General features: G+C 62.8%; 49 protein-coding genes (1 of these 49 cut by a window edge). 19 read left to right on the forward strand and 30 right to left on the reverse strand.

Going from position 1 to position 57097, the window contains the following annotated elements:
• The first annotated feature begins 450 nt into the window (after positions 1 to 450).
• Positions 451 to 1245 carry an enoyl-CoA hydratase-related protein gene (locus tag HFRIS_RS15775; RefSeq protein WP_006464400.1) on the forward strand — a complete coding sequence of 265 codons (795 nt, stop codon included), beginning with the start codon at positions 451 to 453 and terminating at the stop codon, positions 1243 to 1245.
• 23 nt (positions 1246 to 1268) lie between these two features.
• Here HFRIS_RS15775 and HFRIS_RS15780 read toward each other — a convergent pair whose 3' ends face one another.
• The 5 genes from HFRIS_RS15780 to HFRIS_RS15800 all read right to left on the reverse strand — a co-directional run bounded on the left by HFRIS_RS15780 (position 1269) and on the right by HFRIS_RS15800 (position 6108).
• The gene (locus HFRIS_RS15780) at positions 1269 to 1646 is read right to left on the reverse strand and encodes a hypothetical protein (RefSeq protein ID WP_006464401.1); all 378 of its coding nucleotides are present in this window, start codon (positions 1644 to 1646) and stop codon (positions 1269 to 1271) included.
• Positions 1646 to 2233, reverse strand: a complete 588-nt coding sequence (locus HFRIS_RS15785) for an RNA polymerase sigma factor (RefSeq protein WP_006464402.1) — start codon at positions 2231 to 2233, stop codon at positions 1646 to 1648. The genes HFRIS_RS15780 and HFRIS_RS15785 overlap by 1 nt, the downstream gene beginning before the upstream one ends.
• A gap of 121 nt (positions 2234 to 2354) precedes the next feature.
• Entirely contained in the window at positions 2355 to 4037 is a 1683-nt protein-coding gene (locus HFRIS_RS15790) for a methyl-accepting chemotaxis protein (RefSeq protein ID WP_006464403.1), read from the reverse strand.
• A gap of 487 nt (positions 4038 to 4524) precedes the next feature.
• A complete protein-coding gene (locus tag HFRIS_RS15795) occupies positions 4525 to 5106 on the reverse strand; it encodes a DJ-1/PfpI family protein (RefSeq protein ID WP_006464404.1) in 582 nt (193 codons plus the stop codon).
• 78 nt (positions 5107 to 5184) lie between these two features.
• Positions 5185 to 6108: a LysR family transcriptional regulator gene (locus HFRIS_RS15800; protein WP_006464405.1), complete on the reverse strand. Its 924-nt coding sequence runs from the start codon at positions 6106 to 6108 to the stop codon at positions 5185 to 5187.
• A gap of 235 nt (positions 6109 to 6343) precedes the next feature.
• Between HFRIS_RS15800 and HFRIS_RS15805 the strand changes: the two genes are divergently transcribed.
• From HFRIS_RS15805 to mmsB, 3 genes are all read left to right on the forward strand, one after another.
• Positions 6344 to 7585 carry an ABC transporter substrate-binding protein gene (locus HFRIS_RS15805; protein ID WP_006464406.1) on the forward strand — a complete coding sequence of 414 codons (1242 nt, stop codon included), beginning with the start codon at positions 6344 to 6346 and terminating at the stop codon, positions 7583 to 7585.
• Positions 7586 to 7659: 74 nt separating this feature from the next.
• Entirely contained in the window at positions 7660 to 9168 is a 1509-nt protein-coding gene (locus tag HFRIS_RS15810) for a CoA-acylating methylmalonate-semialdehyde dehydrogenase (protein WP_006464407.1), read from the forward strand.
• Between the two features lie 10 nt (positions 9169 to 9178).
• On the forward strand, positions 9179 to 10072 hold the full coding sequence (mmsB, locus tag HFRIS_RS15815) for a 3-hydroxyisobutyrate dehydrogenase (protein WP_006464408.1): 894 nt from the start codon (positions 9179 to 9181) through the stop codon (positions 10070 to 10072).
• Positions 10073 to 10187: 115 nt separating this feature from the next.
• On the opposite strand, the gene denD is transcribed toward mmsB, so the two are convergent.
• On the reverse strand, positions 10188 to 11162 hold the full coding sequence (denD, locus tag HFRIS_RS15820) for a D-erythronate dehydrogenase (RefSeq protein WP_006464409.1): 975 nt from the start codon (positions 11160 to 11162) through the stop codon (positions 10188 to 10190).
• 173 nt (positions 11163 to 11335) lie between these two features.
• Here denD and HFRIS_RS15825 point away from each other — a divergent pair, with 173 nt between their 5' ends.
• Positions 11336 to 12172 (forward strand): FadR/GntR family transcriptional regulator, encoded by an 837-nt coding sequence (locus tag HFRIS_RS15825; RefSeq protein WP_039876045.1) that lies wholly within the window; start codon positions 11336 to 11338, stop codon positions 12170 to 12172.
• A gap of 84 nt (positions 12173 to 12256) precedes the next feature.
• Here HFRIS_RS15825 and HFRIS_RS15830 read toward each other — a convergent pair whose 3' ends face one another.
• Positions 12257 to 12832 (reverse strand): elongation factor P, encoded by a 576-nt coding sequence (locus HFRIS_RS15830; RefSeq protein ID WP_006464413.1) that lies wholly within the window; start codon positions 12830 to 12832, stop codon positions 12257 to 12259.
• Between the two features lie 112 nt (positions 12833 to 12944).
• Positions 12945 to 14138, reverse strand: a complete 1194-nt coding sequence (gene earP, locus HFRIS_RS15835; RefSeq protein ID WP_006464415.1) for an elongation factor P maturation arginine rhamnosyltransferase EarP — start codon at positions 14136 to 14138, stop codon at positions 12945 to 12947.
• A 176-nt stretch (positions 14139 to 14314) separates the two neighbouring features.
• Here earP and HFRIS_RS15840 point away from each other — a divergent pair, with 176 nt between their 5' ends.
• Together HFRIS_RS15840 and HFRIS_RS15845 are read left to right on the forward strand one after the other, a co-directional pair.
• Positions 14315 to 14791: a MarR family winged helix-turn-helix transcriptional regulator gene (locus HFRIS_RS15840; protein ID WP_167331828.1), complete on the forward strand. Its 477-nt coding sequence runs from the start codon at positions 14315 to 14317 to the stop codon at positions 14789 to 14791.
• A gap of 242 nt (positions 14792 to 15033) precedes the next feature.
• The gene (locus tag HFRIS_RS15845) at positions 15034 to 15468 is read left to right on the forward strand and encodes an organic hydroperoxide resistance protein (protein WP_006464419.1); all 435 of its coding nucleotides are present in this window, start codon (positions 15034 to 15036) and stop codon (positions 15466 to 15468) included.
• Between the two features lie 98 nt (positions 15469 to 15566).
• Here the strand turns inward: HFRIS_RS15845 and HFRIS_RS15850 are convergent, their stop codons facing one another.
• From HFRIS_RS15850 to HFRIS_RS15875, 6 genes are all read right to left on the reverse strand, one after another.
• The gene (locus HFRIS_RS15850; RefSeq protein ID WP_006464421.1) at positions 15567 to 16127 is read right to left on the reverse strand and encodes a DUF2867 domain-containing protein; all 561 of its coding nucleotides are present in this window, start codon (positions 16125 to 16127) and stop codon (positions 15567 to 15569) included.
• A gap of 62 nt (positions 16128 to 16189) precedes the next feature.
• Entirely contained in the window at positions 16190 to 16360 is a 171-nt protein-coding gene (cydX, locus tag HFRIS_RS24935; protein ID WP_006464422.1) for a cytochrome bd-I oxidase subunit CydX, read from the reverse strand.
• A gap of 36 nt (positions 16361 to 16396) precedes the next feature.
• Entirely contained in the window at positions 16397 to 17536 is a 1140-nt protein-coding gene (gene cydB, locus HFRIS_RS15860) for a cytochrome d ubiquinol oxidase subunit II (protein ID WP_006464423.1), read from the reverse strand.
• 27 nt (positions 17537 to 17563) lie between these two features.
• Positions 17564 to 19186, reverse strand: coding sequence for a cytochrome ubiquinol oxidase subunit I (locus HFRIS_RS15865; protein ID WP_006464424.1), 1623 nt, complete (start codon positions 19184 to 19186; stop codon positions 17564 to 17566).
• Between the two features lie 6 nt (positions 19187 to 19192).
• A complete protein-coding gene (locus tag HFRIS_RS15870; protein ID WP_006464425.1) occupies positions 19193 to 19483 on the reverse strand; it encodes a hypothetical protein in 291 nt (96 codons plus the stop codon).
• 5 nt (positions 19484 to 19488) lie between these two features.
• Positions 19489 to 20058 (reverse strand): GbsR/MarR family transcriptional regulator, encoded by a 570-nt coding sequence (locus tag HFRIS_RS15875; RefSeq protein WP_006464426.1) that lies wholly within the window; start codon positions 20056 to 20058, stop codon positions 19489 to 19491.
• Positions 20059 to 20527: 469 nt separating this feature from the next.
• Between HFRIS_RS15875 and HFRIS_RS15880 the strand changes: the two genes are divergently transcribed.
• Positions 20528 to 21682 carry an AI-2E family transporter gene (locus HFRIS_RS15880; RefSeq protein WP_006464427.1) on the forward strand — a complete coding sequence of 385 codons (1155 nt, stop codon included), beginning with the start codon at positions 20528 to 20530 and terminating at the stop codon, positions 21680 to 21682.
• Here HFRIS_RS15880 and HFRIS_RS15885 read toward each other — a convergent pair.
• Both HFRIS_RS15885 and HFRIS_RS15890 read right to left on the reverse strand, forming a co-directional pair.
• The gene (locus HFRIS_RS15885; RefSeq protein ID WP_006464428.1) at positions 21621 to 23102 is read right to left on the reverse strand and encodes a heavy metal sensor histidine kinase; all 1482 of its coding nucleotides are present in this window, start codon (positions 23100 to 23102) and stop codon (positions 21621 to 21623) included. The genes HFRIS_RS15880 and HFRIS_RS15885 overlap by 62 nt on opposite strands.
• The gene (locus tag HFRIS_RS15890) at positions 23099 to 23770 is read right to left on the reverse strand and encodes a heavy metal response regulator transcription factor (protein ID WP_006464429.1); all 672 of its coding nucleotides are present in this window, start codon (positions 23768 to 23770) and stop codon (positions 23099 to 23101) included. The genes HFRIS_RS15885 and HFRIS_RS15890 overlap by 4 nt, the downstream gene beginning before the upstream one ends.
• Before the next feature lie 192 nt (positions 23771 to 23962).
• On the opposite strand from HFRIS_RS15890, the gene msrP reads away from it, so the two are divergent.
• From msrP to HFRIS_RS15940, 9 genes are all read left to right on the forward strand, one after another.
• A complete protein-coding gene (gene msrP / locus HFRIS_RS15895; RefSeq protein WP_006464430.1) occupies positions 23963 to 24931 on the forward strand; it encodes a protein-methionine-sulfoxide reductase catalytic subunit MsrP in 969 nt (322 codons plus the stop codon).
• Between the two features lie 13 nt (positions 24932 to 24944).
• The gene (locus tag HFRIS_RS15900) at positions 24945 to 25604 is read left to right on the forward strand and encodes a protein-methionine-sulfoxide reductase heme-binding subunit MsrQ (protein WP_006464431.1); all 660 of its coding nucleotides are present in this window, start codon (positions 24945 to 24947) and stop codon (positions 25602 to 25604) included.
• 71 nt (positions 25605 to 25675) lie between these two features.
• Entirely contained in the window at positions 25676 to 26383 is a 708-nt protein-coding gene (gene msrA / locus HFRIS_RS15905; RefSeq protein WP_006464432.1) for a peptide-methionine (S)-S-oxide reductase MsrA, read from the forward strand.
• Between the two features lie 79 nt (positions 26384 to 26462).
• Complete coding sequence (locus HFRIS_RS15910; protein WP_006464433.1) at positions 26463 to 28184, forward strand: tetratricopeptide repeat protein; 1722 nt, start codon at positions 26463 to 26465, stop codon at positions 28182 to 28184.
• Positions 28185 to 28516: 332 nt separating this feature from the next.
• On the forward strand, positions 28517 to 35563 hold the full coding sequence (locus HFRIS_RS15920; RefSeq protein WP_006464434.1) for a TolC family protein: 7047 nt from the start codon (positions 28517 to 28519) through the stop codon (positions 35561 to 35563).
• 139 nt (positions 35564 to 35702) lie between these two features.
• Entirely contained in the window at positions 35703 to 36554 is an 852-nt protein-coding gene (locus HFRIS_RS15925; protein WP_006464435.1) for a hypothetical protein, read from the forward strand.
• Positions 36555 to 36563: 9 nt separating this feature from the next.
• Positions 36564 to 36953 carry a hypothetical protein gene (locus HFRIS_RS15930; protein ID WP_006464436.1) on the forward strand — a complete coding sequence of 130 codons (390 nt, stop codon included), beginning with the start codon at positions 36564 to 36566 and terminating at the stop codon, positions 36951 to 36953.
• A gap of 4 nt (positions 36954 to 36957) precedes the next feature.
• Positions 36958 to 37332, forward strand: coding sequence for a helix-turn-helix domain-containing protein (locus HFRIS_RS15935; protein WP_006464437.1), 375 nt, complete (start codon positions 36958 to 36960; stop codon positions 37330 to 37332).
• A gap of 94 nt (positions 37333 to 37426) precedes the next feature.
• Positions 37427 to 37762 (forward strand): helix-turn-helix domain-containing protein, encoded by a 336-nt coding sequence (locus tag HFRIS_RS15940; RefSeq protein ID WP_006464438.1) that lies wholly within the window; start codon positions 37427 to 37429, stop codon positions 37760 to 37762.
• Between the two features lie 34 nt (positions 37763 to 37796).
• Here HFRIS_RS15940 and HFRIS_RS15945 read toward each other — a convergent pair whose 3' ends face one another.
• The 3 genes from HFRIS_RS15945 to HFRIS_RS15955 all read right to left on the reverse strand — a co-directional run bounded on the left by HFRIS_RS15945 (position 37797) and on the right by HFRIS_RS15955 (position 42106).
• A complete protein-coding gene (locus HFRIS_RS15945; RefSeq protein WP_006464439.1) occupies positions 37797 to 39029 on the reverse strand; it encodes an MFS transporter in 1233 nt (410 codons plus the stop codon).
• Between the two features lie 478 nt (positions 39030 to 39507).
• Positions 39508 to 40728, reverse strand: a complete 1221-nt coding sequence (locus tag HFRIS_RS15950) for an ABC transporter substrate-binding protein (protein WP_006464440.1) — start codon at positions 40726 to 40728, stop codon at positions 39508 to 39510.
• Between the two features lie 67 nt (positions 40729 to 40795).
• Positions 40796 to 42106, reverse strand: coding sequence for a hydroxymethylglutaryl-CoA reductase, degradative (locus HFRIS_RS15955; RefSeq protein ID WP_006464441.1), 1311 nt, complete (start codon positions 42104 to 42106; stop codon positions 40796 to 40798).
• 220 nt (positions 42107 to 42326) lie between these two features.
• Between HFRIS_RS15955 and HFRIS_RS15960 the strand changes: the two genes are divergently transcribed.
• Complete coding sequence (locus HFRIS_RS15960; protein WP_006464442.1) at positions 42327 to 43733, forward strand: aminotransferase-like domain-containing protein; 1407 nt, start codon at positions 42327 to 42329, stop codon at positions 43731 to 43733.
• A 205-nt stretch (positions 43734 to 43938) separates the two neighbouring features.
• Positions 43939 to 45549: a methyl-accepting chemotaxis protein gene (locus tag HFRIS_RS15965; protein ID WP_039876048.1), complete on the forward strand. Its 1611-nt coding sequence runs from the start codon at positions 43939 to 43941 to the stop codon at positions 45547 to 45549.
• 49 nt (positions 45550 to 45598) lie between these two features.
• Here the strand turns inward: HFRIS_RS15965 and HFRIS_RS15970 are convergent, their stop codons facing one another.
• From HFRIS_RS15970 to HFRIS_RS24565, 11 genes are all read right to left on the reverse strand, one after another.
• The gene (locus HFRIS_RS15970; RefSeq protein ID WP_006464444.1) at positions 45599 to 46006 is read right to left on the reverse strand and encodes a hypothetical protein; all 408 of its coding nucleotides are present in this window, start codon (positions 46004 to 46006) and stop codon (positions 45599 to 45601) included.
• A gap of 82 nt (positions 46007 to 46088) precedes the next feature.
• Positions 46089 to 46964, reverse strand: a complete 876-nt coding sequence (locus tag HFRIS_RS15975; protein WP_006464445.1) for a prepilin peptidase — start codon at positions 46962 to 46964, stop codon at positions 46089 to 46091.
• A gap of 47 nt (positions 46965 to 47011) precedes the next feature.
• Positions 47012 to 47464 carry a lytic transglycosylase domain-containing protein gene (locus HFRIS_RS15980; RefSeq protein WP_006464446.1) on the reverse strand — a complete coding sequence of 151 codons (453 nt, stop codon included), beginning with the start codon at positions 47462 to 47464 and terminating at the stop codon, positions 47012 to 47014.
• Entirely contained in the window at positions 47465 to 47788 is a 324-nt protein-coding gene (locus HFRIS_RS15985; protein WP_006464447.1) for a hypothetical protein, read from the reverse strand.
• Between the two features lie 3 nt (positions 47789 to 47791).
• Positions 47792 to 49960 carry a hypothetical protein gene (locus HFRIS_RS15990; protein ID WP_006464448.1) on the reverse strand — a complete coding sequence of 723 codons (2169 nt, stop codon included), beginning with the start codon at positions 49958 to 49960 and terminating at the stop codon, positions 47792 to 47794.
• A gap of 146 nt (positions 49961 to 50106) precedes the next feature.
• Positions 50107 to 51195: a type II secretion system F family protein gene (locus HFRIS_RS15995; RefSeq protein ID WP_006464449.1), complete on the reverse strand. Its 1089-nt coding sequence runs from the start codon at positions 51193 to 51195 to the stop codon at positions 50107 to 50109.
• Positions 51192 to 52841, reverse strand: a complete 1650-nt coding sequence (locus HFRIS_RS16000) for a GspE/PulE family protein (protein WP_006464450.1) — start codon at positions 52839 to 52841, stop codon at positions 51192 to 51194. Before HFRIS_RS16000 ends, HFRIS_RS15995 begins: the two co-directional genes overlap by 4 nt.
• Before the next feature lie 50 nt (positions 52842 to 52891).
• Positions 52892 to 53572, reverse strand: a complete 681-nt coding sequence (locus tag HFRIS_RS16005; protein WP_152486712.1) for a hypothetical protein — start codon at positions 53570 to 53572, stop codon at positions 52892 to 52894.
• Positions 53550 to 54908, reverse strand: a complete 1359-nt coding sequence (pilO2, locus tag HFRIS_RS16010; protein ID WP_081626874.1) for a type 4b pilus protein PilO2 — start codon at positions 54906 to 54908, stop codon at positions 53550 to 53552. Before pilO2 ends, HFRIS_RS16005 begins: the two co-directional genes overlap by 23 nt.
• On the reverse strand, positions 54901 to 56613 hold the full coding sequence (locus tag HFRIS_RS25320; protein WP_006464453.1) for a secretin N-terminal domain-containing protein: 1713 nt from the start codon (positions 56611 to 56613) through the stop codon (positions 54901 to 54903). Before HFRIS_RS25320 ends, pilO2 begins: the two co-directional genes overlap by 8 nt.
• 18 nt (positions 56614 to 56631) lie before the next feature.
• Positions 56632 to 57097, reverse strand: the 3' portion of a protein-coding gene (locus tag HFRIS_RS24565) for a toxin co-regulated pilus biosynthesis Q family protein (RefSeq protein ID WP_006464454.1). It continues 59 nt past the right edge of the window; 466 of the gene's 525 nt are visible here — the last part of the coding sequence; its start codon lies beyond the right edge, outside the window; it ends in the stop codon at positions 56632 to 56634.

A 57097-nucleotide genomic window follows, 5' to 3' on the forward strand; every position in this document is an offset into this window, starting at 1 on the left:
TCCCCTTCGTCTAGAGGCCTAGGACATCACCCTTTCACGGTGAGTACGGGGGTTCGAATCCCCCAGGGGACGCCAGATAAAAAAGCCCGCGCAAGCGGGCTTTTTTGTTTGGCGTCACCTAGCGATGTGCTTGAGCACATCGCGGGGGGATTCGAAGGGTTTCGCTTGCAAGCGAAACCGGGCCCGCGGCACGTGGGCGAATCCCTCGCTCGCGCAGCGAGCGTTAGCCGACGACTGAACGCGCACCGAAAGCAATCCAGGCCGACCCAGTCAACTGAAGCCCGCGCAAGCGGGCTTTTTTGTTTGGCGGCCGAATCCCTCCTCACCCCCCAGCCCCGCCCGCGCGCATTTGTCTCCGCCATAACATTCACTCCCCCCTTTTTTGCGCTATCCTCCCCGCACCCTGACCTTCGTCACCAATGCAAGGTCAGACAGATCACAGGAGCCCCCATGAGCAGCGCAGCCCATCTCGACATCGATTCCCGTGGCCTGGCCACGCTCACGCTGAACCGGCCGGACGTGCACAACGCCTTCGACGACCAGTTGATCGCGCTGCTGATCGACCTGATCACCCAGGCCCGCGATGATCCACGCACCCGACTGCTGTTGCTGAGCTCGACCGGCAAATCCTTCTCGGCCGGTGCCGACCTGGCCTGGATGCGGCGCATGGCCGATGCTTCGCGCGAGGACAACCTGCGCGACGCCCGCAAGCTGGCGTTGCTGATGGAAACCCTCAACGGCTTCCCGGCACCGACCCTGGCCAAGGTGCAGGGCGCGGTCATGGGCGGGGGCGTGGGGCTGGTGTCGTGCTGCGATATCGTGGTGGCGTCGGAAGCGGCCTTCTTCGCGCTCTCGGAGGTCAAGCTGGGCCTGGCGCCAGCGGCCATCAGCCCCTATGTGATCGCCAAGATGGGGGTGTCGCAGGCCAGGCGCTTCTTCGTCTCGGGCGAGCGTTTTTCCGCCGTGCGCGCCGCTGCCATCGGCCTGGTCCATGAAGTGGTGCTGGCCTCCGAGCTCGACGGCAAGGTGCTGCAATTGATCGATACCTTGCTGGCCAACGGGCCGCAGGCCATGCGCGCGGCCAAGCAACTGGTGCAGGTGGCCAATCCCCTGCAGGTCACGCCGGCGCTGTCGGAATACACCGCCGGGGTCATCGCCGACCTGCGCGCATCGGACGAGGGACGGGAGGGTTTGCGGGCCTTCCTGGAGAAGGGGACGCCTTCGTGGGTCGTTGGTAATCGCTAGTCGTTCGTCCTTTACGGCCGGGCTCAGCGTTCGTCGCGACCACGGCAGAACATGCGGCCGCGACGTCCGCAGCGTTCACGTTCTTCGGGTGTCATGGCTTCCCAGCGTGCGCGCATGAAGCGGCGCTTCTCCTGCCAGCCGCCGTGGCGGCCCCGGAAACCACCGAACAGTATCCGGCACAAGGCCAGCAGGCCCAGCGCGCGCCAGAAGCCGATCGGGTTGACCCCGGGGAAAATCGGCGGCATCACCCAGTTCCAGAGCAGCATCACCACCACGCCCAGCAGCGGCAGGATCAGCACGCAGAGCGCCAGCTTGCCCAGCCACCAGCCACGACCGCCACGGTGACGCCGGGGGCGGTGATCCGGTCCTTGATCGGTCTGCTTGTCTTCCATGTGTTCCATTACATCTCCAATTCGTCATAGACCGCCTGCAGGCGTTCGCGCAGGTGCAGGACGGCGTAGCGCTTGCGCGCCAGCAGGGTATTGAGGCTGGTGCCACTGTCGGCAGCCATTTCCTTGAAACTCTTGCCATCGAGTTCGTGCGCGATGAAGACCTCGCGCTGCGCCTCGGGCAATTCCTCCAGCGCTTCCTGCAAGGCAGTGATCAGGGCGGCGCGGGCATAGGCCGCCTCCGGTCCGTCTTCGCTGGCCGGAAGCAGCAGGTCCAGTCGCCAGGCCTGGTCGGCGCCGTCGAGGTCTTCGGCATCGCGGGACTCGGGCAGCGGTTCTTCCTTCTTCTTGCGGAAGCGGTCGATGATGCGGTTGCGCGCCACCCTGAACAGCCAGGCGCTGACCTGTTCGATAGGCTCCGGCAGGCGGTAGGCCTGGACGAATTCATAGAACACTTCCTGCAGGATGTCTTCGGCTTCGCCCGCGTCGGCCACCCGGCGGCGGATGAAGCCGCCCAGCCGGCTGCGCTCGCGCATGACGGTGGCGGTGATCTCGCGGTCCTGGTCGCTCATCGGGGAGAGTAGGGAAGTGGGCTGCATGCCCTGAAGACGGGCCAGCGCCGCCGATATTGTGTTCTCGGCGAAAAACGCAGCGGAACCGCGATTCTAGCGGTTCCGCCGCCAGCCCGGGGGAGGGCTGCAGAGGTGGCGGGGAGGGGCGTCAGTCGTGCTCGAACACCTTGATCGCCTGGCGCAAGGTGGCCATGCGTTCCTGCATGGCGGCCACGGCGGCGGCGGAGTGCTCGACCATGTCGGCGTTCTGCTGGGTCATGCGGTCCAGCATCAGGGCCGATTCGCTGACCTGGGCCACACCCTGGCTTTGTTCGATCGCGCTGCTGGAGATGTCGCCGATCAGGCTGCGCATGCCATCCACCTCGCTGACGATGCCATCGATGGCCGTGCCTGCCTGCTCGGCGCGGGTGGCACCGGCCTGGCTCTTGGCCACGCTCTGGCTGATCAGGGCCTTGATCTCGCGCGCGGCGTTGGCGCTGCGCTGGGCAAGGGTGCGCACTTCGGCCGCCACCACGGCAAAGCCTCGTCCGGCCTCACCGGCGCGGGCGGCTTCGACGGCCGCGTTCAGGGCCAGGATGTTGGTCTGGAAGGCGATGCTGTCGATGAGGCCATTGATCTCGCCGATCTGGGTCGAGGACTGGGCGATTTCGTGCATGGTCTGCACCACCTGCATCACGATCTCGCGCCCCTGCGCGGCCGCCTCGCTGGTCTGTTGCGCCTGGGCATGGGCGGCCTGAGCCGTGTCGGCGCTATGCCGTACCGCCACCGACATCTGCTCGGCCGCCGCGGCGGTCTGCTGCAGATGGGCATGGGTGGCGGCGGTGCGCTGGCGCAGGTCGGCGTTGTCGTCGGCGATCTGGTGATTGGCTTGATCGAGTCCAGCGAGCTGGGCGGAAACATCGTCGATCAGGGCGCGCAGGTTCAGCCCGGCCTGGTTGACCGCACGCAGCAGCTGTCCGATCTCGTCGATGCGGTCCAGGCCCTGGGTCTGGGCCGGCTGGCCGCAGGCGACCGCCTTGGCCTGTTGCAGTACCAGCGCCAGCGGCGCAGCCAGGCGTCGTTCCAGCCACCAGCCGGCCACGCCCAGTGCCGGCAGCAGGCTCACGGTCAGCGGCAGCAGCGGTGCATTCAGCAGCGCCTGGGCCCCGATGGTCGTCACGGCAACGGCACCCAGAGCCAGTCGGAGGCGCCAGCGTACCGGCATGAGCTGGCCCAGCCGCGTCCACGACCATAATCCCCGGCGGACCACCAGGCCCTGACAGAAGTGCAGCCCCTGGGCGCGGCCCTCGCGGAAGCGGCGATAGAGTGCCGCCGCCGCGCTGATTTCGGCAGTCGAGGGGCGGGTGCGCACTGACAGGAAGCCGCGGATCTGGCCGCCCCGGCGGATCGGCGCGACGTTGGCGCGGACCCAGTAATGATGGCCGTCGGCGCGGCGGTTCTTGACCACGGCGGTCCAGGCCTGTCCCTGCCGCAGGGTGGCCCACATGTCGGCGAAAGCTTCACGCGGCATGTCAGGATGGCGAACGATATTGTGTGGCTGGCCGATCAGCTGGTCGCGGGAAAAGCCGCTGATGTCGACGAAGCTGGAGTTGGCATAGGTCAGCACGCTGCTGGTGTCGGTACTGGACATGAGCGTGGCCTGGGCCGGGAAGGGGTACCCGGCTTCGTCATCGGCCGCCGTGCCGATGAGGCCGGCCTTTGGATGGAGCAGGACGGGCGGCTTGGCCTGGCTGGTGCGGTGGTGGGGCAGATCGTGGGACGGATCGAGGGATGGGGAGGCACCTTGGTCGACACGAGGGACCAGGTCCTGGGGCAAGTCGTTGATCTTCATAGGCGTAAGACGATGGCAATGGCAAAACGATGCCCGGTCCGCGGGCCGGATGGGCCTGTGGACGGCGTGGGTGTGAATGGGAATGAGTGGTCCGGTGCTTCGGCAATCCGTCGGGTCGGATCAGGCAGGGACACGCCTGGCGGGTGGCCGGGTCAGCCGTCCAGGATGTGCACGACGATCATCTGATTTGTTCTCCAGCTGCGTGGGTGTCGCCTGCCGAACTTGCAGACGCGTTTCCGGTTGCACGCCGTGCAACGAGAAAGGCTAGCTTTATAACGCGAACGCGACACCCACCGCCTGGGACTGATTGCGATATGTCAAAACGTGAGTAAAATTCATTCTGGCAATCTTTCCCTGTGGAATGAAGCCTTGTTCATCAACGATCTTCTTCCTCACAATTGCTCATATGGAAATGCGAATGATCTTTCGTTGGGCATGAAAAAAGCGCAGCCCGCGGGATGCGCTTTCGTCACGGCTACAGCTGTCTTCAGAGTTCGATGCGCGTCCCCAGCACCTGCAGGAATTGTGCGAGCCAGGCGGGGTGGGCGGGCCATGCCGGGGCGGTGACCAGCTTGCCATCCGTGATGGCGGCATCTACGGCGATGTCGGCGAAGTGTCCACCGGCCAGTTTCACCTCGGGTGCGCAGGCCGGGTAGGCCGAGACCTTCTTGCCTTCCAGCACGCCGGCGGCAGCCAGCACCTGCGGACCGTGGCAGACGGCGGCGATGGGCTTGTCGGCCTTGGCGAAGGCCTGCACCAGTTCGATCACCTTGGGATTCAGGCGCAGGTATTCTGGGGCGCGGCCACCGGCCACCACCAGGGCGTCGTAGCCGGCCGCGCTGACCTCGTCGAAGCTGGCGTTGAGGGCGAACTGGTGGCCGGGTTTCTCGGTATAGGTCTGGTCGCCTTCGAAGTCGTGGATGGCGGTCTTGACCTTGTCGCCGGCCTTCTTGCCGGGGCACACCGCGTGTACGGTGTGGCCCACCATCTGCAGCGCCTGGAAGGGCACCATGGTTTCGTAGTCTTCGGCGAAATCACCGGTCAACAGCAGGATTTTCTTTGCAGCCATCATCATCTCCTTGGGGGAAGGACCACCGGGCGCGGGGAGGGCGCGCAGCGGCCGGGTTGGAACGGATGTCTTGTCGATCTACGGCGAGTCCAGCCAGCGCATCTGCCGCGACTGGCCCATCAGGAAGTCGCGGTTGAGCTCCACGCATTCGCGCAGATAACTCCACAGCGCCGAGACCCGCGCCACATGCCGCTGCTCGCTGGAGGCCACCAGCCAGAAGGTGCGCGTGATGGCGATCTCGTCGGGCAGCACCGGCACCAGTTGCTCGGACTGCTGGGCCAGGAAGCAGGGCAGGATCGCCAGCGCGCGCCCGGCGCAGGCCGCCGTGTACTGCGCCACCACGCTGGTGCTGCGGAAGGCGCGGAAGGCGTCCGGCGCCACCGTATCCTTGTAGCGCAATTCTTCACTGAAGACCAGATCGTCGATGTAGCCGATGAAGTTATGTTGCGCCAGATCAGACACGGTGTGAATGGTCGGGTGCTGGGCCAGGTACTCACGTGAAGCATAAAGCTTCAGGACATAGTCGGACAGTTTTGTGACCACGTAATTACCCGACAAGGGACGCTCGATGGAGACGCTGATGTCGGCCTCGTGCTTGGACAGGTTCACGAAGCGCGGCATGGGCAGCATGTCCACCGTGATATGCGGATTGCGGGCGCAGAAGTGGGCAATGTGCGGCGCCAGGACGTAGGTGCCGAAACCTTCGGTGGCACCCAGGCGTACCTGGCCGGAGAGCTTGCTGTTGTGGCCGCCCAGTTCCTCGGTGGCAGCGTAGAGGGTGCTTTCCACCTGTTCGGCGTATTGCACCAGCCGATAGCCGTCGGCGGTCAGCTTGTAGCCGTGGTTGTTGCGGTCGAACAGCTGGCTGCCGACCTGTTCCTCGAAGCGCTTCATCCGGCGCGAGACGGTGGAGTGGTCGATGCCCAATTTCTTGGCCGCATCCACCAGCCCCTGGCTGCGCGTGAGTTCGAGGAAGACCCTCAGGTTGTCCCAGTCCAGCATCTCGTCTCCATGGCTTTTCCTGATCTTGGATTTGCATTGATGCAAAAGTGTTTTGTCTTTGTGGTTATTGTATCGATAAATACGCACATGCAGAATAGCGATGCCGCAATGGCACCCAAGTGGTGCAGAGGTCGCCAGGCGGCAGGAGGATCACGGCAAGGCCCGGCATCGGGATATCGAGCACATCGATACCCACCGGGCGGGCCGACAACAATCACAAGATCAAGGAGACAAGATGCGCAAGAACGCTTTCGGCCGTTCCCTCTCGGCCGCTGCGGTGGCCTGTACCGTTTCGCTGGTGGCCAGCGTGGCGCCCGTCACCAATGCCATGGCGCAGGATGCCAACACGGTCAAGATCGGTGTGCTGACCGACATGTCCGGCCCGTATTCGGCCATGGGCGGCCAGGGCTCGGTGGTGGCGGCCAAGATGGCCGTGGAGGATTGCCTCAAGAACGAATGCAAGGGCATGAAGATCGAGGTGCTCTCGGCTGACAACCAGAACAAGCCCGACGTGGGCGTGACCCGTGCCCGCGAATGGCTGGATCGCGACAAGGTCGAGGCCATCGCCGACCTGACCAATTCCTCGGTGGCGCTGGCAGTGCAGAAACTGATCAAGGACAAGGGCGGCATCGCCATGTACAGCGGCCCGGCCACCGGCGCGCTGACCACCGCCGAATGCGCGCCCAACGGCTTCCACTGGATGTTCGATACCTACTCCCAGGCCGCCGGTGCAGCGGCGGCGCTGACCAAGCTGGGCAACAAGTCCTGGTACTTCGTGACGGTGGACTATGCCTTCGGTCATTCGCTGGAGAAGGATGCCTCCGATGTGGTCAAGGCCAATGGCGGCACGGTGGTAGGTTCGGTGCGCCACCCGCTGAACGCCTCGGACTTCTCGTCCTTCCTGCTGCAGGCGCAGGCGTCCAAGGCACAGGTGATCGGCCTGGCCGATGGTGGCACCGACGTGGTCAACGCCATCAAGCAGGCGCGCTCGTTCGCCATCGGCGGCAAGGACCAGCGTCTGGTGGCGCTGCTGGTGTTCCTGTCGGATGTGCATGCGCTGGGCCTGGAGGCGGCACAGGGGCTGGTCTATACCGATGGGTTCTACTGGGATTACGACGAGCAGACGCGCGCCTTCTCCAAGCGCTTCGAATCGCAGTTCAAGAACATCAAGCCGACCATGGTGCAGGCCGGTGTCTATTCCAGCGTCTATCAGTTCCTGAAGGCGCGCTCTGCCGCCAAGACCTCCGACTGGAAGGTGGTTTCGCAGAAGATGCGCGAGATTCCGATCTCCGACGCCGTCATGCGCAATGCCTCCATCCGTCCCGATGGCCGCGTGATCCACGACATGTACCTGTACCAGGTCAAGACCCCGGCCGAATCCAAGGGCGCCTGGGATTACCTGAAACTGCTGTCGGTGATCCCGGCGCAGCAGGCCTTCCGTCCGATGGATGCGGCCTGCCCGCTGGTCAAGCAGTAATCGGTCAAGCCGGGAGCGCTGCTCCCGGCCGTGCTCTCCCTACCTCTCATCACCTCTTCACACTGGAAACTGCAATGAGCCAAGCCAATATCCCCAACGTTCCCCTCTACCTCAACGGTGAAAAGGTGCAGTCCACTTCCAAGGAGTGGCGCGACGTGCTGAACCCGGCCACCCAGGAAGTGGTGGCCCGCGTTCCCTTCGCCACCAAGGAAGAAGTCGATCGCGCCGTCGCCAACGCCAAGGAAACCTTCAAGACCTGGCGCAATACCTCGCTGGCGCAGCGCATGCGCATCATGCTCAAGTTCCAGCAACTGCTGCGCGAGAACATCGCCCCGCTGGCCGAACTGATCACCCGTGAACACGGCAAGACCCTGCCGGACGCCGAAGGCGAAGTCATGCGCGGCCTGGAAGTGGTGGAGCACGCCTGCTCGATCACCTCCCTGCAGCTGGGCGAGCTGGCCGAGAACGTGGCCGGCGGCGTGGACGTCTACACCCTGTACCAGCCGCTGGGCGTGGGGGCGGGCATCACCGCCTTCAACTTCCCGGTGATGCTGCCTTGCTTCATGTTCCCCATCGCCGTGGCCTGCGGCAATACCTTCGTGTTGAAGCCGTCCGAACAGGACCCCACTTCGTCGCTGTTCCTGGTCGAACTGGCCAACCAGGCCGGCCTGCCGCCGGGCGTGCTCAACGTGGTGCATGGCGGCCCCGACGTGGCCAACATGATCTGCGACCATCCGGATATCAAGGCGGTCTCCTTCATCGGTTCCACCCATGTCGGCACCCATATCTACCGTCGCGCCAGCGAAGCCGGCAAGCGCGCCCAGTGCATGATGGGCGCCAAGAACCACTGCATCGTGCTGCCCGATGCGCCCAAGGACCAGGCCATCAACAACCTGCTGGGTGCGGCCTTCGGTGCGGCCGGCCAGCGCTGCATGGCCAACTCGGTGGTGGTGCTGGTGGGTCAGACCCGCGAGTGGATTCCCGAGATCGTCGAACGCTCCAAGGCCATGAAGGTCGGTCCCGGTACCGACCGCAAGGCTGATGTCGGCCCGCTGGTCTCCAAGGCCGCCAAGGAGCGTGTGGAACGCCTGATCGCCCGTGGTGTGGAGCAGGGTGCCAATCTGCTGCTGGATGGCCGCAATTGCACCGTGGCCGGTAACGAGAAGGGCAACTTCGTCGGCCCCACCGTCTTCACCGGCGTCAAGCCCGAGATGGATATCTACACCCAGGAAATCTTTGGCCCGGCCATGTGCATCGTGGAACTGGAGACGCTGGACGAGGCGATTGCCTTCATCAACGCCAATCCGAACGGCAACGGCACCTCCATCTTCACCAGCTCCGGTTATGCGGCGCGCAAGTTCCAGAACGAGATCGACGTCGGCCAGGTCGGCATCAACGTGCCCATCCCGGTGCCGGTGGCCTACTTCAGCTTCACCGGTTCGCGTGCTTCCAAGCTGGGCGACCTCGGTCCCAACGGCAAGCAGGCGGTCACCTTCTGGACCCAGACCAAGACCGTCACCGCGCGCTGGTATGCGCCCGATGAAGAGGCTGGCCAGGTCAACACCACCATCACCCTGAAGTGAGGAGAGCAGCATGAGCGCCAACATCGTCTTCATCGGCCTGGGCAACATGGGGTTGCCGATGGCGCAGAACCTGGTCAAGGCCGGCTTCTCGGTCAGCGGTCATGACCTGGTCAAGGCCAGCGTGGACAAGCTGGTCCAGACCGGCGGCAAGACCGAAGCCGATTCCATGGCGGCGGTGGCCAAGGCCGACGTGGTCATCACCATGCTGCCGGCCAGCCGGCACGTGGAATCGCTCTACCTGGGCGAGGCCGGTGTGCTGGCCGCGGCCCGGCCGGGCACGCTCTTGATCGACTGTTCCACCATCGCGCCGGAAGCGGCACGCAAGGTGGCCGCAGCGGCCCGGGAGCGCGGGTTCGAGATGCTGGATGCGCCGGTCTCCGGTGGCACCAATGGCGCCACCGCCGGCACCTTGACCTTCATGGTGGGCGGCAGCCTGCAAGCCTTCGAGGCGGCCCAGCCCTATCTGCAGAAGATGGGAAAGGCCATCTACCATGCCGGCGAGAGCGGCAGCGGCCAGACCGTCAAGGTCTGCAACAACATGCTCCTGGGCATCCTGATGATCGGGACCTCGGAAGCCATCCGCCTGGGCATTGCCAATGGCATGGACCCCAAGGTGTTGTCGGAGATCATGTCCAAGAGCTCCGGGCGCAACTGGACGCTGGAAGTCTATAACCCTTGCCCCGGCGTGATGGATACCGCGCCGGCTTCCAAGGGCTATGCCGGCGGCTTCGGTGTGGACCTGATGCTGAAGGACCTGGGCCTGGCCGTGGAAAACGCGCTGGCGACCAACTGCGCCATCCCGCTGGGGGCGGCGGCCCGCAATCTGTATGACATCCACAGCATGAATGGCGCCGGCAAGCTGGACTTCTCCAGCATCTTCAACATGCTGGGCAAGGCGCAGTAAGCCACCCGGAGAGGCTGCAAACGAAAAGGGACGACCTGCGGGTCGTCCCTTGCTCTATCTTTCATGTTGCTGCATGGAGAGCTGCAGCTAGTCACTTCACTTGCTGCTCACTTCCTCACTTCTTTACTTCATCCTCGATATGGGCGCGGATGATGTCGGCGAAGCTGGCATCTGCGGTGAAGCCCAGCGCTTTGGCGCGCTTGGCTTCGAACTGGCCGGGCCAGGAGTTGACGATGCGCTTGATGGCTTCGTCTTCCTTCCATTCGATCAGTTTGACCACGTCCGCACCGGCCACCTGTTCCAGGGCATCGACCATGTCCTTGACGGTGACGCACAGGCCGTCGATGGACAGGAAGCGTGCCAGGCCCAGATCCGCGCCATTGATTTCATGACCGTGGATCAGGTTGGCGATGGCCTGGCGCGGCGACATCAGCCACATGCGGGTGTCCGGCGTGACCGGGCAGACCGAGGGCTGGCCATTGAGCGGTTCGCGGATGATGCCGGAGGCAAAGCTGGAGGCCGCCTTGTTGGGCGCGCCCGGGCGCACCGAGATGGTGGGCATGCGCAGGGCGCGACCGTCGATGAAACCCTTGCGTGAATAATCCTGCACCAGCAGTTCGCCCATCACCTTTTGCGCACCGTAGGAACTTTGCGGCATCAGCAGGGTGTTGTCCGGCACCACGGCCGGCAGTTCGCCACCGAACACCGCCACCGAGCTGGTGAACACCACGCGCGGCTTGCTGCCGACGGCGCGGGCACGTTCCAGGATGACGCGGGTGGCGTCGAAGTTGATCTTCATGCCCAGGTCGAAGTCAGCCTCGGCGTGGCCGCTGACGATGGCGGCCAGGTGGAAGATGGATTGCGTCTCGGCGGTGATGACGCGCTCGATCACGGCGGCGTCGGCGATGTCACCGGTGACCGCTTCAATGCGCGGATCATTGAAGCCCTGGGCCGGCACCACGTCCAGCAGGGTGATGCGCTTGATCTCCTGCTGCTGGCCGTCGCGGCCGGTGAGGGTGCCGCGCTGCAGCAGCTGGCGTGCCAGTCGGCTGCCCAGGAAGCCGGCGCCGCCGGTGATGACGATATGCATGTGTTCTCCTCGTGGTCTGTGGTCGCTGGTCTGGGTCGGGGGACCTGGCACCAGGCGCATGGTTGCAGTATCTGGGCTATCTGCCCGTTGTTCGACTGCGATTATAGCAAAGTTGTAATACAACTTTGCGCGCGTTTGAAAGAAGTCGCAAAAGCCAAAGATGGCGCGGTATCATGCGCGCCATGAAGACATCCTCCTCCTCCAGGCCGCAGGGATCGGCCCTCGCATCGATGGCGGCGAACGTGCGCGGCAAGACCACGCTGGCTGACCATGTCACCAGCGTTCTGGCGCAGCAGATCCGGGGCGGCGAGTTTGCACCTGATGCGCGCCTGCCTTCGGAGATGGAGCTGACCGAACGCTTTGCGGTGAGCCGCACGGTGATCCGCGAGGCGATTTCGCGGCTGAAGTCAGAAGGCCTGGTCGGTTCGCGGCGGGGCAGCGGGACGGTCGTGTTGCCGGTGACCCAGACCACGCCGTTCCGGCTCGATCTGGGCGGGGATGATGGCCGCGATTCCATCCAGGCCGTGCTGCGGGTGATCGAGTTGCGGCGTGGGGTCGAGGGTGAGATGGCGGCGCTGGCCGCGCAGCGCCGCAGCAAGGCGCAGAACCAGGCCATCCAGCTGGCCTTGCAGGCCATCGATGCCGCTGCCGCCGCCGGCCGCGATGGCGTGCAGGAAGACTTCGCCTTCCATGCTGCCATTTCCAATGCTTCGCATAATCCGCTCTATACCTCGCTGGTGCAGTTCCTGAGCCAGTTCCTGCATGCCGCCATCCGCGTGGCACGGATGAACGAGGCGCGCAGCAGCGAGTTCGTGCAACAGGTGCGCGCCGAGCATGCGGCGCTGGCTGCGGCCATCAGCGCGGGCGATGCCGACGCGGCACGTACGGCGGCCTTGCTGCATATGGAAAATTCGGCCAAGCGTATCCAGGCGGCGGACAAGGCGTTCTGGGCCAGTGCCGAAGGACAGGCGGCGGCACGCGACCTGGCGCGGGTAAAGAGCGGGAATTGACTGCGGAAGACCGCCGGGATGGTGGCTGAAGAGGCATAAAAAAACGCTGCACGAGGCAGCGTTTTTTATTGGCATCGGCAAGGATCAGCCGCGCACGACCTTCTTGTATTCGTTGGTGCGGGTGTCGATTTCGATGTCGTCATCCTGGCTCACGAACAGCGGCACCATCACGACGATCTGGTTGGCTTCGATGGCGTTTTCGATCTTGGCTTCCTTCAGGACGTTGCCCGAGGTGTTGCCCTTGACGGCCGGTTCCGAGTAGGCAACCTTGCGCACGATGGTGGTGGGCATTTCGACCGAGATGGCCTTGCCGTCATAAAACACGGCTTCGCACTGCATGCCGTCCTTCAGGTAGCCGATGGCGTCGCCCATGTTCTCGCCTTCGATTTCGTACTGGTTGTACTCTTCGTCCATGAAGACGTACAGCGGGTCAGCGAAGTACGAGTAGGTCACCGGCTTCTTGTCCAGCACCACGACGTCGAACTTGTCGTCGCCACGGAAGACGCTTTCCTGGGGGCTGTTGGTCAGCAGGTTCTTCATCTTCCACTTGTAGGTGAAGCCGGTACGGGAAGAACCGTTGACGTCCGAGCGCAGGACGATCATGGGCTTGCTGTCGACCATAATGATGTTGCCGACGCGGATTTCTTTTGCAAATTTCATAGCGATGTGTCGTGAAAAGTAGGTTTTTTCAAACTGTCAGTAGCCCACTGGTAAAACTTCACCGCAAGCCCACGTACGATTGAATGCCAAACTGCGTTAAAACTGTAGCCCGCTATTTTAACCCATTTTCAGCGCTGTTCCACTCTTGCTCGACCAGCTGACGGGCGAAGCGGAGCAAATTGTCCATCCAGTCGCCATTTGCCAACATCTCCTGCAGCCACTGCCCTGCAGCCTCGGTCACGACCGGCAGTTCGGTCTGCAGCGCGCGCCAGTTGGCATGCCAGTCGAGTTTGCCGGGATAGGCGCCGTTCCAGGCCCGGTTCAGGTCGGCAACGGCAGCCGTGGCAGGGTGGTAGATCTTCAGGAAGGCGTTGAGCTTGATATGGTGAAGGTTCTTGTCCTGGTGATAGATATTCCAGATGAAGGGCTTGCCGGCCCACTGGGCGCGTACGAAGGAATCTTCACCCCGGACAAAATTGAGGTCACAGCTCCAGAGCAGGCGGTCGTAGTCGGTCTGGGCCACGAAGGGCAGCACCCGCACGCTCAGGGCGCCGCGCGTGGCGCCTGCGCCGGGAACCATGGGGGCAGCCAGGAAATCCTCGACCACGGCGCGACCCACGCCTTCGGGGACGAGGCAGGTGACCGGCACCGGTGAATCTTGCCAGCTTGCAAACAGTTCGCGGATGGGCGCGTAGTCATAGCAGAACAGCGAGACCTTGCAGGCTTGCGCCTCCTGGGCTGTCACGCCCAGGCGCGCCAGCAGGGCGGGACCTGCGTTGCTGGCCAGGAAAGCCTGCCGTTGCGCTTCCAGTCCGGCCTCGACCGTGAGGCCGCCGGTACGCTGGTTGAAGCCGGGGAAGAAGAAATATTTGGTCAGCTTCAGCGAACGATGCGGGGAGGGCAGGGTGTGGCACCCCTCGACCCAGGTTTCGGCCGACAAGCCTTCCAGGTTGAACCAGACCGGCTTGACCGGACGCTGTGCCATGGCCTCTACGTAGCCAGGCGGGATCTCGCAGCCGAAGAACTCGATGACGATATCAGCCACGTCGGCTGGCCCATAATGGCCATCCTGCCCGCGCCAGTGCTGCACGGTCACGCCGGCCAGCTCCTGGGTGGCGGCATCGGTCTGCACTTCCGGCCAGATGCGGCGAAAGCTGACCAGATCATCGACCCACAGGCGCACCGCCAGGCCATGTTCATGCGCCAGTTGCCGCGCCAGCCGCCAGCAGATGCCGATGTCCCCATAGTTGTCGACGACCTTGCAGAACAGGTCCAGGGAGTGCAGGGGATTGCGGGCGGCAGGCATAGGGCGGGTCAGGGAACGGAGATAGATGGTAAGCAGATAAACAGCAGCAGGGCTGCATGATACCCATTTGTGGAGACGGAAGTTGCACGGCAGTTGTATGGCCTTGAACAACACACTCAAGATTTTTCAAATTAAATCGCTTGCAATTTAATTTTGAGCGGTTTAATATTCGATCCATGGACAAGACGCACACAACGACGCTACCGGATGCCTTGATCGACGAAGCCCTGCTTCTCGACAACCAGCTCTGTTTCGCGATGTACTCTGCGTCGTTGGCAATGACCAAGGCCTACAAGAAGATCCTGGCGCCGCTGGACATCACCTACCCGCAATACCTGGTGATGATGGTCTTGTGGGAAAGGGATCAGGTAACCGTATCGGAGCTGGGCAGCCGCCTGTTCCTGGATTCTGGTACGCTTACCCCGCTGCTCAAGCGCATGGAAACGATGGGTTTGTTGCATCGTAACCGCGACGCCGGTGACGAGCGCCGGGTGGTGGTGAGCCTGAGCGATGCCGGCCGCGCCCTGCGCGAAAAAGCCAAGGCCGTGCCGCTGCAGATGAGCTGCATGTTGCCCTCGCTGGATCAGGTCAGGCAGCTTGTGGTGGAACTGAAGGAAGTCCGCAAGGGTTTGTATGGCGCCGAAGAGCAGTGATCGCACCTGTTACGCTGGCTTTTATATTGTGCGCAATAATATAGTGAATTATTTATAGCATTATCGCAGCAGGCAGCAAAACGAAAGCATCACACGTCATTCACGCATCACGCAGTAGCAGAAGTCGCTGAAGTAGCAGGATGATTTAGCAAGTCGATGGTGATCGAAAGCGAATCTTTCGACGCCATGCCCCTCAAACGGAACCCGCTAGGGTTTTAACCTGAACATTGAAAGGAAAGACCATGCCCTCCAACAAGATCGAAAAAGCCCTGTACACCGCCACCGCTACCGCTACCGGCGGCCGTGAAGGTTCTGCCAAGTCCTCCGACGGCGTCCTGGACGTCAAGCTGTCGACCCCCAAGGAACTGGGCGGCGCCGGCGGTAACGGCACCAACCCGGAACAACTGTTTGCCGCCGGTTATTCGGCTTGCTTCCTGGGCGCGCTGAAGTTCGTCGCCGGCCAGGCCAAGGTTGCCCTGCCGGCTGACGCCAGCATCACCGGCAAGGTCGGCATCGGCCAGATCCCGGGCGGCTTCGGCATCGAAGCCGAGCTCAACATCTCGCTGCCGGGCGTGGACAAGGCCGTGGCGCAAGACCTGGTGAACAAGGCTCACCAAGTCTGCCCGTACTCCAACGCCACCCGCGACAACATCAACGTGACCCTGAACCTGGTCTGATCCGTTGATGCAAGCGCTTCCCTTTACGGGAAGCGCGGATGAAAAAATCGCCGCTGCGACTTCGGTCCCAGCGGCGATTGTCGTTTGCGGCTTGCCGGTCAGTCTGCCCGACCAGGTGCCCGCAGCAACCCTTGCAGCAGGGTGCGGGCCACGCAACGGTGGAAGGGCATGATTGCGGCCAGATAAAACTCGCCCAGCCAGCGCTTGGTTCGTACGACGGTGGTGACGGTCAGCCACTGGTCGCCGACATCGTCGATATCGCCGACATTGCCGACCTCATTGGCATCACTGGTCGCCTCCACAGCATGGCCGGATGACTTTTCCACACAGAGACGGAAGTCGAGGTGGCTGTCATCGAGCCCCATCACCACCCGGCGCGGCTCGGCCATCAGCAGCGGGAAACCCGCCGGTGCGCCGTTGTCCGATGCGCGCTTCAAGCCCAGCGGTGCCACCAGTCGGTCGCGCAGCGCCAGCAGGGCGCTGATCCAGGCCGGTTGCGCGGCCATCATCCTGGCGGTGATCTCGGTAGTGTTCAACTGTGCCAGTTGCGGCGTAAGCCGGATGCGGAAGCTGTCGGCGAAACCGGCGCCGGGCAGCAGGGCCCAGTGGCGGGGGGCAGGAGCGATCTCTTCGGTGTGCTGGAAGCGCGATGCAGGCATGATGACCTCGAAGCGGGTTGAAAAAAAGCCGGTAGCAGGGCTACCGGCTTGCTCCTCCGAGCCTACTTGCCGTTGCGCCGCTGCTTTTCCGCCGCGCGGGCGCTGGCGAAGCGCTCGTGGGTTTCCTCAGCCTTGCGGCGCCCGAAGGCGTAGTTGGCCTCCAGCCACATGACATTGATGATGCCGAAGGCCAGCGCCAGGCCAATGCCGAGTATCCAGGCGAAATACCACATGATGTTCTCCTTGTTCCAGTTTGCGATTGCGCGCAATCAATACGCCGTATGTTCGTTGTCGTGAATGTCCTTGGCCGTGACCTTGCCCTTGACCACGCGATACACCCAGCCGGTGTAGAGAATGATCAGCGGCAGGAAGATCAGCACCATCCAGAACATCAGGCCCAGGGTCTTGTGGCTGGATACCGAATCCCACAGGGTCAGGCTGCTCTTCGCATCCAGCGAGGAAGGCATGATGAAGGGGAACAGCGACATGCCGGCGGTCAGGATGATGCCGGTCACCGACAGGCCGCTGGCAACGAAGGCCAGGCGGGCACTGCGCACCATGGCCAACAGCGCTGCCAGCACCGCACCGGCCACGCCCAGCGCCGGGAACAGCTTGGTCACGGGCCACTTGGCGTAGTTGTCGAACCAGGCGCCCGCGACCACTTCCACGGTCTTGGCCAGGGGAGTGAAGGCACTGTTGGCATCCGGCATGGAGGTGATGCGGTAGCCCGGCATCTGGGCCACCCAGAAGCCGCCGGCCACGAACAGCAGGACGGTCGCCAGGGCGGCGCCCATGATGGTCTTGCGCGAACGTTCGGCCACCACGGCATCGGTCTTGACGAAGGCAAAGGCGGCGCCATGCATCAGCAGCATGGCCACCGACAACAGGCCGGCCAGCAGGCCGAAGGGGTTCAACAGGGCGAAGAAGCTGCCGGTGTATTCGACCCGCATGGTGTCGTCATAGTGGAAGGGAACACCCAGCAGCAGGTTGCCGAAGGCTACGCCACAGATCAGCGGCGGCACGAAGCCACCGATGAACAGGCCCCAGTCCCAGGCATTGCGCCAGCGCGGATCGGCCACCTTGCTGCGGTAGTCGAAACCGACCGGGCGGAAGAACAGCGAGAACAGCAACACCATCAGGGCGATGTAGAAGCCCGAGAAGGCGGTGGCATACACCAGCGGCCAGGCCGCGAAGGTGGCGCCGCCGGCGGTGATGAACCAGGTCTGGTTGCCTTCCCAGGTGGGGCCGATGGAGTTGATCAGGATGCGCCGTTCGGTATCGGTGCGGCCGGCAAAGGGCAACATCATGCCCACGCCGAAGTCGAAGCCGTCGGTGAGCGCAAAGCCGATGATGAGTACGCCGACGAAGGCCCACCAGATCAGCTTGAGTGTTTCGTAATCGAAGATCATTCTGCTTTCCTCATTTCTTCTGGTGGCTTAGTGGCTGCCGGCATTGGCCGACGGATTCAGGGGCGGCGGCAGGACATCGTCGGGGCCGTTTTCGCGGCCCTTGGTTTCCCAGTGGTATTGGCCGGTATGCAGGCTGCTGGGGCCAAGGCGGGCATACTTCACCATCAGGATCATTTCCACCACCAGCAGGAAGGTATAGAACAGGATGAAGCCGGCCAGGCTGAAGTAGAGGCTGCCCGGCTGCAGCGAGGAGGCCGACAGGTGGGTCGGCAGGATGCCGGCAATGGTCCAGGGCTGGCGGCCGTATTCGGCTACGATCCAGCCCAGTTCGGCGGCGATCCAGGGCAGCGGGATAGCGATCACGGCCAGGCGCAGCAGCCAGCGTTGCGGAGCCAGTTGCTTCTTGGCCAGGAACCAGAACGAGGCGGCGAAGATGAACAGGAACAGGAAGCCCAGCGCCACCATGCCGCGGAAGGCCCAGAACAGCGGCGCGACCTTGGGGATGGTGTCGTTCACAGCCATGCTGATCTGCTCCGGCGTGGCATCGACCACGTTGTTGGTGTACTTCTTCAACAGCAGGCCGTAGCCCAGGTCCTTCTTGAGCTTGTCGAACTCGGCGCGGGCTTCGGGCGACTTGTCGCCGGACTTCAGCCGGGTCAGCGCGGCATAGGCCAGCATGCCGTTGCGGATGCGGACTTCATGCTCCTTCTTCAGATCCTTGATGCCCAGCACCTGGGTATCGGCCGAGCGGGTTGCGATCAGGCCCAGCACGTAGGGAATCTTGACGGCGTAGTCGGTGCGTTCTTCCTTGTCATTGGGCAGGCCGAAGAGAGTCAGACCGGCCGGGGCAGGGTGGGTGTCCCACTCGGCTTCGATGGCGGCCAGCTTGACCTTGTTGACTTCACCGGCGGTGTAGCCGGATTCATCCCCCAGCACGATCACCGAGAGCGTGGCGGCCAGGCCGAAGCCTGCAGCCACCGCAAAGGAGCGCAGCGCGAAGGCGGTGTCGCGGGCCTTGAGCAAGTACCAGGCGGAGACGCCCAGCACGAACATCGATGCCGTCACGTAACCGGCGGCCACGGTGTGTACGAACTTGACCTGCGCCACCGGGTTGAAGATCACCTCGGTCATGCTGACCAGTTCCATACGCATGGTCTCGAAGTTGAATTCCGCGCCCACCGGATTGTTCATCCAGCCGTTGGCGATCAGGATCCACAGCGCCGACAGGTTCGAGCCCAGCGCCACCAGCACGGTGACGATCAGGTGCTGCTTGCGGGAGAGCTTGTCCCAGCCGAAGAAGAACAGGCCGACGAAGGTCGATTCGAGGAAGAAGGCCATCAACCCTTCGATGGCCAGTGGCGTGCCGAAGATGTCACCGACGTAGTGCGAATAGTAGGACCAGTTGGTGCCGAACTGGAATTCCAGGGTGATGCCGGTGGCCACGCCCATGGCGAAGTTGATGCCGAACAGCTTGCCCCAGAAGCGGGTCATGTCCTTGTAGATCTGGTTGCCGGTCATGACGTAGACCGACTCCATGATGACCAGGATCCAGGACAGGCCTAGCGTGAGGGGAACGAACAGGAAGTGATAGAGCGCCGTGACGGCAAACTGCAGCCGTGACAGCGAGACGACTTCATCGATGGGGACCATGTTGGGTTACTCCGGTTGTTTTGTGGCTTCAGGTAATGCGGAATTGGCTGGGCTTGAGGAACTGGCGGGAAGGGGGAGAGCGCCCGGCGTGGCGGCCGGCGACGGCGCCAGCATGCGCTGCTCCACGCTTTGCAGCGGCATGCGCATGTGCTTGGCTTCGGGATGGGCGAAGAAGGTCTTGGCCAGGACCGTGATCAGGCCGATCTTGATGATCAGCAGCAGGGTGATCTCGACGCCCAGCGGTAGCTGGGTCAGGCGTGGCCATTGCCATTTGCGGGGTGTTTGCGTGACTTGCATGACGCTTATTCCTTCTCGTTGGCGCCGCCGACGCGGAACTTGTCGCGTACATCGAGCAGCTTCTTGACCTTGGAGCCCATCTTCATCAGCGATACCAGTGTTTCGGGCGACAGGCGCTGGACGTCGTCGAACCAGGAACTGGACAGTTCGATCAGTTCATACATCTCGCGCATGCGCTTCTGGACTTCCTTGTCGTCGCGTCCGCCAGGCGACTCCAGCAGGGCGTCGCGCAGCATGGACAGGGTGGGTTCGATCTCGCGGCGGCGGCGTTCTTCCAGCAGCACCTTGAAGATGTCCCAGATATCGCCGGGCGGTTCGAAGTATTCACGCCGGTCGCCCGGCTTGTGCAGCAACTTCACCAGGCGCCAGGACTGCAGCTCCTTGAGGCCCATGCTGACGTTGGAGCGCGAAAAACTGAGGTACTCGGCAATCTCGTCGGCATTGAGTGCCCGCCCGCAGATGTAGAGCAGGGCGTAGATCTGGCCGACCGTGCGATTGATGCCCCAGCGGCTGCCCATTTCGCCGAAATGGCTGATGAAGCGCTGCATGAGCGGGCTGAGTACGTTGTTTTCCATGTTCGTATATTTTGAAATTTCAGTAATTACTGAAATTTAAAACAATTGCTTGTCCCATCGCAATGTCAGGCAGTTGCGTAATTCCTGATAACAGTCATCACGGATGAGAATGACCCGCTCCCGGCGCGGTTGTGCGGGGAGGTGGTGGTCTGCGGTGCTCGACGGGGGTGTGAACGAAACGTCACGAAAGCTTCGCGTCCTGTGGACTTCCCGGTTCCTCAAGACGCGGCCCAGTGTTGCGCTGCATGAAGTTATTTTCACTCTTTCCTACAGCTACTGAAGAATTTGGCTGATACGAAACCTGACGCGGATCAAATAAGGTCCATTTGCAGCTCATCCGTAGGATCGATGAGTCGTGCCGTGGCTGGCGCAGTCATTATGGCCAGAGGCGCAGCATGTCGGCCGGGAGGGGTTCCATGCTGCACGGCTGTACGGCTGCATGGCCTTTCCATTTCCGAGGATGAATTTTATGCTGGGTTTCGATTTCCGCGTGGCCAGGATCGTCTGGACCGTCTTCCTGGTGGCGTTGCTGCTCTACGTCACCTATACCATTTCGGCCACCGTGCTGGTGCTGGTGTTCGCCGTCTTCTTCAGTTATCTGGTCTATCCGTTGGTGGAGCAGATCGAACGGGTGCGTCCGCCCAGGGTGCCGCGCACGGTGTCCATTGCCGTGGTGTTCGTGCTGGCCATCGGCATCGTGGCGGCGGTGGCGACCATTTTCGGCGCGCGTATCCAGGAGGAGGCGTTGCGCCTGTCCGAGCAGTTGCCGGCACTGCTGCGCTCCAATGACGCAGTGGCCAAGCTGCCCTTGCCGGGCTTCGCCGAGCCCTTGCGCGCCCGCATCCTGGGCTTCGTGCGCGACCAGTTGGCCAATGGGACCGACCAGGCCATGCCGCTGGCCAAGCAGTTCGGTGTGGGCGTGATGCACGCGGCCAGCAACCTGATCTACCTGGTGCTGGTGCCGGTGATCAGCTTCCTGTTGATCAAGGAGGCGCCGGCCATGCGCGACGAGATGCTGTCCTGGATGAACCGTTCCAACCGCAAGCTGTGGGACGGCATCATCAAGGACCTCGACGTGCTGCTCTCGCGCTACGTGCGGGCCTTGCTGTTCCTCTCCATTGCCACCTTCGTGGCCTATAGCATCGCCTTTTCGTTGATGGGTGTACCGTACGCGATGTTGCTGGCAGGCCTGGCGGCGGTGCTGGAATTCATCCCCTTCGCCGGGCCGCTGGCGGCCAGTGCGGCGGCGCTGGTGGTGGCCGGTTTCAGCGGTTATGACCACCTGCTGTGGCTGGTCGGCTTCATCGTGGCGTATCGGGTGTTCCAGGACTACGTGCTCAATCCCTATCTGATGAGCGAGGGGGTGGAAGTGAGTCCGCTGATGGTGATCCTGGGCCTGCTGGCCGGTGACCAGCTGGGTGGGGTGGCCGGTATCTTCCTGTCGGTGCCGGTGATGGCAGCGCTCAAGATCATCTTCACCCGCGCCTCGGCGGCGCAAAAGCTGCGTCGCGAGGCCGAAGCCCGCGAGGCCGAACTGGCGGCGCAGGCTGCGCAGGAGTCACTCAGCTCGCCGCAGGCTGAAGAGGTGGTGGCAGTGGTGCCTGCGTCGCCGGCGCGAAGCTGAGGTTGAGGCGTATCCAGCCCGGTTGCGGGCTGGATACGGTGGCCGTGCCTCTGTGCAGGGCCATGATGGCCTTGACGATGGCCAGGCCCAGGCCGTTGGATTCGGTAAAGGCGCTGCGTGAGCGGTCGCCACGGTAGAAACGGTCGAACATGCGCGCCATCACCTGCGCAGTGACCGCGTCGCTGCGGTTGTCCACCAGGATGTGGCTGCCGTTGGCATCGCTCTCGGCGGCGATGCGGATGACGCTGTCGGCCTCGCCATAGCGCACCGCATTGATGACCAGATTGCTCACGGCGCGGCGCCACATGACCAGGTTGGCATGGCATGTGCCCTGTGCCTGCAGTTCGAAGCGCATGCCGCGTTCATCGGCAATCCCTTCGAAGTAGTCCGTGATCTTGCCCAGTTCTTCCTGCAGGTCGAAGCTGGTGCAGTCCACCGCCAGGGTGGCGTGGTCGGCCTGGGCCAGGAACAGGATGTTTTCGACGATGCGCGCCAGGCGCTGCAATTCTTCCACGTTCGATTCCAGCAACTGCTCGTACTCTTCCGGCGTACGGCGCTGGCCCAGGGCAACCTGGCTCTGGCCCATCAACACATTGATGGGGGTGCGGATTTCATGGGCCAGGTCGCCGGAGAACTGGGCCAGGTGGTCGTAGCCGGCTTCCAGCCGGTCCAGCATGGCATTGAAGGACAGGGCCACGCGACGTAGTTCGGCCGGCATGCCGTGCTGCTCCAGCCGCGCCGACAGGTGGTCCGGGGTGATCTGGGCGGCGCGCTGGCTCATGGCTTCCAGTGGTTGCAGGCCGCGCCGCAGCAGCAGGAAGCCCAGCAGTGCGGTCAGCACGATCGCCCCGGTGGCGGCGCCGGCGATGCGCCAGCGGTAGCTGCGCATCATCTGGTCTTCCTGCACCATCACATAGGCGGCGACGATCTCGACCACTTCTCCATCCTTGCCATCCTTCCCGCCCTTGCCGACATCGGCCAGGGCCGAGACCCAGCGCACGCGCACGCCATCGGCGCGTTCACTGGTCAGCAGGCTGGCCGAGGTGACGGGCGTGCGCACCGGTAGCGGCGTCATGGTGGGCGGCGTGAGATGGTCGGGGTTGCTCTGGATGAAGGGGGCTTCACCCAGGCGCCGGAAGATGCGTACGTCCTGCTCATTGCCCATCATGCTCTCGAAGAGGGCGGGCCGTTGTTCCATCTGCTCGACGTTGTAGAGGTCGTGCATCAGGTTGCGGAAGTGTTCGACGCGACCGATCAGCGCCTGGTCGGCCCGCAGTGACAGGGCGTCGCTGGCGGCGCGGTCGAGGTAGAAACCCAGGCCGGTGACGACCAGGCTGGTCATCAGCGCGAACAGGGCGGTGACGCGGGCGGTCAGGGTCCAGCCACGGACCGGCGGCGACACCGGAGCGGCGGCGTTCATGGCTCCTCGGAGAACATGTAGCCGACGCTGCGCACGGTGTGGATCAGCTTCTTTTCGAAGGGCGCATCGATCTTGGCGCGCAGGCGCTTGATGGCGACGTCCACCACATTGGTATCGCTGTCGAAGTTCATGTCCCAGATCTGGGATGCGATCACGCTGCGCGACAAGGCTTCGCCCTGGCGCTTGATGAGCAGGTGCAGCAGCATGAATTCCTTGTTGGTGAGCGCGATGTGGATGCCCTGGCGCGTGACCTTGTGGCGGATGTGATCGAGTTGCAGGTCGGCGATCTCGTAGACTTCGGCTTCGCGGGTGACGCCACGTCGAAGCAGGGTGCGGATGCGCAGCACCAGTTCGGTGAAGGAGAAGGGTTTGACCAGGTAGTCGTCGGCGCCCAGTTGCAGGCCGCGGATACGGTCGTCGACATGGTCCTTGGCGGTCAGGAAGAGGACCGGCAGGTCGCGCTTGCTGCGCAGTGCGCTCATCACCTGCCAGCCGTCCAGGCCGGGCAGCATCACGTCCAGCACCACCAGGTCGTAATCCTGTTCCAGCGCCAGGTGCAGGCCGTCGGTGCCGGTGCGGGCCAGGTCGACGACATAGCCGGATTCGCGCAGGCCCTTGCGCAGGTAGTCTCCGGTCTTGGGGTCGTCTTCGATTACCAGGATGGCCATAGGGGAGTGGTGTGCCGCTGCAAAGGCGGGCAAGATGCAGGAAAATGCTGTTGATTCTAGCAATGGCGGACTTTTTCTTCATGACAAAATTGTCATGAAATTGCCACCTGACTGTCACCGCCTGACTTTTACCATGGCTTCACATCGGCAAGGCCCAGACCTTGCCTCCACCCTTTTTTGCCGGAGCGCACCATGCTGATCAAGATTCGTCCCGACCAGATCGAGATTCCGACCGCATCCGAGATCACGCCGCAGGATGTCTATCTGTCGCGCCGCAGCTTCATGGCCCGCGTGGCGGCCGGTGCGGCGCTGGCCGGCGGCATGGGCGCGCTGCCGCAGGCTTTTGCCCAGCAGGGGCGCAAGCTGCCGGCCAAGCTCAATAACGCCTACGCGGTGATGGACAAGCAGACTGCCTACAAGGACGCCACCAGCTACAACAACTTCTACGAGTTCGGGACCGACAAGGCCGACCCGGCCAAGAACGCCGGGACTCTGAAGACGGCGCCCTGGACCATCGACATCGAAGGCGAGGTGAAGAAACCCTTCACTTTAGACCTTGATGCACTGACCAAACTGGCCCCGCTGGAAGAACGTATCTATCGCCTGCGCTGCGTCGAAGGCTGGTCGATGGTGATCCCCTGGATCGGCTATTCGCTCTCGGCCCTGATCAAGAAGGCCGAGCCGACCGGCAATGCCAAGTACGTCGAATTCGTCACCCTGGCCGACAAGAAGCAGATGCCCGGCATCAGCGATCCCATCCTGAACTGGCCCTACCGCGAAGGCCTGCGCATGGATGAAGCCAATCACCCGCTGACCCTGCTGACGCTGGGCATGTACGGGGAAGTGCTGCCCAACCAGAACGGTGCGCCGGTGCGCATCATCGTGCCGTGGAAGTATGGCTTCAAGTCGGCCAAGTCCATCGTCAAGATCCGTTTCGTCAAGGACGAGCCCAAGACTGCCTGGAACATGTATGCCCCCCAGGAATACGGCTTCTATTCGAACGTCAATCCGAACGTTGACCATCCACGATGGTCGCAGGCTTCCGAGCGCCGCATCGGCGAGGATGGCTTCTTCGCGCCCAAGCGCAAGACCCTGATGTTCAACGGCTATAACGACGTGGCCAGCCTCTACAGTGGCATGGACTTGCGCAAGTTCTTCTGATCCTGGACCGCCCATGCCGCTCGCTCCCGCCGTTCTCCGCAATCTGAAACCACGCAGCGTCACGCTGCTGTGGTGGGTATTCCTGGCGCTGACCCTGGTACCGCTGGCGCGGCTGGTGGTGTTCGGCTTTACCGGCGGGCTGGGGGCCAATCCGCTGGAATTCATCACCCATAGCACCGGCGACTGGACGCTATATCTGTTCTGCATCACCCTGGCCGTGACACCCCTGCGCAAGATCACCGGCCTGAACTGGCTGGTCCGCATGCGGCGCATGCTGGGGCTGATGGCCTTTTTCTACCTGTGCCTGCACTTCACGACCTTCGTCTGGTTCGATCACTTCTTCGACCTGGGCGAGATCTGGAAGGACATCGTCAAGCGGCCTTTCATTACCGTCGGCGTGCTGGCGCTGGTGCTGACGATTCCGCTGGCCATCACCAGCACCAATGGCATGGTGCGCCGCCTGGGCGGCAAGCGCTGGCAGGCGCTGCACCGGCTGGTGTACGTGATCGTGCCGCTGGGCGTGCTGCATTACTGGTGGGACAAGGCCGGCAAGAACCTGATCGCCCAGCCGCTGCTGTTTGCCGTGCTGGTCGCGCTGATGCTGGCCCTGCGTCTGTTCTGGCGCAAGGGCAGGGCGCCGGCCGGGCAGGCTTCTGCAAGTTCGCGTCCCTGAGCCGGCCTGGCTTGGGCGGCGCGGCTGCCTACAATTCTTTCTTGTCTGATCGACCGTACCGGAGATTCACCATGACCATCCTGAAACCTGCCGCCCTGGCTTCGGCCGCCTTGTGCCTGGCGCTGGCCTCGTTTGCTTGCCTTTCGACAGCCCATGCCGCGGAGGCTGCCGTGGCGGTGCCAGCCCCGGCTGGCAAGGCAGTGCTGGGCTCGACCGCCAGCAGTGAGACCGTGGTGCTGGCCGGTGGATGCTTCTGGGGCGTGCAGGGGGTGTTCCAGCATACCCAGGGCGTATTGAAGGCAGTTTCCGGCTATGCCGGCGGCAAGTCCGATACCGCCAGCTATTCCATGGTCAGCTCTGGTACCACCGGCCATGCGGAGGCGGTGCAGGTGACCTATGATCCGCGCAAGATTTCCTTCGGTCAGCTGCTGCAGATCTATTTCTCGGTGGCGCACGATCCTACCCAGCTCAATCGCCAGGGCCCGGATCAGGGCACGCAATATCGCTCGGCCATCTTCACCGCAAGTGACGAGCAGAAGCAGGCGGCCCAGGCCTACATTGCACAGCTCAACGCGGCCAAGGTGTTTTCCGCACCGATCGTGACCCAGGTGGCGCCCCTGCAGGGCTTCTACCGCGCCGAGGATTACCATCAGGACTACGCCACCCTGCATCCCAACCAGCCCTACATCGCCTACAACGACCTGCCCAAGATCGGCAACCTGCAGAAGATGTATCCGGCCATCTACCGCGCCGATCCGGTGCTGGTGTTCAAACGCTGACATCGCCCCGCCAGCTGGCGTTCGCCCCCGTGGCGGGCAGGGATGAGACAATACGCCCGTTTGTCTCCCTTGCCCCGTCATGAATTCACACGCCACTCTCCAGCTCGCCCTCGACCATTTCGACCTGCAGGACTACGCAGCTGCCGAGCAATCGCTGTTTGCCTTGCTTGAACAGCATCCGCAGCACAAGGATGCGCTGCACCTGCTGGGTAGCGTGGCGGCCGCGCAAGGACGTTTCGAGGAGGCTGCGCTAGCCTGGCAGCAGGCGCTGCGGCTGGTCGAGCCGGACAGCGAGGAAGCGCTGGCCCTGCGTTATCGCCTGGGCCGCGCCTTCTATGAACAGGGGCGCTTTGAAGATGCCTTCCTGCTCTATCGTGATCTGATCGAGGCGGGCCATCAGCAGGCCGAATTCTTCGTCGCCGCAGCGGCCGCCCTGCAGGCATTGTCACCTTCCGGCAAGAATGACCGACAGGCGCTGGCCTTGCTGGAGGAGGCCCTCCAGCGCAATCCCGAACAAGCCGACACCTGGCATCGCAAGGCATTGCTGCATGAGCGCGCCGCTCAATGGGCGGCGGCGCGCGACTGCATCCACCAGGCGCTGCGCCTGAACGATCAGTCTGCGCAGCTCTGGCTGGCCGCCGGACTGATTGAGCACGCCCTGGGCGCCTATGAGGAAGCGCTGCGCTACTACGATCAGGCCCTGATTCTCTCGCCCGAGCTGGTGGACGCCCACGTCAGCCGCGGTACCACGCTGGCCCGCCTGCGTGACCATGAGGAGGCCATCGACAGCTATCGCCGTGCCCTGCGCATCGATGCGGGAGATGCCGACGCCCACGTCAACCTGGCGCTCTCCCTGCTTGCCCTGGGCCGGCTGGAAGAGGCGCTGCCATTGTACGAATGGCGCTGGGAAGGACGCGGTGCCGACCCTTACCGGCATGCGACGATTCCGGCCTGGAACGGTGGCAGCAGCTTGCAAGGCAAGCGTCTCCTGCTGTGGGCCGAGCAGGGGCAGGGCGATACCATCCAGTTCAGCCGGTACGTGCTGCAGATGGTCGGGGCTGGTGCCGAGGTCGTGCTGGAGGTGCCGGCCAGTCTGCTGAGGCTGATGCACGGCTTGCCCTGCGCCGCAAGCATCCGCCTGGTGGCGATGGGACAGGCCTTGCCGGAGGTCGACTTCCAGTTGCCCTTGATGAGCCTGCCGCTGGTGTGCAATACCTCCCTGGCTTCTATCCCGGAAAGCTTTCCAGGTTCGTCCTACCTGGCGCCGGAGGCTGGCATGTGCAGCAAATGGGAGACCCGCATTGCAGCGCTCGCTCCCCGTGCAGCCGGACGCGTGCGCGTCGGCGTGGTGTGTTCCGGCAATGCTGGCAACGTCAACGATGCGCGCCGCTCTATCGCCCTCGAACGCTTTGCCACGCTGGAGCAGGCGCGTGGCGGACTGGATTTCTTCGTGCTCCAGCCTGACCTGCGCGACGCCGATGCCCAATGGCTGCGGCAGGCTGGTCCCGGCTGGCATGACCTTGGTGCCGACATCGGTGATTTCGCCGATACCGCCGCCGCTTTATCCTGCATGGATCTGCTGATCAGCGTCGATACTGCCGCCGCCCACCTGGCCGGTGCGCTCGGCCGGCCGGTGTGGGTCGCCTTGCCGCATGCGCCCGACTGGCGCTGGTTCCTGCAGCGACATGATTCCCCCTGGTATCCAACAGTCCGCCTGTTCCGTCAGCAGCAGGCCGGCGCCTGGGATGACGTGATCGGTATGCTGCGGGCCGCATTGGCGATCGAAAATTTCAAGGCTTGAGGATCGGCCAGTGCCGGGAACGGCTGGTGTCCTTGATCCGGGCTTTCGCCGTGCGACCTGAACTTTCTTGGCATTTCTCGAAAAATTACGAGAGTGCGAGAACATTTCTGCCCCAATAGACAATTCGTCACTTCGCGCATTTCCGCGATCATCCAAGACCCATTCTTGTCCTTGTCGTCGCCTGCTACCGACCGGCTACAGTGAACCTCCGAGCGCGTTGTCGGAACCCGCTGACCGGTCGCAATTTCCGCTTTGCCCAGCGCCCGAGGCGCGCCGAGGAAGCGAACTGCGCGACATCCTGTGTGGACAAGACCAACAGGAAATGATCGCACATGAACGACCACACCAAGCAACGCGCCCCCCGCTCCCTGCAGACCGGCCTGACCACCCCGCGCAGCCGCATCACCCGACTGGCGGCCACAATCGCGCTGGCCTTTGCCGGCTGGACCAGCCAGGCCGACGCCACCACCCTGGGCGACCTGGTCAGGCAGGCCGCCTTCAACAATCCGTCCGCACTGGCGCGCCAGCGGGCCGCCGAAGCGGCGGCGGACGCCGTCTCGTCCGCACGCTGGCAATTCTTCCCTACGCCTTCGCTCTCTGTGGAACGTGCCGGGATGACCAGTTCCCGTGATATCTCCTACAACGGCGACGACACCGTCGTTACGATGCGCCTGCAGCAGACCTTGTGGTCCGGTGGTCGCCTGTCCGGTCAGCTGGAGCAGGCCGGCCACAATCAGCAGTCGGCCGAAGAAGCCTTGCGCGAGCAACGTTTCCGCCTGGCCGAGCAGGTCATTTCGCAATACAGCCTATGGGTGCGCTCCGACCTGGCTGCGGCCGCCAACCAGAAGAACCTGAAAGCGCTGGAAGATTTTCTCGCACAAAGCCTGCGCCGGGAGAAGGAAGGCGCTGCCGCCCAGGTCGACGTCACGCTGGTCCGTGGTCGCCGCGACCAGGCCATCACCGATCTGCTGGGAGCCAAGTCCAGCCGCGTGTCGGCACGCCTGCAACTGGAGCAATTGGTCGGGCTACCCCTGAGCGACGAAGAACTGCGGGCCGACGTCGACAAGCAGATGATCGGTGAGGACCTGCCCCTGCTGACCGAAGCCATGCTTGACAGCAGCCCCGTGCTCAAGCGGCTGTTCGCCGACGACGCGGTGTCGGCCACGGATCCCTTGACCACGCCCACGGTCGATGACTACCACAATATCGGCCTGGTCAACCCGGTAGCCGATGCGACAGGTCATCGCGCATCGTTGGTCACCGCAGACAATCTTGAATCAGTCAATGCGGCCTTGCGGACCCCCACCATCAACGCGGCCCAGGCCGACACGCCCGCCCGCCTGAAGGATGTGGTGCAGGCGTATCAGGCCATCCTGTCCCGCGCCAACGGCGCTCTGCCGGATGGCGACATCGCCCTGACCGCGTCCCAGTTCAAGGCTATCGGGGCGGCGATTGATGGCGTCACCACGGCAGTAGGCAAGAACACCGATGGTGCGGTACTGAGCCTGTTGGACGGTGTCATCGCCGGCAAGCAGGCCGCCGATGTGAAGACCCCCGCCGGGATCAATGCCCTGGGTGTGCTGGTCAACAAGATCATGGCCCAGGCCCAGTCCAATGATGAAGCGCCCCGTCTGACGGCGGCAGAATTGCAGCAATTGGGCCTGACTACCGCCAGCGGCACTGCGCTCACGGCAGAAGAGCCGGCAGCCATTGCCGCAGTACTGTATGCCATCCGTGCCGGTGCCGATGATGGCAGTGACGTCAACACGCTGGCCAAGCTGCAGGCGGTGGTCGCCAAGGCGGCGACGGCCTACCACAAGATTCAGGTCTATGCCGATCTGACCAGCGTGCCGGGCGGCTTCCCGGAAGATAGCGGCCGGCCTACTGCCGACGACTTCAAGGCCATGGGCCTGAAGCTACCGGCCAGCGTGGAGGCCGACAAGGCCATCGGCGCCGCTGGCACTCTGCTGACTGCGGCTTTCGGCGCGGCGCAGATTGATACGCCGGCCAAGCTCCAGAGCATTCTGGACAACTGGGACAAGCTGTTCGCCCTGGTCAACGGCAAGGCGGACACTCCCGCGCTGACTGACGCCACGCGAGTTTCATTCAGCGCCTTGCTGAGCGGTGTGGGTGTCGTTGTCGATGCCAAGATTTCGCCCACCGCGCTGGATGTCCTGCAGACCGCATTGGACAGCCAGTCCAATCAAAGCGTGATGAACACCCCGGTCAAGCTCGAGGGCATGCTCAGTACCGCCCAGTCCTTGTTGGCATTGCCTGGCAAGCGCCAGGTATTTGCCGCAGAGCGGTTGCCTGCGCATCTTGTCGCCGCCGATCTGGTGGCGCTGGGTGTGGTGCAACCTGGTGTCTCTGACGGGGCTGCTGCTGCTGTCCTCAGTGCGGTGTCGGGCCAGCCCGGCAGCGCAGTCGACAGTCTGCTCAAGCTGCAGGGTGTGGCGAGCCTCGCCACCAAGGCTCAGGCCAAGATTGCCGCGTATGCCGAAGATAGCGCCAAGCCGGTGCCGACCGCGGGCGATTATCTTGCTGTCGGCCTGGTCAAGGCCGATGGCTCTGCATTGGTGAGCGCCGACAATCTCGGCGCCCTGAACAGTACCCTGGCCAGTACCGCCATTACCGGCGCATTGGCCGCCGACCCGGCCAGGCTCAAGACCATGATCGATGCCTACGCCGGCATCATCAGCGGTGTCATGGTGGGCGGGGCGGCGCCGGCGCTGAATGACTACGCCAGCGTCGGCCTGTCCGGTCTGACGGCGCAGAACAAGAGCTTGCTGGATGGGGCCATCCAACTGCTGGGCGTGGAAAAAGTGAAAGATCAGGCACAGTTGCAGAAGGCCGCGCAGGCGGTGGTCAAGATTGCCGCACTGGCCGATGGCAATGCCAATTCCGCCAGCGCACTGCCGGTGGCCGATGACTACGCGGCGCTGGGCCTGAACATGGGGCGTTCCAGCACCGCCAGCGACGCCGATGGGTCCGGCGCAGCGCTGCTGGGCCATGCCATTGATGCCATGCCACTGGCCAACGTGAACACCACGGCCAAACTGCAGGCGATACTGGACGCGGTCAACAAGCTCATGGACAGTGCCGCGCGCCTGCCGGGTGCCGCCATGCCCGTCAGCGATGACCTCAAGTTGCTGGGCATCGACATTTCCGCCAGGACGCCTGCCCAGCAAGGCGCCATCCTGGCCGCCATCGGCACCAGCGGCACGGACGGCAGCCAGATCAAGAGCATCGCCGCCATCAACGCGCTGGTGCAGAAGGCGGTGGATGCATTGGCCAAGATCAGTGCCTATGCGCAGGACAATACCGGCGCATCCTTGGGCGTACCGACGGTGGAGGACTACACCGCCATGGGCGTCTTTGGTGTTAGCAGCGCCAGTCTGTCGCCCATCAACGCCGCACTGGCGACCTCGGCGGTGAACGCCGCGCGCGCCGCCACACAACCGCTGGTGCAGGGGATTGCCAATGCCTATCTGAAGATTCTGGCCGCCGCCGACGGCACCCGCGCCGACCCTGATCCGGTCGGCAGCGCCAGCGTTCCGTCCGTGGCCGAACTGGAACTGCTGGGTGTCAACGTATCGTCGACCACGGATGCCAACCGCATCAGCCTGCTGTCGACTGCGCTGGACGCCATTACGGCCGACAAGGTCGATACACCCGCAGACATCGATCTGATCAGTCTGTCTGCCGGCAAATTGATAGCTGCTGCGGCGCGGCCCGATGCTGCCGCCCTGTTGACGATAGAGGATTTCACCAACCTCGGCGTGCAGGGCCTGGACGCCGCCTTCCTGTCCAATGTGCAGGCGTTGGTGGGGTCCCACGACGTCTCGCAGATGAATACCAGTTCCCTGCTGCAGGGTCTGGTCGATGGCCTGCTGAAAGATCTGAAGGTCATTCGCAACTATGCCGATGGGGTGGCCAACACCGACGCCTCGCTGGGTCCGGTCGCCAGCGTACTCGTACCGACCGTTGAGAACTATGCCCGCGCCGGCGTCAAGGACGTGGACGCGACCATGCTTCCCTTCATCAATGCCTCCGTGAAGGCGCTGGCCAGTTCCAGCCTGGTAGATAGCAAGGCCAAGCTGCAAGCCATTGTGCAGGCCTACCAGCATGTGCTGCAAGGTGCCGACGGCGTGCCGGGCAACCTGGTCAGTGGCATCACCCGCGCCGAACTGTTGCGGATCGGCGTACCGGCCGACAAGCTGCGCGATCCGTCGGCCCCGGGCCTGTCGAAGGACGAGGCGGCACTGGCCAAGGCGACATTCTCCTTGCTCACCTCGGCGCTGGATGCGCAACCCGCCGACAAGAGCACAGTGGCCACGCCGGCCAAGATTGCCGACCTGGCCGCCATCGCCGGCCGCGTGGCCGCATATGCGGCGGGGGACGCCACCGTCGCCGCGCCTACCAGCAGCGATCTCAGTGCCCTGGGAGTGAAGAACATCCTGCCGCAGACCGACGGCTCCATGCCCTCTACGGTGGCGCTGATCAACAGTGGCCTGAAGTCCGTCAACGCCGCCGATCTGTCCACGTTGAACCTGCAGAAGATCCAGACCATGGCGACCGCCGCCGCCAAGGTACGCTCGTTGGCCGGTTCCGATGGCATTATCCCGGACGCGAACCGCCCAGCCGCCGATGCCATGAATGCCGATGGCACGCCGCAGGCTGGTGCGCCGCTCACCTACGGCGAGTTCCGCGCCCTGGGCATGGACATCAACAATGCGCCTGCCAACCTGAAGCTGCTCAACGATGTCCTCGACAACGCACGCAACTTTGCGTCCGTATCCGACCTGGGCAAGATCACTTCGATGAAACTGGTCGACATCGTCAATCGCGTGATGCGCCAGGCCGATCTGGATGCGACCCCGAACGCCACCTCCGCCAGCATCTCCTTGTCTGAATGGACGGGTCTGGGCCTGGTCGGTACCGGCACCGCGCCGGAAGTCAGTGCCACTACCCTGAACGCGCTCATGGCAGCGATCAAGGCGCTCACGCCGGCCGACGTCGATACGATGGCCGAGCTCAAGTCGGTGGCTGCAGCGGCCCGCGCCGCGCAGGACAAGATCAGGCAGTACGCCGATGCACAGACATCGGGCGCCGTGGCGCCGGCCGGTTCTGACCCGATGACGCCGGTCGCCAAGGACTTCGCCGACATGGGTGTGAGCGGCATCAGCAACTTCAAGACGCCGACGCCAGATCGTTCTGATGGTATGCCAGCCGGACTCTTCACGGTGCTTTCGGCCCTGGCGACCAGTTCGGTCGATGGCAAGCGCACTGCCACCGCCGACCTGGTGCAGGGCATCGTCGACAGCGCCAACAAGCTGCTGGCATTGGCCGATGGCCGTGCCAATACGCCGGCCAACCAGCCGTCGCTGGAAGACTTCCGCCTGTTGGGCGCCGATCTGTCCAGTCTGGGCAAGGCTGCGATCAAGACCGACTACCTGTCACTGCTCGACTCCGTGATCGACCGCATGACGGCCGACAAGGTCGATACCCCGGCCGAGATCCTTGCCTTGGCCACGCTGGTTGCGGGCGTGCTGGATTGCGCCGGCGGGCAGGGCGGGGCGCTTCCAACGCGCGCTGATCTGGAAAGACTGGGTGTGACCGGGTTGAAGGACAACAACATGCCCGCCGTGCTGGCTGAATTGCTCCAGCTGCCATTGGACAAGCTCTCCACCATCAATACCTTGCCCGGCTTGCAAAGCCTGGTGGACAAGGCCAACGCGGCGCAGGACAAGATCCGCGACTATGCCGCCGATAGCACCAAGCCCTTGCCGACCGCGCAGGATTACGCCGACATGGCGGTGGTTCTGCCGATCAGCCCCAAGGCAGTGGCCGACAGCATCCTGGCGGCCACCAACCAGGCCCTCGCATCCGCTCCGATCGGCGCTGACCAGGCCAATACGCCCGACAAGGTACAGACCATCGTCAACAGCTATGCCAAGCTGTTGCAACTGGCCGATGGCAGTGTCAATGCTGCTGCCGAGGCGATGCCTACCGTACAGGATTTCGTCAACGTCGGTGTCGACAAGGCGCTCACTGACAAACTGGCAGGTACTTCCAATCTGCTGCTGCTGAACCAGCTGATCGACGGCGCCGCCAATACGGCTATCCGCTTTTTTCATCAATCCGGTACCTCTGTCCGGGGCGGTGAAATCCAAGTCTTGATGCCGAACGCTACCAGGCTGATGTTAGAGGGATTGGGCTCGTACTTGAACCCTAATATGGATCTCTACGTCCTGCAAGCTAACGAAAACCTGAGGACCCGAGGGCCAGACCTTGATGTCGGCAATATCCGCCTGTTCTATCAGGTGACGACCAACATCGAAAGTTCGGCGCCGACGATCAACGTGACCTACGACGGCACGAAGGCCAGCGAGGGTGACGCCATCGCGCTCTACGAGGGCGACAAGGAGCTGGTTCGCAGAACGTTGGGCAAAGGCGACGTCGGCAGAGCCGGGATCACGTTAGGGCTGACTGTCGAGAACAACCTGTCGTCCGGCAAGCACGTGATTGCGGCCAAGTTCATCGATATGGCCGGCAATACGGTCAGCTCGAACGATGTGCCGGTCACGATTGCGGAGGGGCTGGCCGCGCCGGTGGTGACCAATCTGCGGATCACTGGTGAATCCGGAGTTCCCCAGGCCATCAATGACTCCCTGACCAAGTACGCAATGATCACTGAGCTACCGAGCACTTCCACCGGGAAAATCGCGCCGGAGCAGAATGTGATCTTCTCCGGCACGGTGGGCACGCCCGGAAGCAGCGGCGAAGAGTATGAGATTCAGGCCGTCATGGGGAACAGGATCATGGCGTTCGGAAAGGTCAAGGCGGGTGATTTTTCGCTGAAGGCTCCTGCCAATACCCTCGAGCCGGGCCTTTACAAGGACGTGAGGTTCGTCGTCACCAATATTTCGGACGGCGTCAACAATGGGCAGACGCTTTGGATCAAGAACCATACCGCGGCCTGGTACTGGATCCCGCAAAGCCTAAGGGATTTGAGCGGTGGGGCCGGCGATGACGTCATTCCGCTGGGTACCACCGAGAAGGGCCAGGGTACCAACATCCAGACAGGCGCCGGCAAGGACACCTTGATAGTCGGGGATTACCGTAATGCCACCGACAAGAGCAAGCTGGCCGCCACCATCACGGACTTCTACCTGGGCCAGGACAAGGTATCCATCTTCGGGCAGACGGTGACCAAGGCCAACCTCGACAGCTACGTCAAGGCATCGTCGTTTGGAGGTCTTTCCACCAAGCTGGCGATCGATCTGGATGGTGCCGGTCCCGGCACGACCATCTACAACCTGTACCTGCAGAACGTGCAGTACAACCCCAACAGCATCGCGACCATCTTTGGAGTGTGAATGTAGCAAGTATCGATAAGAGGCAACCTCGCCAGCGCATCGGATCGACCGGCGCGCTGGCCACACCACGGGACGGCCGCGACAGGGCAGCCGTCCACGGATTTCAATCAAGAACGTCAATCAAGACTTAGGAGAAAAAATGGCAGGCCATTCCACCGACGCAGATGATCAAAATTTCTGGCCCGGGTTCGTCGACTCGATGGTCAACATGGTCATGTACCTGCTCTTGCTGATCGCCATCCTCGCCATGGCGGTGATGTACTTCTCGATGAAGGCGCGCGACGAGGCCTACGAGAGCAAGACCGCCAAGATCGAGGCACAGGGCCAGGCTTCGGAGAAGCCGCATGCGGGTGACAAGGAAGAAAAACCGGTGGTGCCCAGCCCCGATGACCTGCATGCCCAGATCGAACGCTTGCGGCAGACACTCAACGAGAACGAAATCCGCTACAAGGCCGATGTCGCCGAACTGAAGGAAAAGCTGCGCGAGAGTGACATGCGCTTCAAGGCCAATGGCCTGTCCAAGGTCGAAAAGCCCAACCAGAAGGAACGTGGCAACAATCTCAAGTCCACCACCGAGGCCGACCTGGCCAAGGAAGGCGCCTCCGAGCGCATACTCGACGCCAGCGGTGCGGCGGGCAGCCTGGACAAGGGCGTGGAAGCGCTGGCCTTGCGTCCGAGCGTGCTGATCGTTCGTTTCCGCCCCGGTACCGTGGACCTGAACCCGCCGGAAGCCAAGCGCATGACCGATACCTTCCTCAGCCACTTCGACTGGAATGCACGTCCCGACCAGACCTTCGTCATCTCCTCCACCGCCGTGGAAGGCCTGTCGGAGTCCAACCGGATGGCCTTCTACCGGGTGGTCGCCGTGCGTAACCACCTGCTCTCCGTGGGTGTCCCGGCGGCCCGTATCCGCCAGCGCATCGAGCCGGTCCCGGCGGCGCGCCAGAGCGGCACAGAGGCGCTGGAAATCCGTATTCAGAAGGTTGAATGAGGATAGCCGATGTCAGATGCAGCAAGTTCCATCGAGGAAGCCCTGGTGGGCAAGACCACCTATACGATCGATGTGAGACAGGCCGGCACTGCGTTGCGCAAGATTCCGATCGAATCGATCAAGGATGTGCGCAGCCTCGGTATCGACCTGCTGCTGGTGCTGCGTGGCGGTGGCCAGATCCTGTTGCGGGAGGGGGCGCTGGATGCACTGGTGAACCCCAATCGCCGCATCGAATTCAGTGATGGGGTGTTGACCTTGCAGCAGATTTTCATGCAGAGCGAACACTTCGACTTTTTCAATTCGGGGTCCAGCATCGACGGCCACCTGCACTTCGTCGATGCCCACAACATGCATGCGCCCGATGCGGTGCATGCAATGTTCTACCCTTTCGGAGGATAAGAAGATGAAGCGAGAGATCGATATCGCACCCACCAAGTCCGTGACCGAAACCAAGGAAGCCATCGGTGAACGGCTCAAGGCGATCCGGTTGACCAGCGGCTTGAACCAGCGTGACTTCGCCAGTCGCCTGGGGACGTCCGGTGCGTATATCAGTTGTGTGGAGCTGGGACACAGCATGCCGGGTGGGCGCTTCCTGCGCACTTTGCATCGTGAGTTCGACGTCAACATCAACTGGCTGCTCAGTGGAATGGAAGCAGAATTGCCGCCGCGCCACGGCTTTCACGTCAAGGGTCTCATCAAGGACTATGTCCGCGCTACAGAACGCGGCAAGTCGCTGGTGATGATGGTGGCGAGTTTTCTGGTCGTCAAGCGCGGCTGAAATTAATGCCTGTGGTCTTGCCGGCGGCGTTGTCAGGCAGGCCCGGCGAGGGATACGGGCAGCGCGCATGGCCTGCCCGTATTGAGGAGAGGACATGTTCAGTGAAGAAATCGGCGGCCGCATCAAGGAGATCCGGCTCGCCAACGGCCTGAGCCAGCGTGAGCTGGGTCAGCGCCTCAATACATCCACCGGACACATCAGCTGGCTGGAAGCCGGCAAGGCCATGCCCGGTGGCGAGTTGTTATTGCAGTTGCATCGCGAACTGGCGGTGGACCTCAACTGGCTGCTGACCGGCAGCGAGCCCGAGGTACTACCGCAGGAGGGAGACAAGGACGTACGGCTGCTGGTCGATCACTACTGCCGTTCGGACCTCCAGGGGCGGGAAATCATCCGCATCCTGGCCGGTTATGCGGGGCGGGACTGCGGCTGAAGCGTGCGGCCAGCCCCGCCGGGCGCGGTGGCGCTCAGCCACCTGCGCCCGGGGCCGCGGTCGTTGCCGTAGTCGCTGCGCTTGTAGCGGCTGCGCGCAACTGCACATCGCGGTTCAATCGCCACACCAGCAAGGAGGCCAGCAAGGTCGTGCCGACGATCACGAAACCGACCACATCGAAGTGGCGCAACTGTCCCTCAGGACCGAGCGTGACGATATGCCCGGCCACCACCGAGGCCAGACCGCCGGAGAGTTGCTGGATCGAAGCACTCACCGCATTGAACGAACCCCGCTGGGTGGGCGAAGGGATGGACGAGACCAGCGCCTGGAACGGAATCATGCGCGAGAAGATCCCCAGGAACAGCACCGCGTTGATCAGCACGATCATCGGTACCGTCACCGGCCCCAGGTGCGTATAGATCAACACCATGATGATGGACAGCACCGCCCCGAAACAGAACACCCGGAACTTGCCGACCTTGTCGGCGGCGCGCCCGATCAGCGGACCGAAAGCGATGGTGCACAGCCCGGTGACCAGATAGACCGTCGGCAGGTGGTGCAGATCGATGCCCAGATTGCCGACCAGATAGGCACTGCTGAAGGGCATGAGCATGAAGCCACCTGTCATCAGCAAGGCCGTCGTGGCGAAGGCAATCAGGTAGCGCGGCTCGGTAATGGTGTGATACAGGTGCATCCATGCGCTGTGCTCCTGCTTGAGCTTCAGGTGACCGTCCACCGGCTGCATCTTCATGCTCACCACCAAGCCCCCGATGGCGCCCAGCGCCGCCATGGCCAGGAAGGGGACATGCCAGTTCCAGGTATTGGACAGGTACAGCCCGATCGGGATGCCCAGCACCTGGCTGGCCGCAAACGAGGTCTGGATGATCCCCATGACACGCCCGCGCAGATGCGGGGCGAACAGATCGGTGGCAATCGCCAGCGTGATGGAACCGATCACACCGCCGAAGAGGCCCGTCACGATGCGGGCCAGCAGCAGACTCTCGAAGCTTTGTGCCAGCCCGCACCAGACGGTGCCGAGCACGAAGCCACCATAGAAGAACAGCAGCAGCCGCTTGCGGTCGAAGCGGTCCGCAAAGCCTGCCGTGAGCAGGCCCGACGCCCCGGCGCTGAAGGCATAGGCTGACACCACCAGGCCGAACTGCTGTGGTGTGATCTGCATGGCCGGCATGATCACCGCGCCCAGCGGCGACATCAGCATGAAGTCCAGGATGACGGCAAATTGCAGGAAGGCCAGCAGGCCGGTCACGGTCTTCTGGTAGCGGGTGAAGCCCGCCGGGCTGGACGGAGTCGGTGGCGTGGAGGGCGTAGGTGGCGTAGGTGGGCGGGCAGGGCGGTTGGCTTGGGGCTGACTCAAAAGGGGCTCCTTGGCGTATCGGTAGGGCAGTTCTGCCGTGTCTTCGCGTCCTGGCCGGCGTGAACGTGGCCGGACGCTGTGTCGTCGCTGACGGATGAGCGTGCGCGATATTGTCCCGCCGTGTCATGAGCGGCGCCCATGGCAGGCGTATCGGTCGTGAGGCGGGCTTGCAAGAGTAGGCGTAAGCGGGAGCTTAGGCAAGCCTGGACCGGCCTTCTCTGCAAAGTTCGCACGATTGGTCAGGCTTTCGTCACATTCCGTATGGAAAATGTGAAGATAAAAAAGCGGAGAGGCCCGTCCTGCGGGCCTCTCCGTCCTTTTGTGCTTACAACACCGGTTAACCCTGGCTCAGGGGCCGATTTCCGTCACCTCATTGCTTGAGCAGGCTGCATTTGGATTCCGCCACGGTGGTGAATGCCTGCTCGCCCGGGATGGTCTCCAGCAGTTTCAGGTAATCCCAGGGCTTCTTCGATTCGGCCGGCGACTTCACCTGGTACAGGTACATGTCATGGATGTTGCGGCCGTCGGCGCGGATGTAGCCCTTGTTGTAGAAGTCATCGATGCGGGTCTTCTTCAACTGCGCCATCACCTTGGTCGAGTCATCGGTGCCAATCGCTTCCACCGCCTTCAGGTAGGTCATGGTGGCCGAATAGGCGGCCGCCTGGTGGGTACTGGGCATCTTCTTCATCTTCTGGAAGAAGCGCTCGGAGAACTTGCGCGAGGGCTCGTCCTTGTCCCAGTACCAGCTGTCGGTCATCATCAGGCCCTCGGCGTTGGCCAGGCCCAGGGCGTGGATGTCGTTGATCACCATCAGCAGGCCGACCAGCTTCATGGTCTTGGTGACGCCGAATTCCTTGGCGGCCTTGATCGAATTGACGGTGTCCTCGCCGGCATTGGCCAGGCCCAGGATCTGCGCCTTGGAGGCCTGGGCCTGCAGCAGGAAGGACGACAGGTCCGAGGATTGCGGCGGGTGCTTGATCGAGCCCACCACCGTGCCGCCACTGGCCTTGACCACGGCACTGGTGTCGTTGGCCAGCGAATGGCCGAAGGCATAGTCGGCCACCAGGAAGAACCAGGACTTGCCGCCCTGCTTGATCACCGCGCTGGCCGTACCCTTGGCCAGGGCCACGGTGTCGTATTCGTAGTGGACGGTATAGGGCGTGCATTCCTCGTTGGTCAGGCGTGCAGTACCGGCTCCGATGTTGATGTAGACCCGCTTCTTCTCGGCCATCACCTTGTTCATGGACAGGGCCGTGGCCGAGTTCACGCCGCCGATCAGCATGTCCAGCCCGCGCTCGTCGGCCCATTCGCGGGCACGGGTGGCCGCGATGTCGGCCTTGTTCTGGTGGTCTGCGGAGATCACTTCAATGGGTTTGCCCAGCACCTTGCCGCCGTAGTCGGCCACCGCCATGCGGATCGCCTCCAGGCCGCCCAGGCCGTCGGTATCGGCATAGGGGCCAGACATGTCGGTGATGAAGCCGATGCGCACGGCGTCATTGGACACCTGGGCCGCCGTCGGGCCGGCGAGGCCGAAGGCGCCCGCAACGGCGCAGGTCGCGGCCAGCAGGCGCATCTTGGTCGATGTAGTCATGTTTTGTCTCCTCGTTTTTATCGGCCGCCTGGTGGCGGCTCGTGGTTCGTGATTACCTTGCTGCCCCTCAGCCCTGGCGACGTTGCGCCAGCAACTGGCGGGCGTAGTCCACCCGCACGTCATGGCTGGCGACCATCTGCTGCACCAGCCAGTCCATTTCCGCCGGTTCGGCACCGGCCGCCAGTGCGATGTTGCGGGCATGCAGCGCCATGTGGCCGCGCTGTATGCCTTCGGTGGCCAGCGCGCGCAGGGCCGCCATGTTCTGCGCCAGGCCCACGGCCACGGCGACCTCGGCCAGTTCCTGGGCGCTTTGCACGCGCAGGATCTTCAACGCTGCGCGGGCCGCCGGATGGGTCTTGGTGGCCCCCCCCACCAGGCCCACCGGCATGGGGATTTCCAGCGTGCCCACCAGGTCGCCGTCGGCAGCGATTTCCCAATGGGTCAGCGAAGTGTAGCGTCCCTGGCGGCAGGCATAGGCATGAGCGCCGGCTTCCACCGCCCGCCAGTCGTTGCCGGTGGCCACGATCACCGGGTCGATGCCGTTCATGATGCCTTTGTTGTGGGTAGCCGCCCGGTAAGGATCGACGGCGGCGAATTCATAGGCGTCCACGATGCCGTTGATGACTTCCTCGCCGCTGTACTGCTCGGTTGCCAGCACCTTGGCCGAGACCTTCACCCGCGCCCGCGCCAGGCGCAGGTCGGCCAGGTTGGAGAGGATGCGCAGCCGCACGCGGCCGCCGGTGATCTGCTCGATGTGGCCGGCCACTGCCTCGGCCATGGTATTGACGGTATTGGCGCCCATCGCGTCGCGCACATCCACGATCAGGTGGGTTACCACCATGGCGCCGCGGCGGGTATCCGGGAAGACATGCACCTCGATGTCACGGCAACCGCCCCCCAGCTGGTTGAGCAACTGGTCGCGGCTGTTGGCAATGTCGATGATGGCCTGGCGTTCCTTGAGGATGGCCAGCCGCGCTCCGTGCGGATCGCTCACGCCGATCAGCTGGATCTGCGCCCGCATCAGTGGCGTGCTGCTGGAGGTCTGGAAGCCGCCACAGGCGCGTACCAGCTTGGCCATGAAGGAGGCGGCGGCCACCACCGACGGTTCTTCTACCGCCATGGGCACCAGCACGTCGCGGCCGTTCAGCTGGAAGTAGCCGGCCACGCCCAGCGGCAGCTGGAAGGTGCCGACCACGTTTTCGATCATGCCGTTGGCAGTCGTCAGTGGCAGGCCGCCGGGCTGCCCCAGCAAGGCTTGCTCGGCTTCATCCAGGTGGGCCAGCCGGCTCACCTCGGCCAGGCGCTCGGCGGGAGCAAGGGAGCGGAAGCCGGGCAGGCGGGAATCCGGGGCCGCACCCGGGAGGGTGTCATTGCGCATGCGTTTGTCTCACTGGTTGTCGTTGGTATCGTCAGCCCGGGCAGGGAAGCCTTGTCCGGGCAGCGCAGGCAGGATAGCAAGCGTGTACCATTGCGCATGGGTACAGTTGTGGCCAACAGCAAGTGAACTGTACCCAAGACAATCCCTTTGCATTGCAGCAAGAATCTTCATATTTCCCCACCCACGGGCCCGCCAGAGGCCTCGCCGGAGACCCATTGCCATGGCTGACGCACCCACCCTCACCAGCACGCTGGTCCAGTTGATCCGCCGCCAGATTGCCGAAGGCCTGCACTCGCCCGGCAGCAGGCTACCGTCGATCCGCGAGATGGCAGCACGGCACGGCTGCGCCAAGAACACCATCGTCAACGTCTTCGATGAACTGACGGCCCAGGGCGTGGTGGAGCCTCGGCGCGGTTCCGGCTTCTTTGTCTGCGTGACACCGCCGCGCCCGAAGGAAGAAGAGGAGGGCAGCCTGAGCCGCGCCATGGACGTGGTCTGGCTCATGCGCGAGCAGTTGAAGCACGACCCCGGCCATCTGCGCCTGGGTGATGGTTTCCCGCCGGTGGAGTGGTTGCACGACGTGCGGCTGGACAAGTTCCATCAGAAGGTGGTGCGCACCGGCATGGGCGCGCTGTTCGGCTATGGCAGCCGTTTCGGCTACCTGCCGTTGCGCCAGCATCTGGTACAGAAACTGGCCCAGCACGGCATCGATGCGGGTACCGGCCAGATCGTCCTGACCCACGGCGCCAACCAGGCGCTGGATATCGTGATCCGCAATTTCGTGCGTCCTGGCGATCGCGTACTGGTCGACGAGCCGGGCTACTACATGCTCTATGGCAAGCTCAAGCTCTCGGGGGCGCGCATCGTCGGCATTCCGCGCCTGCCGGACGGGCCGGACGTGGATGCGCTGGAGCGCGAACTGAAGCTGCCGGGCAAGCCGCCGCTGTTCTTCACGCAGTCGCTGGCGCACAATCCGACCGCCTCCGACACCTCGCCCCACAAGGCCCACAAGATCCTGCAACTGGCTGACCGCTACGATGCCCTGATCGTCGAGAACGATGCCTTCGCCGACTTCAAGCCGGCCACCGCGCCCCGTATCGCGACACTGGACCAGTTGCGCCGCACGCTCTACATCGGCAGCTTTTCCAAGTCGGTCTCGGCGGCCTTGCGGGTGGGCTTCATTGCCTGCCATCGTGACTTGGCCAGCGATCTGGCCGACATCAAGATGCTGGTCCACATGAGCAGTTCCGAATACTGCGAGCGGACCCTGGACGTGATCCTCTCCGACGGCCACTTCAGCCGCCACACTGCGCGTCTGCGCGATCGCCTGACCCAGGCCACCGAAGCCGCCTGCCACCAGTTGCAGCAACTGGGTGCGCAATTGTTCTGCGCGCCGCAGCAATCCATGTACTTGTGGGCTAGGTTTCCGGCATTCCCGGATGCCAGGCAATTGGCCCAGGGCCTGATGGCGCGCCATATCGTGTTGGCGCCGGGCAGCATTTTCCATGTGGATCCCGAGCAGGATGTACCCTGGTCGCGCTTCAATGTCGGCTTGTTGTCCGATCCCCGTTTCGCGTCGGCGATGGCGGAAATGATGACGACTTCCGGCGCCATTCCCGGCGGTTGAGGCGTTTTTGATCCTCCTGGCCCGCCCGTGGGAAGTGAGGCCGCATTGTCCATGTGTTCTGCCCTTTGCTTTCTTGTCCAGCCTGATTCCCCGTGCCATAGTGCAAGGCAGCGGCAATCGGGGTTGCCGTGGTCAAAAGAATAATGAAAGCATGCTAACTAATGGGGGAGTACCTGTCAGGTGCTTCACTCGGGACGGATCTCAAATGAACATCTTAGGCAATATGAATATTGGCAAACGCCTTACGCTCGGCTTTGCCATCATCCTGGCTTTTTCCGTCGTGGTGGCGGGGATGAGCCTGTGGCGACTGGAGCAGGTCTCCTCTGCGACCCGTGAAATGATGAGCGATCCACTCAAGACCGAGCGGATCATGGGGGACTGGTACACCAATCTCTCGTCCGGCATTCGCCGCACGCTGGCCATTGCCAAGAGCAGCGACCCGTCGTTGGGACCCTATTTCGCCGCCGAGGCGGCCGAATCGACCCGTAGTTCCACCGAATACCAGAAGGCGGTAGAGAAGCTGCTGGTGACCCCTCGCGAAAAGGAGCTGTTCCAGAAGATCGGCGAGCAACGCAAGATCTACCTGTCCTCGCGCGACCAGATCGTCAAGCTCAAGGCCGAGGGCAAGGTGGATGAGGCCATGCAGTTGCTGGACAAGACCTTCGTGCCGGCCGCTGCCCTGTACCAGCAATTGATGCGCGACATGGTCGATCTGCAGCGCAAGGATATCGATGACACCGCCAAGGAAATCGATGATATCGCCGCCCAGAGCCGGGTACTGATCCTGGTGCTGGAAGGCCTGATCCTGTTGCTGGGCATCGTACTGGCACGCTACCTGACGCTGGGCATCACCAAGCCGCTGCATACGGCCGTGACCGTCTCGCGCAAGGTGGCCGAAGGCGACCTCTCGGCCCAGGTTCAGGTCAGTACGCGTGACGAAACCGGCCAGTTGCTGCAATCCCTGCGGGACATGAACGACAGCCTGCGCGGCATCGTCACCAACGTACGCACCGGTACCGACACCATCAGCACCGCCTCTTCCGAGATCGCCGCCGGTAACCTGGACCTGTCCTCGCGCACCGAACAGCAGGCCAGTTCGCTCGAAGAAACCGCCTCGGCCATGGAAGAACTCATTTCCACCGTGCGCCAGAACGCCGACAACGCCCGCCAGGCCAGCCAGCTGGCGCATTCCGCCTCGGCCGTGGCCGAGCAGGGCGGGGGCGTGGTCAACCAGGTGGTCGACACCATGGGCGCCATCAACGCCTCCTCGCGCAAGATCGTGGAAATCATCAGCGTGATCGACGGCATCGCCTTCCAGACCAATATCCTGGCCTTGAACGCGGCCGTGGAAGCGGCGCGTGCGGGTGAACAGGGACGGGGCTTTGCGGTGGTGGCCTCGGAAGTGCGTTCCCTGGCCCAGCGTTCGGCCTCGGCCGCCAAGGAAATCAAGGAACTGATCAACGACTCGGTGGAGAAGGTCGATGACGGCAGCCGTCTGGTTGAACAGGCCGGCAATACCATGCAGGAAGTGGTCAGCAGCGTGCGCCGCGTGACCGCTATCGTGGCCGAGATCAGCGCCGCCAGCGCCGAGCAGACCAGCGGCATCGAGCAGATCAACCTGGCCATCACCCAGATGGATCAGGTCACCCAACAGAACGCCGCGCTGGTGGAAGAAGCGGCCGCTGCTGCTGCGTCGATGCAGAACCAGGCCGGTCAGCTGATGCAGATGGTCAGCGTGTTCCGCCTCAGCGAGGGCGAACCGGTGGTACGGCGCGAGATCGACGTCACGCCGACCGGGCCTACGCTGCCGGGTTGAATCGCACTTCGAAGACGGCCCTGCGTGGGCCGTTGCCTGCCATGGTTTGCTAGCGATACGCGTGGGCGATCATGGCGCAAATGGGGAAAATGAAGAATCTCATGGAGGCGAAACCTAGTGCGTACCAAAGTGCTTGCGAAAAGTAACCACGAGGGTAGGACGAATCCATGCTCATGTAATAGCGGCCAATTTCTTGGAAAAGGCATGCCGCCCCAAATGGCCCTACAAACAAGGTGATAGTGAGAAATTTGTGGGGCCAAATAGATAGCTGCTCCACTAGAAAGAGTGTGAGGCCGGAGGTAATGCAGCCACCGATAAACGATACGAGATATCTTGTGATGAAGTGTCCTTCATCGTTTAGCCACATGAACTGACGCGGCCATTGGAAGGCGCGCGTAAAGACGAGGTATGCAACTTCAACCATCGATCGAAGAAAATGAAGGAATAGTTCTTCCATGTGGTCCTAATGCGGATAGGAGAGGCCACCATCGAGATTTTTCTGAGTCATCACTCACTGATCAGGTAGGTGGGTAACAGGCTCAGATCAACATCAAATTACCCGTCCACCGCCCCATTTCCCCAAATAGCGCCACCGCGCCCGCGACAGCAAGGTAGGGGCCGAAGGCGATGGTCTGTTCACGGCCGACGTCGCGCAGGCGCATCTGCCACAGCCCGACCACCGCTGCGCCGGTCGACGCCAGCACGATGACTGGCAGCAGTGGCGCCCAGCCCAGCCAGGCGCCAAGTGCGGCTAGCAGTTTGAAGTCGCCGTAACCCATGCCGTCCTTCCCGGTGAAGAGGCGGAAGATCCAGAAAATACTCCACAGTGCCGCATACCCGGCGACCGCACCCCAGACGGCCTCGCGCAGGGGAACGAAGGCGGCAAACGAATTGAACAAAAGTCCCAGCCAGAGCAGCGGCAAGGTAAGGCAGTCGGGCAAGATCTGGTGATCGAGATCGATGAAGAAGAGGGCGGTCAGCGCCCATAGCAGCAGCAATGCGCCCGCCAGTTGCAGCGTCAGACCAAAGTGCCAGGCGGCACCGGCAGCGAGCAGGGCGCTACCCAGTTCGATCAGGGGATAGCGCAGCGGGATGCGGGCCTGGCAGCCGGCACAGCGACCGCGCAGGAACAGGTAACTGAGGACCGGAATGTTTTCGGCGGGGCGTACCGGGCGCTTGCAGGCTGGGCAATGCGAGCGGGGCGTGGCCAGTGTCAGTGGCGCTACTGGTGTCGAGGGTAGCTGTCCTGCGCCCAGTGATTCCTGCTCGTGTGGGTAAGCGTAGGCCGCTTCCAGCATCAATGGCAGGCGATAGATCAGTACATTCAGAAAGCTGCCAATGAAGAGTCCGCCCAGCGCCGCAGCGCTGATGACGAACCTGGTGTCGGCGAAAAGCGCGTGGGCCAATCCAAACATGCGTGTTCCTTGATGGGAGGGGAGAAGCGGTGCCGACGCACCGCTGACTACCTGGCTTCTCTGAGCAGATGGCGCAGGCGGACGATGACCTGGGTGGCGTAGCGGGCGCGCTTGTCGGGGCTGACTGCGTTGTAGGCACCGAGGGCTTCCCAGCTCACACCCATGCGCTGGAAATTGGAACCGAGTATCCAGGCGCCGACATGGATGTTGGTACAAGCATCAAGCAGGTCAGATTCACTGATGCGGTAGCGCGCCAGAAATCCCAGCCAGCTGGAATTGATCTGCATGATGCCGATGTCGCGCGTGCCGTTGCGGTTGCGATTCAGTGCACGGGGATTCATGCCTGACTCTTGCTGGGCAATGGCCTGCAAAATCAGCGGAGATACGCCGTAGCGCGTCCCCGCCTGTTCGAAGCACAGGTTGGACGCCCGCGCCGGCGTGCCGTACAAGGCGCTCGCCAGTGTAGCGCCCAGTATCAGGGCTTTATAGGGACGGTACATTCAGCGTTCATCCTTCGGTGTGGAAGGTCTGGCCTTGACTAGCGGTGCGGCACTGAGGAAGAACACCGGCGCTCCCAGCACCATCGACAGCATGATGGCGCCGGGGTAGCTCAGTACCCGGAAGTGACCGAGTCCAAAGGCCAGCAACAAGGTCGCCACGCAGAGCAGAGGTAGCGCGGCAGAGCGCGTCCGGCCGGAGGGAGCGACCGGTACGCGACCCCTGCGTGCACGCCGCAGGCGGAAGTACAGGTAGCCCAGCAAGAACGGGCCGCCATAGGCCAGGAGCAGGAACAGCAGGATCAACATCATCTCGGTAGCGTGCATCGCTTATTCCGTGGTCAGGTAGGTCCAGCGTTTTTTCTTGAACATGACGAACTGGTAATAACTGACGTTACCTCTGAGGGAGACTACGCCTGGGGAGGTGTACACCGGGTTATTATAAAAGTCGATCTCAAGTGAGTCCGGTTGGAAATTGGTATATCGTCTGTCCGGGCCTCCGGCCTTCCCATCATCGTCGAAATAGCAGTTCGTGCAGCTGGAGCTTGGCCTTCTGAATTTGGGCTTTGTCCATTCCGACGGGTTCATGGGAGGGTTGAACTTGAAAAGCATGCGGCTGTAGTTGTCATCCGGGTAATTTCCTCCAAATTCTCTGTTCCGGAAAAAATACAGTCCTTTATCGAGTCCGCGTGTCTCCTGTTTGTTTGCCCAGCTGTTGATGGGGACGCCATTTTTCCAGTGTGTCAGATGGACTTTTTCTCCCTGGACGGTCTGTCCCTGAAGGCCCAGCGCGGGATGGTACCAATACTCCCTCCAACTAAAATCGACGACCAGATATTCCCCGGTATCGATGATCTCTTCCGTATATTTCTTGAACGGAAGCTTCCACTGTGCCCCGCCACTGCCGTTGGACGTGCACCGCAGGATGCCCGACTCATCACCGTTGCGGTTACTTGCCAAGGCATTGACCTGATCGGTGTTGCAGCTGTCCCCTTCCTTGGCGACTTCTGCCTTGGGGCGCGCATAGATGCTGGCCGACCAGGCCAGGCCGCTGCCGCTGCCCGCCTTGCAGACGAGCAGATTGGCCACGCCTTGCGCGGTGATTTCAGCAGCCATCATGCCCTTCGTGGTGCAGGACTGCCCCGATACCTGGCTACCCATGGCTGCGGGTTGCCATTTGTGTTCCCTGCAGATGGCCATCAGGCCGTTGGGCAGATAGGCGGCTGAACCGTCCGGGCTGCAACTGTCGCCGGCATTAACCTGGCTCAGGCCATAGTTGTTGTTGGCGGTTTGCCAGCTGCCGGCGGCGCACATCATCAGGCGCCCGGTGGTGTCCTGCGCCAGCGCCAGATTCTGTGCACATTTCGTACCCAACGTGACGAAGTCGCCATTCACCAATAGACGGGCGCCGTCGCTGGTAAGCTGGGTGCCGTTCTCGATGTTCAGATGGGCGGTGCTAACACCACCCTTGGCGTTCAACTGGCCTGCCACATCCAGCGACTTCTCCATCTTCACAGGGGCCTTGAAGGTGGCCTCACCATTGACCACCAGCGACTGGATATCGGTAGCACCCTGGACCACCATCTTGCCCAGCGCCGTCAGGGTACCAGTGACATCCAGCGTGCTGTTGAGTTTGGCGGCACCATTGGCCGTCAGGGTGCTGGTGGTTATGTGCTGCGCCTCTAATTCTTTGAGATTGGTGATGGAGTGATTGGCAAAATCCCAGTCCGCCGTCGGCTTGAGCGAGCCGTCGCGGCGGATCAGTTCCAGCGCGACGGCGGCTGCATAGCCATTGCGCCAGGCCAGGATGCCGGGTAAGCCCGTGGTGACGTTTTTTACCCGCTGCTGCACCGGATTGGGAACGCTCCAGGCACCGGCATAGGCTTTCAGATCGAACTGGGGATTGATGCTGCTGGTGGTGGCATCGCGATCGGGTAACCCCGAACTTGCACCCACACCGTTGGACATGCGCAGCAGTCCCGACATGTCCGCCTGCACCAGCGCATAGGGCTGCACGTTGAAGACCAGCGAATCCAGATTGATGTCGGTCCCGGCCGGCGTACGTTTGATGACGATGCCGTAGATGTTGTCATGCTTGGCGGCCGCGTTGCCGGTGGCGCCGCCCGTGACCACCGTGGCATGCACCGGCAACAAGGGGGCGGCAGGAATCTCCCGGTCCACCAGGCCGAGGGTCTGCAGGTCGGCCAGCGTCGGCTGCAGGATGTTGGTGACCTGATGTGTCTTGCTCGCGCCGGCAGCATCTGTGTAGCTGGCCGCGAAATAGCATGATTTGTCAGGGCTGCCTGAGGCTGGATAGCTGACCTTGGCACAGCTGTCGGGGTAGGTGCTACGGTCGATGATGTGCGGATAGTACAGTGTCATGTACGCGCCTATGCCATTGTTGATGCGCGCATAGGCAGCGTTCTGCGCTTCCAGCACAGCGGTCTGGCGTTGCTGCGAAGCCCAGTCGGTGCCAACCGCGCCGGCTGTGCCCAGCATGGCCGTGGTCACCAGTGCCTGGCCAAGTGCGAAACCGCGTTGTCGGCGGTACGGGTAGCGCCGTGGGTGCCGATGGGGGGCAGGGAGAAGACTGCACCGGGGGAAGCACAGCAGCTGCTGCGCGATGCGATGAAGTAGGGAAGTCATTAGTTCCTCTGCGAGGTTTGTTGGGTTTTCTTTTGCACGGCACTCTGCAGTTGTTGCGTGGTCGCCATGAAGCCGAGAAGCATGGAGGCCAGCGCGACACCGCAGAGCAGGAGCATCACGCTGTTGAGACGGGCAGACGATTTTTCGATGGAGGTGGCGATGCGGTCGATGGAGCCGGTGCCGATCTTGACGAAGGCTTCCACCGGATCGCGGCGTTCGGAGGCATCCATGATGCGGTCTTCCAGATCCTGGTTGAGCACGCCGGTGCCGAAGGCTGCACCGAAGTTTTCAGCATTGGCCGAGCTGATACCGCGCAGGATGCTGCGCACATGCCAGCGCATCCACGGGGTCGAGTAGCGCACCGCCTGCTCCAGCGACGAGCGCAGCGAAATTCCCGAGCGCATCAGCGAGGCCAGCGAGACGATCAGCATGGCGCCGGAATAGTCGCGGTAGACGCTATAGGGCAGGCGCTTGTCGAACGGCCGTCGACTTGGGCCGGCCCAGTGGGCCAACGAATACATGAAGGCGATGAAGAGGATGACATTGGTCCCGATCATCATCAGTCCGTAGTGCCGCACGCCGTTGGCAACGGCGGCCAGGGCCTTGCCCGAGGCTGGCCACTCGCTCACGGGCATGATCGATTCCAGCACCGGAATGGCGTAGAACGAAAAGCCCAGCAGAATGGCGTAGAACAGCGCGATCAGGAACAGTGGATACATCACCGCGCCCTTGATGGCAGCCGTCATGCGCTCGGTCTTTTCCACCGTGCCGGAAAGGAAGCGCAGGCCCTCGGCCACGCTGGCGTCGCCAGCGGTCTGGGCGGCATCGAGCATCATCAGTTCCGAGGTGGGCGCCACGCCCTCCAGCGCCGTGGCCAGCGAACCGTTGATGGCGTTCCTAAGGATGTGGCGGTAGAGCAGGGCCATGCCCCGGTCGCGCTTGCGGGCGCGCTTCTCGTACTTCTTGAAGGTGGAAAACAGCGGCACCCGGTCTTCCAGCGACATGGCCAGGTCGAAATAGAACTCGGCCCGGCGTGCGCGCAGCTGGCGCTTGGCCATGCTCAGTTGCAGGTGTTCGAATACGTTCATGACATTCTCTTGTGCACGATTTGGCGGAATCCTTTGGGATGACCAAAGGTAGTCTTGAAGTAATAGGGGTCGATCTGCCCCTGGGTCAGGCTGTAGAGGGCATGGCCCCAGGCGGCTTTGCCACGCATGTCCAGGGCATCGAAGGGGGCGACGCGGGCGGCATGGTAGTGGTCGCGCGCATCCAGATCGCGCCCGGCCAGCAAGAGCCGCAGCAGGTCGTTGTCGGGCGTGATCACCTCGGCCGCCACGCATACGCCGCGGGTACCGGCGTGCGACAGCTGGCTGTAATCCACGCCGGGGATGCGGCAATGGACGCAGCCGCTGTCGCTGGCGCACATCATCTGGTCGATGTCGAGACCGAAGACGGTTTCGTAGGCGTTCAACTCCTCGGCCGGCAGGCGCTCTCTGGCGGGCAGCTTGCAATGCGTACAGTTCCTGGGCAGCAGCGCCTGATAGACCAGGATGGACAGGAATTCCGGATTGCAGACGGCATGCCGGTCCAGTCCTACCATCTTGGAGGTCAGGCGCGAGACGATGCCCAGGGCCGAGGTGGCATGCACGGTGGTAAAGATCTTGTGGCCGGTTTCGATGGCGGCCTGGGCGATTTCGCCGGAGAGCGGATCGCGCACCTCGCCGAACATGCCGATATCGGGGTCAAGCCGCAGAAAGGCCCGCATGGCGTTGAGGAAAGGGTTTTCCGCGCCGATGGCATTGGTCCGCTGCACCGAGAGATGGGTCACGCCCGGCACAATGTACTCGACCGGGTCTTCGATGGAAATGATCTTGCGTTCGCCTCCGGCAGCCAGCATCGACAGCATGGAGTTGAGCGTGGTGGTCTTGCCCGATCCGGTCACGCCAGCCACGAACACGCCGCCCCAGGCCGATTGCATGGCCAGGTCCAGCTGCTCCACCTGACTGGGCAGGTAGCCCAGTTCCGGCAGGGTCTTGACCTTGCTGGAGGAACTGGCGCTGGAATGCAGGATCCGCAGCACCACATCGAAGCCTCCCACCGAGGGGTGGCTCTGGTAGCGCAGAGTGAAATCCCGTTCCTTGTTGCGGATCGGGATCATGGCCTGCTGCGGCAGGCGGGCATTGAACGCTGCATCCGAGCGCGACAATTCCTCGGCCTGCACGGTAAAGGCAGCGCTCACGGCATCAATGACGATCTGTGCCGGATAGCTGCCGATACGGCGTATCACGCCATCCACGCGGGCGTTAAGCGTGGCATGGTCGCCGCGTACCTCGAGATGGGCATCGCTGGCGCCGATCTCGATGGTGCGCCCGACCATGTCGGCGAAGTAGTTCAAGGGCTTGGATTCGGCGATGATCAGGTCAATCCCCGATACCGCCCTGGTCGCCGCCGCTTCATGGTTGGCGGCGACCTGATAGTCGAGGACCTCGAAGACGATAGGTTCGGCGGTGAAGAACATGCGTGGCGTCTTGCCGTCGCGCTTGAGGCGGTCAAGGATGTGGAACCACTCCGAGGACAGGTTCACGCCCCGGGTGGCAACCATGGCAATCACGCCCGCTTCCATGTTCAGCACGGCGATGCGCTCCTGGTTGAAAGTGCGGTATTTTTCGGCCGGCCACATCTCCATCACGCTACGGAACTGCGGCAGTTCCTCGGCGCGCCGGAGATGGGCCATTTCCAGGTTCGGTGATGACTTTTTTTCGGGAAGCATGTGGATGCCGCTTATCAACGCAAGGCCGGTGCCGTATTACCCATATTGACGCGATCGCCCGGGATCTGGGGCTTGCCGCCGAATTCCAGGGCTGGTAGGCGGCCTTTGCCCGGTAACTGGCTGGCCAGATGGCGTGCCTGGGTATCCGCTGTGACTAACGCGCGCGAATCGTCGCCGCCCTTGGGCACGGAAAGGAACAGGCAGGTCTCCTGTTGCTGGCAGGCCTGCACCGCCGCACCGCGTTTTTCCCTACCCGCCTTGATGCTGTCCTGGGGGCTCTTGGTCAAGAGCACACCTTCCTCCATGAGGATGATGTATTTCCACGGCCCCATCTTGCGCAGCGGCCCAGGCACAGGTACTACGCGTGACTGGCCGTTGACATCAAGTTCGGCCTTGTAATTGCGGTCGATTCCGTACAGGCCCAGAAGCACCGGATTTCTTTCCACCACGGGTTCAGCGGGAGTGTCCTTGGAGGGATTCTTGCTGGCTGGATTGAGGCGGGCAGCGAATTCCCGTTCTCCGACTTGTTTGGCGAGCTTGATCATGTCGCCCAGAGTGGCGCCCTGGTCGATACGGCTGGCGCTCGCATCGGCCGGTGCTGCTGCGTCCATGGCATGGCAGGGTAGCGCCGCGCCTAGCAGCAAGGCGGTGAGTGCGACCATCGGCGGCAAGTTAGAAGTCTTTACCTTTTGCATAATATTTTCCAGAGAGCTTGTAGCGGGTCTTTTCAATGGGCGCGACGGTCTTATCCGTGTCGAGTTCGACCGTGATGCTATCGATAGCCACGTAGTCTTCCAGCACGATGTCCTCCATGGTCCACAGTGGTCCTTCTATGGCCCAGACCGCGTTGACTACCGGGCGTACCAGTTGGTTGATGTCCCCTTGTCCGGCGAACAGTTGTGCCGGCTCCACCTTGACTTTGATGTCCATCATGGATAGGTCTTGCAGGGTGCTGAAGAACTTCGATGACACTGTGCTGCGCAGCGGCAGTGCCGCGCGCGTCAGCTTCGGTGGTGGAGGTGCGACCGCCGCAGCATTGTCCAGGCGGTGCTGCGTCACCAACTGGGCGCTGGTCAGATCGTCGGGACTGAAGACGTCGTATTGCGGCTGGCCCATTGCCGAGGGCGGGAGCGCATGTCCGAACTCGGCAAAGTTGCCGTAGCTGCGGATCCAGGAGGCATTACACAGTGCCGGCGTACATTCCACCTTGCTCAGTCGCCAGCCCTTGATCTGAAGCGGAATTTGCTTCAGACCGCCCAGCATGCGCTGAAGGCTGATCTGGCCGATGCCGGTAACAGCCGCCAGATCAACGTCAATCTTGTTTTCGTAGACAATGTTGGGATCGCTGGCGATGCGTGCTTGCTCGTCGGCGAGCTTCTTGTCCCGGGCCAGCTTGTAGGTGACCGCGCCGAAGCCCACCACGAACACGACCGCCGATGCCGCCAGCAAAACGAGCATTTTCCTGATGTCGGGAATCTTCTTCAGGCGCACCTTGGCTGTGACTTCGTCCAGCACCAGGTCCCAGTCGATCTCTTCCACATTGCCCAGCAGATCGACTGCACCGACCCGCCGTACCGAGCCCGGGTCGGTGAGCTGCAGGAAGGTGCTGATGCGCTCGCTCACTACCTCGGTGTTGCCGATGACATCAAATCCCGGCACCGGCTGTCCGTCGCGCAGCACGACCACGCAGCTGCGCCTGGTATCGACATGGAAGGCGAAGATTTCTTCGCCGCCGTGCGAATAGTTCTGGCCCAACAGCAGTGCCAGCGAGACCAGTGCGCCCCGCCCCTTTCCATGACCACCCGGGTTGGAGGAGAAAAATCCGATCTGCGTACCATCAGGTGTGATGCAATAGCTGTGCTCGTCCTCGGCCCGGGCAGCGCTGAAGAGTTTGCTCCGTTCGCCTTTGGTCAATGGCACCCAGTGCAGGCCAGCCACCAGGGCCACCTTCTCTTTCGGGAAGATGCGGCTGTGGTCTACGACCGGTCGGGTTCTGCGGACCGGCTTCTTGTTGAGTAGAGTCTTAAACATCGGTCAGTCGTGGGGTGATCAGGATCACGAAGGATTGCCGGACGTTGGAAGCGGTCTTGCTGGCGGCGAGGCCATCGACGCTGCCGCTGTTGCTGGAATTGGTCTGGGCCTGGTCATACCCCAGCATGACCAGCGTTTCCCCCGAAGGCACCACCATGCGTTGGCCTACAGTGAAGGCACTCACGTTGGGCAGTTGAATGGTTTGCCCGGATGAACTGAATGAGGGCAGGCCCTTCAAGCTGGAGATGTTGATATAGGTCTGCAACAGCACCTGGTTGGAATCCAGCACCACCGGCAAGAAGGCCAGGGACATGCCCGTGCTGATCTGCCCCGGCGTCAGGCTGGGGCCGGTGGTAGTGACGCTGCCCACCTGCCCACCAGCGACGACTGCCGCCTGGGTCTGCTTCAGGTAGGCCTGCTGGTTGACCACCATCAGCGGTACCGAGACCCGGTTGGAGGTCACGGCCACCCCCGAATAGGTGGTCGAGACCCGCCCAAATGTCTTGAGCAACTTGATCATCGCGTTAGTGCCGTTACCGTTCTGGTAGCCGATGGTGAAGGGGCTGCCGGACTGGCTGGGCAACAGCGCCGCGGGGGTGGTTGACGAGAAACCGTTGCGCACTACGTTCCAGTCAATGCCGGCCGAGAATTCGTCGTTCAACTGTACTGACAGCACCTGGATTTCCAGGCTGACTTGACGCATCAAGGATTTGTTGACTTGCTCGATATAGTTTTCCACGGCCTTCATCGGTTCGGCGGCATCGGTCACCGTGATCACGCCTGATTTGCCGTCGACCGAGAATTTGCCGCCGCCGGAGATGAGCGAACCCAAGGTCTTTTCGATACCCCCCCAGAAGTCGGATTCGAAATCCATGCTGGCCGAACTGCCTCCGCCGCCTCCACCACCCCCGCCCCCGCCGTTGCCTCCACTGCCTCCGCCATCGCCGCCAGTCGAGGCTGACAGCGAAGCGGAGTATTTGAAGGAGGTACTCAGGGTCTTGACGAAGAAGGTACGGGTGCTGAGGCGATAGAAGAGGATGCGGTCATCCTCGTACTTCCACTGCAATCCTGCGCGCACGGCCACGTAATCCAGCAGGCCCGCAAACGAGCCGGCGTAGTTGAGCTCATAGGTATTGCCATACGTCTGGTTGCTGAAGTTGAGATCGCTCAGATTCTTTTCGCCGAAGGCGCTTTTCTCGCTCGCGCTGCCCTGCGCACCCGGAAGCGGCAGGGCGGCTGCGGCGAGTGCCGCGCCGGCTGTGGCTCCGACTGTGAAGCGCGAGGCCGGCATGAGCGCGTCGGGCGTGAGCAGCATCGGTACGCCGGTCTCGCTGGCGATACGCTCGACGATGGTGGCCACGGAATAACGTCCCGGGAAGCGGAAGGCCACCTGGCGCATCGCATCCGGTAGTGCTGCCTCGCGTGACAGAGGTATGGAGCGTGTTGCGATGATCAGCCGCGTGTCTTTGATCGCATAAGCCGGGCGCGGTTGGGGCGTGGTCAGTTCGGCGCGTGAGCTGTCCGTGCGGGTGATGACCTTGTCCAGGGTCCGATCGGCTCGGCGCCAGGTGCTGCACGCGGTGCACAAGACACTGATGCCAATGATCAGGATAAGCATGTGAGCACAACGGCGGCCTTGCCGCAGACGCTGCACCGCCGGCAGATGGAACTGGTTCAGGGGGACGATGATCTGTTCGATGGTCATAAGTTACCTTGATGGGCCTCAGCGAGCCTTACCTTCCAGATAGCCGCCGATGCGGATGATGCGCAACTCGCTGTTGATGCGTGCCTGCATCGGATAGTCGGTGGTGGCCAGTGACTCCACTACGGCGCTGACCACCTGCTCGATACGACCGGATAATTGCAGCTCGGTCTCGATGGGGAAATCGCGCGGTGCATCCCACACCAGTTGCCAGCCGGCCTCTTGCCCCCACCGCTGCAGCATGCGGCGCACCGAGACATCGGCACGTCGTACCTGCCACTGCTGCACGCCCGGGTCGGGATGATGGTCTATTGCGGAAACGCCAATGCCGTTGGTCAGTTCGGGTTCAATCGCGGCGCCCTTGGGCAGCCAGGCGGAGGCGCGCCCAGTGGCGGCAGGTGCCTCCGCATTGGTCGGATCATGCCCCCCCACTTGCTGGGCATGGACGGGAATGCAGACCGCCAGGAGGGCAAAGGCACGTAGCCAC

The sequence above is a fragment of the Herbaspirillum frisingense GSF30 genome (assembly GCF_000300975.2).
In the GTDB taxonomy this organism is placed as follows: Bacteria; Pseudomonadota; Gammaproteobacteria; order Burkholderiales; family Burkholderiaceae_D; genus Herbaspirillum; species Herbaspirillum frisingense.

Excerpts from the sequence above, each read along its gene's own strand:
- HFRIS_RS15810 (WP_006464407.1), top strand. The coding sequence starts at position 7,660 with ATGAGCCAAGCCAATATCCCCAACGTTCCCCTCTACCTCAACGGTGAA.
- HFRIS_RS15880 (WP_006464427.1), top strand. The coding sequence starts at position 20,528 with ATGCTGGGTTTCGATTTCCGCGTGGCCAGGATCGTCTGGACCGTCTTC.
- HFRIS_RS16005 (WP_152486712.1), bottom strand. The coding sequence starts at position 53,572 with ATGCAAAAGGTAAAGACTTCTAACTTGCCGCCGATGGTCGCACTCACC.
- earP (WP_006464415.1), bottom strand. The coding sequence starts at position 14,138 with ATGCCTGCCGCCCGCAATCCCCTGCACTCCCTGGACCTGTTCTGCAAG.
- pilO2 (WP_081626874.1), bottom strand. The coding sequence starts at position 54,908 with ATGTTTAAGACTCTACTCAACAAGAAGCCGGTCCGCAGAACCCGACCG.
- HFRIS_RS15775 (WP_006464400.1), top strand. The coding sequence starts at position 451 with ATGAGCAGCGCAGCCCATCTCGACATCGATTCCCGTGGCCTGGCCACG.
- HFRIS_RS15865 (WP_006464424.1), bottom strand. The coding sequence starts at position 19,186 with ATGGTCCCCATCGATGAAGTCGTCTCGCTGTCACGGCTGCAGTTTGCC.
- HFRIS_RS15850 (WP_006464421.1), bottom strand. The coding sequence starts at position 16,127 with ATGCCTGCATCGCGCTTCCAGCACACCGAAGAGATCGCTCCTGCCCCC.
- HFRIS_RS15935 (WP_006464437.1), top strand. The coding sequence starts at position 36,958 with ATGAAGCGAGAGATCGATATCGCACCCACCAAGTCCGTGACCGAAACC.
- HFRIS_RS15995 (WP_006464449.1), bottom strand. The coding sequence starts at position 51,195 with ATGAACGTATTCGAACACCTGCAACTGAGCATGGCCAAGCGCCAGCTG.
- HFRIS_RS15950 (WP_006464440.1), bottom strand. The coding sequence starts at position 40,728 with ATGACTACATCGACCAAGATGCGCCTGCTGGCCGCGACCTGCGCCGTT.
- HFRIS_RS15825 (WP_039876045.1), top strand. The coding sequence starts at position 11,336 with ATGCGCGCCATGAAGACATCCTCCTCCTCCAGGCCGCAGGGATCGGCC.
- HFRIS_RS15975 (WP_006464445.1), bottom strand. The coding sequence starts at position 46,964 with ATGTTTGGATTGGCCCACGCGCTTTTCGCCGACACCAGGTTCGTCATC.
- HFRIS_RS15840 (WP_167331828.1), top strand. The coding sequence starts at position 14,315 with ATGGACAAGACGCACACAACGACGCTACCGGATGCCTTGATCGACGAA.
- HFRIS_RS15780 (WP_006464401.1), bottom strand. The coding sequence starts at position 1,646 with ATGGAACACATGGAAGACAAGCAGACCGATCAAGGACCGGATCACCGC.
- HFRIS_RS15970 (WP_006464444.1), bottom strand. The coding sequence starts at position 46,006 with ATGGAAGAACTATTCCTTCATTTTCTTCGATCGATGGTTGAAGTTGCA.
- HFRIS_RS15985 (WP_006464447.1), bottom strand. The coding sequence starts at position 47,788 with ATGCACGCTACCGAGATGATGTTGATCCTGCTGTTCCTGCTCCTGGCC.
- HFRIS_RS15900 (WP_006464431.1), top strand. The coding sequence starts at position 24,945 with ATGCCGCTCGCTCCCGCCGTTCTCCGCAATCTGAAACCACGCAGCGTC.
- cydX (WP_006464422.1), bottom strand. The coding sequence starts at position 16,360 with ATGTGGTATTTCGCCTGGATACTCGGCATTGGCCTGGCGCTGGCCTTC.
- HFRIS_RS15805 (WP_006464406.1), top strand. The coding sequence starts at position 6,344 with ATGCGCAAGAACGCTTTCGGCCGTTCCCTCTCGGCCGCTGCGGTGGCC.
- HFRIS_RS15955 (WP_006464441.1), bottom strand. The coding sequence starts at position 42,106 with ATGCGCAATGACACCCTCCCGGGTGCGGCCCCGGATTCCCGCCTGCCC.
- HFRIS_RS16000 (WP_006464450.1), bottom strand. The coding sequence starts at position 52,841 with ATGGCCCATCTCCGGCGCGCCGAGGAACTGCCGCAGTTCCGTAGCGTG.
- HFRIS_RS15980 (WP_006464446.1), bottom strand. The coding sequence starts at position 47,464 with ATGTACCGTCCCTATAAAGCCCTGATACTGGGCGCTACACTGGCGAGC.
- HFRIS_RS15910 (WP_006464433.1), top strand. The coding sequence starts at position 26,463 with ATGAATTCACACGCCACTCTCCAGCTCGCCCTCGACCATTTCGACCTG.
- cydB (WP_006464423.1), bottom strand. The coding sequence starts at position 17,536 with ATGATCTTCGATTACGAAACACTCAAGCTGATCTGGTGGGCCTTCGTC.
- HFRIS_RS15960 (WP_006464442.1), top strand. The coding sequence starts at position 42,327 with ATGGCTGACGCACCCACCCTCACCAGCACGCTGGTCCAGTTGATCCGC.
- HFRIS_RS15990 (WP_006464448.1), bottom strand. The coding sequence starts at position 49,960 with ATGCTGGGCACAGCCGGCGCGGTTGGCACCGACTGGGCTTCGCAGCAA.
- HFRIS_RS15885 (WP_006464428.1), bottom strand. The coding sequence starts at position 23,102 with ATGAACGCCGCCGCTCCGGTGTCGCCGCCGGTCCGTGGCTGGACCCTG.
- HFRIS_RS15890 (WP_006464429.1), bottom strand. The coding sequence starts at position 23,770 with ATGGCCATCCTGGTAATCGAAGACGACCCCAAGACCGGAGACTACCTG.
- HFRIS_RS15965 (WP_039876048.1), top strand. The coding sequence starts at position 43,939 with ATGAACATCTTAGGCAATATGAATATTGGCAAACGCCTTACGCTCGGC.
- HFRIS_RS15790 (WP_006464403.1), bottom strand. The coding sequence starts at position 4,037 with ATGAAGATCAACGACTTGCCCCAGGACCTGGTCCCTCGTGTCGACCAA.
- msrA (WP_006464432.1), top strand. The coding sequence starts at position 25,676 with ATGACCATCCTGAAACCTGCCGCCCTGGCTTCGGCCGCCTTGTGCCTG.
- HFRIS_RS15845 (WP_006464419.1), top strand. The coding sequence starts at position 15,034 with ATGCCCTCCAACAAGATCGAAAAAGCCCTGTACACCGCCACCGCTACC.
- HFRIS_RS15785 (WP_006464402.1), bottom strand. The coding sequence starts at position 2,233 with ATGCAGCCCACTTCCCTACTCTCCCCGATGAGCGACCAGGACCGCGAG.
- HFRIS_RS15830 (WP_006464413.1), bottom strand. The coding sequence starts at position 12,832 with ATGAAATTTGCAAAAGAAATCCGCGTCGGCAACATCATTATGGTCGAC.
- HFRIS_RS15930 (WP_006464436.1), top strand. The coding sequence starts at position 36,564 with ATGTCAGATGCAGCAAGTTCCATCGAGGAAGCCCTGGTGGGCAAGACC.
- HFRIS_RS15795 (WP_006464404.1), bottom strand. The coding sequence starts at position 5,106 with ATGGCTGCAAAGAAAATCCTGCTGTTGACCGGTGATTTCGCCGAAGAC.
- msrP (WP_006464430.1), top strand. The coding sequence starts at position 23,963 with ATGCTGATCAAGATTCGTCCCGACCAGATCGAGATTCCGACCGCATCC.
- HFRIS_RS15870 (WP_006464425.1), bottom strand. The coding sequence starts at position 19,483 with ATGCAAGTCACGCAAACACCCCGCAAATGGCAATGGCCACGCCTGACC.
- HFRIS_RS25320 (WP_006464453.1), bottom strand. The coding sequence starts at position 56,613 with ATGACCATCGAACAGATCATCGTCCCCCTGAACCAGTTCCATCTGCCG.
- HFRIS_RS15920 (WP_006464434.1), top strand. The coding sequence starts at position 28,517 with ATGAACGACCACACCAAGCAACGCGCCCCCCGCTCCCTGCAGACCGGC.
- HFRIS_RS15940 (WP_006464438.1), top strand. The coding sequence starts at position 37,427 with ATGTTCAGTGAAGAAATCGGCGGCCGCATCAAGGAGATCCGGCTCGCC.
- HFRIS_RS15875 (WP_006464426.1), bottom strand. The coding sequence starts at position 20,058 with ATGGAAAACAACGTACTCAGCCCGCTCATGCAGCGCTTCATCAGCCAT.
- mmsB (WP_006464408.1), top strand. The coding sequence starts at position 9,179 with ATGAGCGCCAACATCGTCTTCATCGGCCTGGGCAACATGGGGTTGCCG.
- HFRIS_RS15925 (WP_006464435.1), top strand. The coding sequence starts at position 35,703 with ATGGCAGGCCATTCCACCGACGCAGATGATCAAAATTTCTGGCCCGGG.
- denD (WP_006464409.1), bottom strand. The coding sequence starts at position 11,162 with ATGCATATCGTCATCACCGGCGGCGCCGGCTTCCTGGGCAGCCGACTG.
- HFRIS_RS15800 (WP_006464405.1), bottom strand. The coding sequence starts at position 6,108 with ATGCTGGACTGGGACAACCTGAGGGTCTTCCTCGAACTCACGCGCAGC.